This window comes from Stenotrophomonas sp. JAI102 (assembly GCF_013409105.1).
Taxonomy (GTDB): Bacteria; Pseudomonadota; Gammaproteobacteria; order Xanthomonadales; family Xanthomonadaceae; genus Stenotrophomonas; species Stenotrophomonas maltophilia_AA.
The window spans coordinates 1,255,924-1,313,594 of sequence record NZ_JACCCI010000001.1; the positions used below are offsets into that span (position 1 = coordinate 1,255,924).

47 protein-coding genes (2 of these 47 only partly in view) are annotated in these 57,671 nt (G+C 67.2%); 22 read left to right on the forward strand and 25 right to left on the reverse strand.

The window, feature by feature from the left end; genetic code table 11:
- Both rpsA and cmk read right to left on the reverse strand, forming a co-directional pair.
- A protein-coding gene (gene rpsA, locus HDC96_RS05790) for a 30S ribosomal protein S1 (RefSeq protein WP_019183099.1) crosses the window boundary here: on the reverse strand, window positions 1–1,198 show its 5' portion. It extends 488 nt beyond the left edge of the window; the window shows 1,198 of its 1,686 coding nt (coding positions 1–1,198); it begins with the start codon at window positions 1,196–1,198; its stop codon lies off the left edge, out of view.
- Between the two features lie 195 nt (window positions 1,199–1,393).
- Window positions 1,394–2,074, reverse strand: a complete 681-nt coding sequence (cmk, locus tag HDC96_RS05795; protein WP_179459135.1) for a (d)CMP kinase — start codon at window positions 2,072–2,074, stop codon at window positions 1,394–1,396.
- A 194-nt stretch (window positions 2,075–2,268) separates the two neighbouring features.
- Between cmk and ykgO the strand changes: the two genes are divergently transcribed.
- From ykgO to HDC96_RS05825, 6 genes are all read left to right on the forward strand, one after another.
- The gene (ykgO, locus tag HDC96_RS05800) at window positions 2,269–2,394 is read left to right on the forward strand and encodes a type B 50S ribosomal protein L36 (protein ID WP_057628212.1); all 126 of its coding nucleotides are present in this window, start codon (window positions 2,269–2,271) and stop codon (window positions 2,392–2,394) included.
- Window positions 2,395–2,575: 181 nt separating this feature from the next.
- Window positions 2,576–2,902, forward strand: a complete 327-nt coding sequence (locus tag HDC96_RS05805) for a hypothetical protein (protein WP_179459136.1) — start codon at window positions 2,576–2,578, stop codon at window positions 2,900–2,902.
- A 46-nt stretch (window positions 2,903–2,948) separates the two neighbouring features.
- Window positions 2,949–3,983, forward strand: a complete 1,035-nt coding sequence (locus HDC96_RS05810; protein WP_179459137.1) for an agmatine deiminase family protein — start codon at window positions 2,949–2,951, stop codon at window positions 3,981–3,983.
- A 336-nt stretch (window positions 3,984–4,319) separates the two neighbouring features.
- The gene (locus tag HDC96_RS05815) at window positions 4,320–5,207 is read left to right on the forward strand and encodes a carbon-nitrogen hydrolase (protein WP_179459138.1); all 888 of its coding nucleotides are present in this window, start codon (window positions 4,320–4,322) and stop codon (window positions 5,205–5,207) included.
- A gap of 22 nt (window positions 5,208–5,229) precedes the next feature.
- On the forward strand, window positions 5,230–5,760 hold the full coding sequence (locus HDC96_RS05820; RefSeq protein ID WP_179459139.1) for a GNAT family N-acetyltransferase: 531 nt from the start codon (window positions 5,230–5,232) through the stop codon (window positions 5,758–5,760).
- Between the two features lie 4 nt (window positions 5,761–5,764).
- Window positions 5,765–6,985: a TraB/GumN family protein gene (locus tag HDC96_RS05825; protein WP_179459140.1), complete on the forward strand. Its 1,221-nt coding sequence runs from the start codon at window positions 5,765–5,767 to the stop codon at window positions 6,983–6,985.
- 223 nt (window positions 6,986–7,208) lie between these two features.
- On the opposite strand, the gene HDC96_RS05830 is transcribed toward HDC96_RS05825, so the two are convergent.
- The 3 genes from HDC96_RS05830 to HDC96_RS05840 are packed head-to-tail and all read right to left on the reverse strand — an operon-like array spanning window position 7,209 to window position 14,955.
- The gene (locus HDC96_RS05830; protein ID WP_179459141.1) at window positions 7,209–10,307 is read right to left on the reverse strand and encodes an efflux RND transporter permease subunit; all 3,099 of its coding nucleotides are present in this window, start codon (window positions 10,305–10,307) and stop codon (window positions 7,209–7,211) included.
- Complete coding sequence (locus HDC96_RS05835; RefSeq protein ID WP_179459142.1) at window positions 10,304–13,813, reverse strand: efflux RND transporter permease subunit; 3,510 nt, start codon at window positions 13,811–13,813, stop codon at window positions 10,304–10,306. The genes HDC96_RS05830 and HDC96_RS05835 overlap by 4 nt, the downstream gene beginning before the upstream one ends.
- On the reverse strand, window positions 13,810–14,955 hold the full coding sequence (locus HDC96_RS05840; RefSeq protein WP_179459143.1) for an efflux RND transporter periplasmic adaptor subunit: 1,146 nt from the start codon (window positions 14,953–14,955) through the stop codon (window positions 13,810–13,812). Before HDC96_RS05840 ends, HDC96_RS05835 begins: the two co-directional genes overlap by 4 nt.
- 204 nt (window positions 14,956–15,159) lie before the next feature.
- Here HDC96_RS05840 and HDC96_RS05845 point away from each other — a divergent pair, with 204 nt between their 5' ends.
- A complete protein-coding gene (locus tag HDC96_RS05845) occupies window positions 15,160–15,552 on the forward strand; it encodes a c-type cytochrome (protein ID WP_179459144.1) in 393 nt (130 codons plus the stop codon).
- Between the two features lie 8 nt (window positions 15,553–15,560).
- Window positions 15,561–16,022: a cytochrome c gene (locus tag HDC96_RS05850; RefSeq protein ID WP_019183110.1), complete on the forward strand. Its 462-nt coding sequence runs from the start codon at window positions 15,561–15,563 to the stop codon at window positions 16,020–16,022.
- A 217-nt stretch (window positions 16,023–16,239) separates the two neighbouring features.
- Here HDC96_RS05850 and HDC96_RS05855 read toward each other — a convergent pair whose 3' ends face one another.
- Together HDC96_RS05855 and HDC96_RS05860 are read right to left on the reverse strand one after the other, a co-directional pair.
- Window positions 16,240–18,123 carry an ATP-binding cassette domain-containing protein gene (locus HDC96_RS05855; RefSeq protein ID WP_179459145.1) on the reverse strand — a complete coding sequence of 628 codons (1,884 nt, stop codon included), beginning with the start codon at window positions 18,121–18,123 and terminating at the stop codon, window positions 16,240–16,242.
- 35 nt (window positions 18,124–18,158) lie between these two features.
- Window positions 18,159–19,055, reverse strand: a complete 897-nt coding sequence (locus HDC96_RS05860) for a LysR family transcriptional regulator (protein WP_179459146.1) — start codon at window positions 19,053–19,055, stop codon at window positions 18,159–18,161.
- Window positions 19,056–19,159: 104 nt separating this feature from the next.
- Here HDC96_RS05860 and HDC96_RS05865 point away from each other — a divergent pair, with 104 nt between their 5' ends.
- Both HDC96_RS05865 and dbpA read left to right on the forward strand, forming a co-directional pair.
- Window positions 19,160–20,236 (forward strand): YeiH family protein, encoded by a 1,077-nt coding sequence (locus HDC96_RS05865; protein ID WP_179459147.1) that lies wholly within the window; start codon window positions 19,160–19,162, stop codon window positions 20,234–20,236.
- Between the two features lie 33 nt (window positions 20,237–20,269).
- Window positions 20,270–21,652 carry an ATP-dependent RNA helicase DbpA gene (dbpA, locus tag HDC96_RS05870; protein ID WP_176989779.1) on the forward strand — a complete coding sequence of 461 codons (1,383 nt, stop codon included), beginning with the start codon at window positions 20,270–20,272 and terminating at the stop codon, window positions 21,650–21,652.
- Between the two features lie 185 nt (window positions 21,653–21,837).
- Here the strand turns inward: dbpA and HDC96_RS05875 are convergent, their stop codons facing one another.
- The 4 genes from HDC96_RS05875 to HDC96_RS05890 form a co-directional block, all read right to left on the reverse strand.
- A complete protein-coding gene (locus HDC96_RS05875) occupies window positions 21,838–22,374 on the reverse strand; it encodes an adenine phosphoribosyltransferase (protein ID WP_179459148.1) in 537 nt (178 codons plus the stop codon).
- 111 nt (window positions 22,375–22,485) lie between these two features.
- Window positions 22,486–24,051, reverse strand: coding sequence for a YdiU family protein (locus HDC96_RS05880; protein ID WP_179459149.1), 1,566 nt, complete (start codon window positions 24,049–24,051; stop codon window positions 22,486–22,488).
- A 37-nt stretch (window positions 24,052–24,088) separates the two neighbouring features.
- Complete coding sequence (locus HDC96_RS05885) at window positions 24,089–24,781, reverse strand: glutathione S-transferase (RefSeq protein ID WP_179459150.1); 693 nt, start codon at window positions 24,779–24,781, stop codon at window positions 24,089–24,091.
- Window positions 24,782–24,942: 161 nt separating this feature from the next.
- Window positions 24,943–25,152 carry a cold-shock protein gene (locus HDC96_RS05890; protein ID WP_017356920.1) on the reverse strand — a complete coding sequence of 70 codons (210 nt, stop codon included), beginning with the start codon at window positions 25,150–25,152 and terminating at the stop codon, window positions 24,943–24,945.
- Between the two features lie 300 nt (window positions 25,153–25,452).
- Here HDC96_RS05890 and HDC96_RS05895 point away from each other — a divergent pair, with 300 nt between their 5' ends.
- The gene (locus tag HDC96_RS05895; protein WP_179459151.1) at window positions 25,453–25,920 is read left to right on the forward strand and encodes a YaiI/YqxD family protein; all 468 of its coding nucleotides are present in this window, start codon (window positions 25,453–25,455) and stop codon (window positions 25,918–25,920) included.
- 160 nt (window positions 25,921–26,080) lie between these two features.
- Here the strand turns inward: HDC96_RS05895 and HDC96_RS05900 are convergent, their stop codons facing one another.
- Window positions 26,081–26,965: a pseudouridine synthase gene (locus HDC96_RS05900; RefSeq protein WP_179459152.1), complete on the reverse strand. Its 885-nt coding sequence runs from the start codon at window positions 26,963–26,965 to the stop codon at window positions 26,081–26,083.
- A gap of 41 nt (window positions 26,966–27,006) precedes the next feature.
- Between HDC96_RS05900 and HDC96_RS05905 the strand changes: the two genes are divergently transcribed.
- The 3 genes from HDC96_RS05905 to HDC96_RS05915 all read left to right on the forward strand — a co-directional run bounded on the left by HDC96_RS05905 (window position 27,007) and on the right by HDC96_RS05915 (window position 30,901).
- Window positions 27,007–27,558: a YaeQ family protein gene (locus HDC96_RS05905; RefSeq protein WP_088433134.1), complete on the forward strand. Its 552-nt coding sequence runs from the start codon at window positions 27,007–27,009 to the stop codon at window positions 27,556–27,558.
- Window positions 27,555–28,739, forward strand: coding sequence for an NAD(P)/FAD-dependent oxidoreductase (locus tag HDC96_RS05910; protein ID WP_179459153.1), 1,185 nt, complete (start codon window positions 27,555–27,557; stop codon window positions 28,737–28,739). The genes HDC96_RS05905 and HDC96_RS05910 overlap by 4 nt, the downstream gene beginning before the upstream one ends.
- A gap of 92 nt (window positions 28,740–28,831) precedes the next feature.
- Window positions 28,832–30,901: an EAL domain-containing protein gene (locus HDC96_RS05915; protein WP_179459154.1), complete on the forward strand. Its 2,070-nt coding sequence runs from the start codon at window positions 28,832–28,834 to the stop codon at window positions 30,899–30,901.
- 193 nt (window positions 30,902–31,094) lie between these two features.
- Here HDC96_RS05915 and fabV read toward each other — a convergent pair whose 3' ends face one another.
- The 6 genes from fabV to queA form a co-directional block, all read right to left on the reverse strand.
- Window positions 31,095–32,354, reverse strand: a complete 1,260-nt coding sequence (gene fabV / locus HDC96_RS05920) for an enoyl-ACP reductase FabV (protein ID WP_179459155.1) — start codon at window positions 32,352–32,354, stop codon at window positions 31,095–31,097.
- Between the two features lie 1,277 nt (window positions 32,355–33,631).
- Window positions 33,632–34,606, reverse strand: a complete 975-nt coding sequence (gene secF / locus HDC96_RS05930; protein WP_179459156.1) for a protein translocase subunit SecF — start codon at window positions 34,604–34,606, stop codon at window positions 33,632–33,634.
- A 19-nt stretch (window positions 34,607–34,625) separates the two neighbouring features.
- Complete coding sequence (gene secD, locus HDC96_RS05935; protein WP_179459157.1) at window positions 34,626–36,479, reverse strand: protein translocase subunit SecD; 1,854 nt, start codon at window positions 36,477–36,479, stop codon at window positions 34,626–34,628.
- 58 nt (window positions 36,480–36,537) lie between these two features.
- Window positions 36,538–36,882, reverse strand: a complete 345-nt coding sequence (gene yajC, locus HDC96_RS05940; RefSeq protein ID WP_019183141.1) for a preprotein translocase subunit YajC — start codon at window positions 36,880–36,882, stop codon at window positions 36,538–36,540.
- A gap of 155 nt (window positions 36,883–37,037) precedes the next feature.
- Entirely contained in the window at window positions 37,038–38,168 is a 1,131-nt protein-coding gene (gene tgt, locus HDC96_RS05945; RefSeq protein WP_176989755.1) for a tRNA guanosine(34) transglycosylase Tgt, read from the reverse strand.
- 66 nt (window positions 38,169–38,234) lie between these two features.
- Window positions 38,235–39,302 (reverse strand): tRNA preQ1(34) S-adenosylmethionine ribosyltransferase-isomerase QueA, encoded by a 1,068-nt coding sequence (gene queA / locus HDC96_RS05950; protein ID WP_306455615.1) that lies wholly within the window; start codon window positions 39,300–39,302, stop codon window positions 38,235–38,237.
- A 211-nt stretch (window positions 39,303–39,513) separates the two neighbouring features.
- Between queA and HDC96_RS05955 the strand changes: the two genes are divergently transcribed.
- Entirely contained in the window at window positions 39,514–41,010 is a 1,497-nt protein-coding gene (locus tag HDC96_RS05955) for an aminotransferase class III-fold pyridoxal phosphate-dependent enzyme (RefSeq protein WP_179459159.1), read from the forward strand.
- A 234-nt stretch (window positions 41,011–41,244) separates the two neighbouring features.
- Complete coding sequence (locus tag HDC96_RS05960; protein ID WP_179459160.1) at window positions 41,245–41,838, forward strand: TIGR00730 family Rossman fold protein; 594 nt, start codon at window positions 41,245–41,247, stop codon at window positions 41,836–41,838.
- 21 nt (window positions 41,839–41,859) lie between these two features.
- Here the strand turns inward: HDC96_RS05960 and HDC96_RS05965 are convergent, their stop codons facing one another.
- Window positions 41,860–44,709, reverse strand: a complete 2,850-nt coding sequence (locus tag HDC96_RS05965; RefSeq protein WP_179459161.1) for an EAL domain-containing protein — start codon at window positions 44,707–44,709, stop codon at window positions 41,860–41,862.
- Window positions 44,710–44,912: 203 nt separating this feature from the next.
- On the opposite strand from HDC96_RS05965, the gene HDC96_RS05970 reads away from it, so the two are divergent.
- The 5 genes from HDC96_RS05970 (at window position 44,913) to HDC96_RS05990 (ending at window position 49,067) form a co-directional block, all read left to right on the forward strand.
- Window positions 44,913–45,467 carry an RNA polymerase sigma factor gene (locus HDC96_RS05970; RefSeq protein WP_176989905.1) on the forward strand — a complete coding sequence of 185 codons (555 nt, stop codon included), beginning with the start codon at window positions 44,913–44,915 and terminating at the stop codon, window positions 45,465–45,467.
- Complete coding sequence (locus HDC96_RS05975; RefSeq protein ID WP_179459162.1) at window positions 45,464–46,393, forward strand: hypothetical protein; 930 nt, start codon at window positions 45,464–45,466, stop codon at window positions 46,391–46,393. Before HDC96_RS05970 ends, HDC96_RS05975 begins: the two co-directional genes overlap by 4 nt.
- 44 nt (window positions 46,394–46,437) lie before the next feature.
- Complete coding sequence (locus tag HDC96_RS05980; protein ID WP_179459163.1) at window positions 46,438–47,046, forward strand: YigZ family protein; 609 nt, start codon at window positions 46,438–46,440, stop codon at window positions 47,044–47,046.
- The gene (locus HDC96_RS05985; RefSeq protein ID WP_179459164.1) at window positions 47,039–48,805 is read left to right on the forward strand and encodes an ABC transporter transmembrane domain-containing protein; all 1,767 of its coding nucleotides are present in this window, start codon (window positions 47,039–47,041) and stop codon (window positions 48,803–48,805) included. Before HDC96_RS05980 ends, HDC96_RS05985 begins: the two co-directional genes overlap by 8 nt.
- Before the next feature lie 67 nt (window positions 48,806–48,872).
- Entirely contained in the window at window positions 48,873–49,067 is a 195-nt protein-coding gene (locus HDC96_RS05990; RefSeq protein ID WP_179459165.1) for a hypothetical protein, read from the forward strand.
- 147 nt (window positions 49,068–49,214) lie between these two features.
- Here HDC96_RS05990 and HDC96_RS05995 read toward each other — a convergent pair whose 3' ends face one another.
- From HDC96_RS05995 to hrcA, 6 genes are all read right to left on the reverse strand, one after another.
- Complete coding sequence (locus HDC96_RS05995; protein WP_179459166.1) at window positions 49,215–50,327, reverse strand: prephenate dehydrogenase; 1,113 nt, start codon at window positions 50,325–50,327, stop codon at window positions 49,215–49,217.
- Window positions 50,324–51,232, reverse strand: a complete 909-nt coding sequence (gene pdxY, locus HDC96_RS06000) for a pyridoxal kinase (RefSeq protein WP_019183153.1) — start codon at window positions 51,230–51,232, stop codon at window positions 50,324–50,326. Before pdxY ends, HDC96_RS05995 begins: the two co-directional genes overlap by 4 nt.
- A 107-nt stretch (window positions 51,233–51,339) precedes the next feature.
- Entirely contained in the window at window positions 51,340–52,473 is a 1,134-nt protein-coding gene (gene dnaJ / locus HDC96_RS06005; RefSeq protein ID WP_179459167.1) for a molecular chaperone DnaJ, read from the reverse strand.
- A gap of 164 nt (window positions 52,474–52,637) precedes the next feature.
- Complete coding sequence (dnaK, locus tag HDC96_RS06010) at window positions 52,638–54,566, reverse strand: molecular chaperone DnaK (RefSeq protein WP_176989745.1); 1,929 nt, start codon at window positions 54,564–54,566, stop codon at window positions 52,638–52,640.
- 175 nt (window positions 54,567–54,741) lie between these two features.
- Complete coding sequence (gene grpE / locus HDC96_RS06015; RefSeq protein ID WP_179459168.1) at window positions 54,742–55,257, reverse strand: nucleotide exchange factor GrpE; 516 nt, start codon at window positions 55,255–55,257, stop codon at window positions 54,742–54,744.
- An 82-nt stretch (window positions 55,258–55,339) separates the two neighbouring features.
- Window positions 55,340–56,407 carry a heat-inducible transcriptional repressor HrcA gene (hrcA, locus tag HDC96_RS06020; protein WP_019183158.1) on the reverse strand — a complete coding sequence of 356 codons (1,068 nt, stop codon included), beginning with the start codon at window positions 56,405–56,407 and terminating at the stop codon, window positions 55,340–55,342.
- A gap of 125 nt (window positions 56,408–56,532) precedes the next feature.
- Between hrcA and recN the strand changes: the two genes are divergently transcribed.
- On the forward strand, window positions 56,533–57,671 hold the 5' portion of the coding sequence (recN, locus tag HDC96_RS06025; protein WP_179459169.1) for a DNA repair protein RecN. Its footprint extends 523 nt past the window's final position; 1,139 of the gene's 1,662 nt are visible here — the first part of the coding sequence; its start codon is at window positions 56,533–56,535; its stop codon lies off the right edge, out of view.

The window sequence follows — 57,671 nt, forward strand, 5'->3', positions numbered from 1 at the left end:
TCCAGCTGATGTCGGACAGGTGCACCAGGCCATCGATACCGCCGTCCAGGCCGATGAAGATGCCGAAGTCGGTGATCGACTTGATCTGGCCCGACACCTTGTCGCCCTTCTTGTGGATGGCAGCGAAGGTTTCCCACGGATTGGCGGCAACCTGCTTCATGCCCAGCGAGATGCGGCGACGCTCCTCGTCGACGTCCAGGACCATGACTTCAACTTCGTCACCGACCTGCACAACCTTGGACGGGTTGACGTTCTTGTTGGTCCAATCCATTTCGGACACGTGCACCAGGCCTTCGACGCCCGGCTCGATCTCGACGAATGCGCCGTAATCGGTGACGTTGGAGACCTTGCCGAAGACGCGGCTGTTGGCCGGGTAACGACGGGCGATGTTGTCCCACGGATCCTCGCCCAGCTGCTTCAGACCCAGCGAAACGCGGTTGCGCTCGCGGTCGAACTTCAGCACGCGGACGTCCAGCTCGTCGCCGACGTTCACGACTTCGGACGGATGGCGCACGCGCTTCCAGGCCATGTCGGTGATGTGCAGCAGGCCGTCGATACCGCCCAGGTCCACGAATGCGCCGTAATCGGTCAGGTTCTTGACGACACCCTTCAGGATCGCGCCTTCCTGCAGCTTGTCCATCAGCTGCTCGCGCTCTTCCGAATGCTCGCTCTCGACGACTGCACGACGGGACACAACGACGTTGTTACGCTTGCGGTCCAGCTTGATGAGCTTGAATTCCAGCTCCTTGCCTTCCAGGTAGGCCGGGTCGCGCACGGGGCGCACATCCACCAGCGAACCGGGCAGGAACGCGCGGACATCCTTGATGTCCACGGTGAAACCACCCTTGACCTTGCCGCTGATGCGGCCGGTGATGGTTTCGTTCTTTTCCAACGCTTCTTCCAGCTCGTCCCACACCATCGCGCGCTTGGCTTTCTCACGCGACAGAACGGTTTCACCGAAGCCGTTCTCGATGGAATCGAGGGCAACCTTGACGACGTCGCCTTCAGCGACATCGATCTCGCCAGCGTCGTTACGGAACTGTTCGATCGGCACGATGCCTTCGGACTTCAGGCCGGCGTTGATCACCACGACATCGCCGCGGACTTCAACAACGACACCGCTGACGATCGAGCCCGGCTTCAGCTTGGCCAGATTGGCCTGACTGGCTTCGAACAGCTCTGCAAATGATTCGGTCATTAGATTTACTCTGTTGGACACATGGGCATTGGCCCCCGAAGGGAACCGCTTACTGCCCGCCTGTTGGTCGACCCCGGAAACGCAGGTCGTGTGTTAAGTAGGAAAACCGCCACGCATCATTGCGGGACGGAGCTTTTGTTGCCTTGCGATTGGTGCGACACCGTCGATGCCCTGACGGCCCTCCTTTACAACGGATCAGGCACCCGAAACCGGAAGCAGATCCAATACCTTGGCAACGACGGCGTCGATGCCAATACCACTGGTGTCGATGATGACGGCATCGTCTGCCGGCTTCAGGGGCGCCACTGTGCGCTGTGCATCACGGGCGTCGCGGGCCATGATCTCGCGCAGGAGGTCGTCAAAGTTAACCGAAACACCCTTGTCTTTCAACTGCTTATGCCGCCGCTCGGCCCGCTCTTCGGCGCTGGCGGTCAAAAACACCTTGAATGGGGCGTCCGGGAAGATGACCGTGCCCATGTCCCGACCGTCCGCGACCAGGCCCGGTTCTATCCTGAATGCGCGTTGGCGCTCTTTCAGCGCCGCCCGGACTTCCGGGATGGCCGCGATCGCCGAGGCCAGGGCGCCGGTGGTCTCCAGCCGCAGCTCGTCGGTGGCATCGGTCTCGTTGACCAGCACCCGCAGCCCGCCATCGGCCGATTCCACGAACCGCACGTGCGTATCGAAGGTGCAGCGGACCAGCGCCGAGGCGTCGGAGGTATCGATATCGGCCCAGCTGGCGGCCACGCCCACCGCCCGGTACAGGGCGCCCGAATCCAGGTAATGCCAGCCCAGCCGGCGTGCGACAATGCGGCTGACAGTGCCTTTGCCGGCCCCGGAAGGACCGTCGATGGTGAGCACGGATGGAAGCTGATTCATGGGTTTCCCGATAGATGTGACCGCCCATTCTAGCCCCTGCCCGGGGTGGCCTGAGACTTTTTTGGCCCAACCACTTGAAAGGATGGGAAAAAGCCCGGTAGAATGGCGGGCTTGAACGGGCGTCACCTGCCGATTGTCATCTGCATATCGCGGCCGCGCTCCAACCGAATCCAACGTTTACGCCGAGGTATGCAATGAAAGTCCTGTCTTCCCTGAAGTCGGCCAAGACCCGTCACCGCGACTGCAAGGTCGTCCGTCGCCGCGGCAAGATCTTCGTGATCTGCAAGTCGAACCCGCGTTTCAAGGCTCGCCAGCGCTGAGCCGGCCGGCCTCACGGCCGCCACCGGTCCCTCACCGGACCGGGCGATGAACAAAAAGCCGCCTCCGGGCGGCTTTTTGCTGCCATTTTTGTTGTAATCGCCGGGTAGCTCACGACCGTGGGTCGTGAGACCTGCAGTCGTGAGACCTTCCGCATTCTTGACCACTGGGGAGTAGTTCGAGATGAAGCGTTACCTGACCACCTTGCCGTTGCTGGCCGTCCTGGCCGTTTCCAGTGCCCACGCCGACACCCTGCTGATCGACCGCAGCCGTGAGAAGCCCGCCATCGCCCTGCCGGTCCGCGGCCAGAGCATGCAGCAGGTCCAGGCCCAGTTCGGCGACCCGGGCGAACGCCTGGAACCGCGCGGCGGGCAGAAGCAGCAGTGGCCGACGATCAACCGCTGGGTCTACCCGCAGTTCACCGTCTACTTCGAAAAGCAGAAGGTGATCGACGTGGTCGCCAACCGTGCCGACGCCAACGAGATCGGGCCGAAACCGCCGGTCCGCTGACCCCCTTCCCCTAGCCCGCCCGCCGGCGGGCCTTCGCACTGAGATCATGAACGACACGCTCCGCTTTCCGGCCGAATGGGAATCCCAGTCCGCCATCCTGATCGCCTGGCCCCACGCCGACACCGACTGGGCCGACCGCCTGGGTGACGTCGAGGACACCTACATCGCCCTCGTCGCTGCCATCACCCGCTTCCAGCCGGTGGTGATCATCGTCGCCGACGACGACCTGGAGGCGTACGCCGATGCGCGCCTGCGTTCGAACCGGATCGACACGGACCGCGTGCGGTTCGTGACGGCCCAGTACGACGACACCTGGCTGCGCGATTCCGGCCCGATCACGCTCAAGCGCGCCGATGGCGGCTTCCGCCTGCTGGACTTCCGCTTCACCGGCTGGGGCGGCAAGTTCGACGCCAGCCTGGATGACCAGCTGGTCGGTGTGCTGCACGCCGCCGGGCTGTTTACCGATGCGGAGCTGCAGAGCATCCCGTTCGCGCTGGAAGGCGGCGGCATCGAGACCGATGGCGCCGGCACCCTGCTGACCACCTGGCAGTGCCTGCACGAGCGTCATCCGGATCGCAGCCGCGAATCGCTCAGCACCGACCTGGCGACCTGGCTGGCCCAGGACCGCGTGCTGTGGCTGGACCATGGCTACCTGGAGGGCGACGACACCGACGCCCACATCGATACCCTGGCCCGCTTCGCCTCGACCGACAGCATCGTCTACCAGGCCTGCGATGACGCCAGCGATTCGCACTATGCCGAACTGCAGGCCATGGGTGCCGAACTGGCTGCGCTGCGCACCCGCGACGGCCAGCCGTACCGCCTGTTCCCGCTGCCGTGGGCGCAGCCGGTGATCGACGAGGGCCGCCGCCTTGCCGCTTCGTACGCGAACTACCTGATCCTCAATGGCGCGGTGCTGATGCCGGCCTACGGCGATGCCGCCGACGAGGCCGCGCGTGCGGTGCTGGCCCAGGCCTATCCGGACCGCGAGATCGTGCCGGTGCCGTGCCGCTCGCTGATCTGGCAGAACGGCAGCCTGCACTGCATCACGATGCAGCTGCCGGCGGGGTTGCTGGCTTAAGCGCCACGACCAACGGTCGTGGGCTACCGCTGTTTGCCCGGCCACCGACGCACTGTCGAAGGGATGGCGGGTGTGGAGGTGCGGGACCGTCAGGGCGCCATGGATGGCGCCCACGAGCCCCCAGGGAAGGGTTTACGGCGCGTCCCGCACCTCCGCACCCGCCAGCCCAGCTGCCGCAGCCTGCAAGCGACACGCTTGTGCTTGTCGTGAGGTTCCTGCAGAGCCGGCCAGCGGCCGGCACTACCGAGGCGTGGGTGTTTCGCATTTAGCGGCCAGCACGCTGCGTGCACCCATCCGCGATAAACTGCGTTTTTCCCCTTGCAGGACCGTCTCCGGATGAGCTCACGCCACACCCTTTCCGTCGCCCTGATCCAGGAGCGCAACCACGGCGATGCCGAGGCCAATCTGGCCGTCATCGAAGCGCGCGTGGCTGAAGCGGCCGCACAGGGTGCCAAGCTGATCCTGCTGCAGGAGCTGCACAACGGTGCGTACTTCTGCCAGCACGAGTCGGTCGATGAATTCGACCTGGCCGAGCCCATCCCGGGCCCGAGCACCGCGCGCCTGGGCGCGCTGGCGAAGAAGCACGGCGTGGTGATCGTCGGCTCGCTGTTCGAGCGCCGCGCCGCCGGTCTGTACCACAACACCGCGGTGGTCTTCGAAAAAGACGGCACCCTGCTCGGCAAGTACCGCAAGATGCACATCCCGGATGATCCGGGCTTCTACGAAAAGTTCTACTTCACCCCCGGCGATCTGGGCTTCACCCCGATCGATACCTCGGTGGGTCGCCTTGGCGTGCTCGTGTGCTGGGACCAGTGGTACCCGGAAGCCGCCCGCCTGATGGCGCTGGCCGGCGCCGAACTGCTGCTCTACCCCACCGCGATCGGCTGGGACCCGGAGGATCAGCAGGACGAACAGGGCCGCCAGCGCGATGCGTGGGTGCTCAGCCATCGTGGCCATGCCGTGGCCAACGGCGTGCCGGTGCTGAGCTGCAACCGCGTCGGCCATGAGCCCTCGCCGCTGGGCGCCTCGGGCATCCAGTTCTGGGGCAACAGCCACGTGCTGGGCCCGCAGGGTGAGTTCATCGCCGAAGCCGGTGGCGAGCCGACCGTGCTGGTCTGCGATGTCGACCTGCAGCGCAGCGAACACGTCCGCCGGATCTGGCCGTTCCTGCGTGATCGCCGGATCGACGCGTACGGCGATCTGCTCAAGCGCTACATCGACTGACCGACCAGGACGCCCCCACACCGTGACCGTGCACCTGCGCGACGCCACCGATGCCGACATCGCGGCCATCACCGCGATCTATGCGGTGGAAGTGACCGACTTCGTCAACACCTATGAGTACGACATCCCGGAGGCGGCTGAGATGCTTCGCCGCATGCAGGACATCGTCGGCCGCGGCTTTCCGTACCTCGTGGCCGAGGTCGATGGCCAGGTGGCCGGTTATGCCTACGCCAATACCTATCGCGGCCGGATCGCCTACCAGTGGACCGTGGAGAATTCGGTCTATGTGGATGCGGCGTTCCAGGGCCGCGGGGTCGGCACCGCGCTGATGCAGGGCCTGATCGATGCCTGCGTCGCCCGCGGTTACCGGCAGATGGTGGCGGTGATCGGCGAGCCGACCAATACCGCCTCCATCAAACTGCACGAGCGTTTCGGTTTCCAGACCGTCGGCGTTTTCCGCGGCCTCGGCCGCAAGCATGGCCGCTGGCTGGACACTGTCCAGATGCAGCGCGCGCTCGGCGATGGTGCCGACAGCGCCCCTTCAAATGAATGATGCAATGACCGATACCCTGATTGACGCTGGCGACACCCTGTTCGCCGGCCAGCCCGTTCGCATTGTCGAACGCGATGGCGTGCGCTACACCCTGCTGGGCACCGCGCACGTCTCGCAGGCCAGCGTGGAAGCGGTGGAACGTGCGATCGAGAGCGGCCGCTTCGATGCGGTCGCGGTCGAGCTCGACGCGCAGCGCCTGCAGGCGCTGACCAACCCCGATGCCCTGGCCAAGCTGGATCTGGTCGAGGTGATCCGCAAGGGTCGCGTCGCCCTGTTCGCCGCCAATCTCGCCCTGGCTGCGTACCAGCGCCGCCTGGCCGAACAGCTCGAGATCGAGCCGGGTGCCGAACTCAAGCGCGCGGTGGTCATGGCCAACGAACGCAACCTGCCGGTGCACCTGATTGATCGCGAGGTCGGCCTGACCTTCAAGCGCGCCTCGCAGCGACTGGGCTTCTTCGGCAAGATCAAACTGGTCATGGGCCTGGGTGCCGGCCTGTTCGCTTCCGAGGAGGTCGGCGAAGACGAGATCGAGAAGCTCAAGCAGGGCGACATGCTCGAAGCCAGCTTCGGCGAGTTCGCCAGCGAGAGCCCTGCCCTGTATGAAACCATCATCGGCGAGCGCGACCGCTACATGGCCACCCGCCTGCGCGAAGTGCACGACCCGGCCCAGCGCGAAGTGCTGGCGGTGGTCGGTGCCGGTCATCTGGCCGGTCTGGCCAGGTACCTGGAAACCGACACTGACGCGCCGGGTCCGCTGCGCGAGTCGCTGGAAGACGTGCCGAAGAAGCGCAACATTCCGTGGATCACGCTGGCGATCCTGGCCATCGTGCTGACCGGTATCGGTGTGGGCTTCTACCGTGGTGGCCTGGGGGTCGGCAGCGAACTGCTGGCGGTCTGGGCGATGTACACCGGCGGTCTGGCCGGCCTGGGCTGCCTGTTGGCGGGCAGCCACCCGCTGAGCATCCTGACCGCGATCGTGGTCGCGCCGTTCAAGCCGTTCCGGCTGAGCATCCCGACCGGTGCGTTCTCCGCGCTGGTGGAAGCGCGCCTGCGCAAGCCGGCCTACGAAGACTTCCTGAAGCTGCGCGACGATGCGCAGAGCGTCAGGGGCTGGTACCGCAACCGGGTCACCCGCGTGGTACTGACCTTCATGCTGACCAACCTGGGCAGCATGCTGGGCCTGTGGCTGACCGGTTTCCAGGTATGGGGAAAGGTCGCGGGGTGAGCCTTCCGCCGCCGATGTATCAAAAGGCCACGCATTGCGTGGCCTTTGTTGTGCCCGAATGGGGGAAATGCGGGTAGTGCCGGCCGCTGGCCGGCTCCCGGCATGGCAGGGTATTTCGCGAGCCGGCCAGCGGCCGGCACTACCGCCTCACGTGCAGATCCACGCCATGCGTGGATGCGGTTCGCAGAAAAAGGAGGCCCGCTCAACGGGCCTCCCCTCACCCTCAAACCGATTCTGCGCCCGGCTCCACGACCGGGGTATCCACGCCACGCCCACGGGCGCGCTGGATGATCCGCGATACCGCCGTGCTCATGTCATCAAGCATGGCGTAGATGGTCGGCAGGAACAGCAGGCTGACCACGGTGGAGAACGCCAGCCCGCCGGCGATGGCGCGCGCCATCGGGTAATACGGCGGGCCGTTGCCGAGCAGCTGGGTGTCGGTCATGGAGATCGGAATCATCGCCAGGATCGCGGTGCCCATCGTCATCATGATCGGGCGCAGGCGTTCGCGTGAGCCTTCCACCAGGGCCTGGGTCCGACCCATGCCGCGGCGGCGCAGGTTGTTGATGTGCTCGATCATCACGATGCCGTTGTTCACCACCACGCCCATCAACACCAGGATGCCGATGAAGGACATGATCCCGAACGACGTGCCGGTGATCCAGAACAGCCAGAACACGCCGAAGATCGAGAACAGCACGCCGCTCATGATCGCCGCCGGGAACAGCAGGGACTCGAACACCGCGGCCATCACCACGTAGATCATCACCAGCGCGATCACCAGATTGAACATCATCTGCGCCATCGCCTCGTTGTCATCGCCGTAGTCGCCGCCATCGAAGCTGAAGGTGTAGCCGGCCGGGAAGCTCATCGGCTTGAGCATCTCTTCCATCGCCTTGCGGCCTTCCGGCACGGTGACCTTCTCGGCCAGGTTGGCCTTGATGGTCAGCGTGGTCTGCCGGTTGGTGCGGCCGATCTGCGTGGCCGAGGGCTTGATCGCCACATCGACCAGGCTCAGCAGCGGCACCGAGCGGCCGTCACCGGTACGCACGGTGTAGCTGGCCAGGTCTTCCGGGCTGCTCTGCTCGGCGCCGGCGAAGCGGACCCATACCGGCACTTCGCTGTCACCGCGGCGGAACTCGCGCAGCGGCGCACCGCGCAGGGCCAGGCCGACGAAGCTGGCGACCTGCTCGGCGTTGAAGCCGAACGCGGCGGCGCGCTCGCGATCGACGTGGATGGACAGCTCGCTGCCCTTCTCGCCGTTGTCGATGCGCACGTCGCGCAGTTCCTTGCGCTGGGCCAGCAGCGGCACGACTTCCTCACCGATCTCCTGCAGCATCTTGGTCGAGTCGCCGACCAGCTGCACCTGCACCTGGTTGTTGCCGCTGCCGCCATTGCCCTCGCCCGAGTTGCCGACCACGTAGTCGGCACGCGCGGAGCGCGGCAGGCCTTTGCGCAGTGCTTCCTGCACGGCCGCCATGTTCTTGGCATGGTCGGTGTCGAAGGTCACGATGGTGCTGCTGCCTTCCTGCTCGCTGTACCAGGAATACACCTGGGTGATGTGCAACTGCGCGCGGTTGTCATCCAGGTAACGTTCAACGCGCGCGACTTCCTCGGACATCTGGCCGAAGGTAAAGGCGCCCTTCCAGTTGTAGCCGATGAACACCTCGTGGCCACCCTCGCCCCCGAACATGTCGATCTTGGTCAGCTTCATCGGCACCAGGCTGACCAGCACCACCATCAGGATGCCGAACACGCTCCAGCCACGGTGCTCCAGCGTCCACTGCAGCAGCGTTGCGTAGCGGCGCTGCAGGCGCGCGATCACGCCCGTTTCCGAATGCACCAGCTTGGGCGTCTGCATGCGCGCGGACAGCATCGGGATCAGGCTCACCGCCACCAGCCAGGAGGCGAGCAGCGAGACAGAGATCGTGATCGCGATCTGCGACATGAAGATGCTGATGTTGTTGGTCTCGCCGAACAGGTTCGGCACGAACACGATGCAGTGGCACAGGGTGCCGGCGCTGAGCGCGATGGCCACGTTGCGGGTGCCGATGATCGAGGCCAGCCGCGGCTGGTCAGGCATGCGCTCGCGTTCCTGGTAGATGCTCTCCACCACCACCACGGCGTTGTCCACCAGCATGCCCACTGCCAGCAGCAGGCCCATCATGGTCAGGATGTTGAGGGTGACGCCAGCGAAGTACATGAAGCCCAGCGTGATCACGAAACAGATCGGAATCGCCAGGGTCACCATCAGCGTGGACGGCCAGTGGCGCAGGAAGAAGAACAGCACCGTGATCGACAACAGCAGGCCCACCGCACCGGCCTCGGCCAGCTCCAGCAGCGAGGACGTCACCATCTTGCCCTGGTTGTCGATGACCTTGATCTGCACATCGCGCATCGAGGGCTGCTTGCGGATCGCCTCGACCTCGGCCAGTGCCGCGCGCGAGACCTCGACCAGATTGGCGCTGCGTTCCTTGTAGATATCCAGGCCCACGGCCGGGTTGCCGTCCAGGCGGCGGCCGTAGTTCATCCGGGTGGGCTTGAGCCGGATCTCGGCGATGTCGCCCAGGCGCAGGCCCTTGTTGTCGATCACCAGGTCGCGCAGTTCCTGCAGATCGGTGATCTCGCCGACCGGCTGGATGCGCACGCGCTGGCCGTTGTCGTCGATCTGCCCGGCCGAGATCGAGAAGTTCAGCGTGCGCAGGCGGTCGCTGAGTTCGTTGATGCTCAGGTTGTGCGCGGTCAAGCGATCAGGGCTGATCGCGATCTCCACCTCGTTCGGCGGTGCGCCGGAGATGTTGACCCGGGCCACGCCGGGGATGCGCTCGATCCGCCGCTTGAACTCGCGGTCGAGCATGTCGTAGGCACCGGTCAGGTCGGTGGCGCTGGCCAGGCGCACCTTCAGTACCGGGTCATCGCTGCTGGACCACTTGAACACGTTGTAGCGCTGCAGGTCGTCCGGCAGGTCGCTGCGGATCGCATCGATGCGCTCACGCGCATCCGAGGCCGCGATGGCGATGTCGCGGTCCCAGTCGGTGAACTCGATGAAGATGCTGGCGCCTTCGGAGGTGGCCGAGGAGCGCATGCGCTTGATCCCGGTCATCGTCGCCAGCGCTTCCTCGGTCGGCCGGATGATGTTGCGCTCGACCTCCTCCGGGGTGGAGCCGGTATACGGCACCTGCACGAACAGGAACGGGGCGGAGATGTCCGGCAGCGCTTCCAGCGGCAGCCGGAACGAGGCGATCAGGCCCACCACCGCCAACGACACAAAACACATGATCGTGGTGATGGGCCGGCGGATGGAGAACTCGGCAATGCTCATGCCGGCTCCCGGGCTGCGTCATGGCCGCTGCCGGCCAGCGGTGTCTTGAGGTGGCGGCCGCGCTCGCGGTAGTAGGCATCGCCACGACGATCGAGCAGGTCGTACACCACCGGAATCACCACCAGGGTCAGCAGGGTGGAGACCAGCAGGCCGCCGATCACCGTGATCGCCATCGGCGCGCGCACTTCGGCGCCCTCGCCCATCGCCACCGCCAGCGGCAGGAAGCCGAACAGCGTGCACAGCGTAGTCATGATGATCGGCCGCAGGCGTGAGCGAGCCCCCTCCACCAGTGCCTCGCGCTTGGGCACACCGGCCTCGCGCAGCTGGTTGACCTTGTCGATCAGGATGATCGCGTTCTTGGTCACCAGGCCCACCAGCAGGATCAGGCCGATGAACACCACCACCGAGATCGGCTTGCCGGTCAGCATCAGCGCCAGGATCGCGCCGACCAGGGCCAGCGGAATGGTGAACAGGATGACGAACGGGTGCAGCAGCGATTCGAACTGCGAGGCCATCACCAGGTAGACCAGGAAGATCGCCAGCCCGAAGGCGAAGACCAGCGAGCGTGCCGAGTCGGCCAGTTCCTCGCCCTGCCCGCCGATGTGCATGCCGACCCCGGCCCCCAGCGGCTGCGTGGCGACCATATCCTGCACTTCGCGCACGGCGCCGCCCAGATCGATGTCGCGCAGGTTGGCCGAGACCACCGCCACCCGGGTCTGGTCAGCGCGGTGGATCTCGCTCGGGCCGTTGGTGGCGACCACTTCGGCCACCGCATCCAGCGTCACCGGCCGGGTGCTGCCCGGATTGACGATCAGGCGGCGGATGCTTTCCACGCTGGCCCGGTCACCTTCCTGGGCCCGCACCAGCACGTCGATCTTGCGGTCGCGGAAGCTGTAGCGCGTGGCCACGTCGCCGCGCACTTTCTTGACCACCACATCGGCGATCTGCCGCGTGGTCAGGCCGAGCGCACCGGCGCGCTCCTGGTCGAAGCGGATCTGGATTTCCGGGAAGCCCTCTTCCACCGTGGATTTGACGTCGGCGTAGTGCGGGTTGTTGCGCAGCATCGCCGCCAACGCCTTGCCGGCGGTTTCCAGCGTGGCCATGTCCTGGCCGCGCAGCTCCACTTCCAGCGGCGTGGAGAAGCTGAAGAGCGCCGGGCGGGCGAAGTCGACCTGCACGCCGGGGTGCTGCTGCATCGATTCGCGCAGCCGCTCGGTGATCGCCGCTTCGGTGCGCGCGTTGCCGCCCCCGGCCATCACCACGGTCAGCTTGCCGATGTTCTCGCCACTCTCGGTCGGGCTGGCATCCAGGCGGGTGCCGCTGCCACTGACGCCGTACAGCGAGGCGATGCTGTCGTCCTTGGCATGGGCCAGCTGCATCTCGCGGACCAGCGCATCGGTCTGTTTCAGCGGGGTGCCGGCCGGCAGCTTGGCGGTCATTTCGAAGCGATCCTGGGCCAGCTGCGGGATCAGATCCGCACCCAGCATCGGCACCAGCGCCATCGTGCCGACGAAGGCCAGCGCGGCCAGCCCGAGCACCTTGCCCGGGTGATGCAGCGCGCCCGGCAGCAGCTTCAGGTAACCGCGCTCGGCACCGGCGTACGGCTTCATCGCCACATCGCTGGCCTTGCGCATCACCGGCCCGACCACGGCCACCAGGCCGCGCCAGACGCGGATCACCGACCAGGCAATGCCGAAGCAGATCCAGCGCACGACCGTGCCCACGCCGCGGCGGCTGCCGGCGACCGGCTTCAGCCAGCGGCTGTCCGGCTGCCACGGCTGATGCGCGGGTTCTTCAGGGAACGACAGCGGCGGGCGCCCCTTCAGCGAGCTCAGCATCGGGATCAGGGTCATCGAGACCAGCAGCGAGATCGCGATCGCGATCGCCACGGTCAGTGCCTGATCGCGGAACAGCTGGCCGGCGATGCCGTCCACGAACACCAGCGGCAGGAACACCGCGATCGTGGTCAGGGTCGAGGCGACCACGGCCATGCTCACTTCGCGGGTGCCGACAATGGCGGCCTGCAGGATGCTCAGGCCGCGCTCGCGCGCCTTGGCGATGCTCTCCAGCACCACGATGGAGTCATCCACCACCAGGCCGGTGGCCAGCGCCAGCCCGCCCAGCGACATCACGTTCAAGCTCAGGCCCAGCTGGCCCATGAAGAAGAACGTGGTGATGATCGAGACCGGCAACGACAGGCTGATCACGAACGTGCTCCAGCCGTCACGCAGGAACAGGAAGATGATCAGGATGGCGAGGATGCCGCCGATCACCGCGTCTTTCTTGACGTCGCTGATGGCATGTTCAATGAAGCGCGACTGGTCTTCGATCGTGGTCAGCTCGGCATCGCCGGGCACCTGGCCCTTGATCTGCTCCAGGCGCGCACGCAGCGCCTCGGCGGTCGACACCGTGTTGGCGTCGCCCTCCTTGTAGATCGCCAGCTCGACCGCTTCCTTGCCGCCGAGGCGGATGATCGCTTCGCGTTCCTTGTAACCCTGGCGCACGGTGGCGATGTCCTTGAGCCGCACCGGCACGCCGTTGGCGATGTTGGTGGAACTGCTGCTGGACGCACTCTGTGCGGCAGAGGCAGCGGCCACGGCGGCATCCGAGCCGGTCGAGGCCGCGATCGCGAACATCTGCTGCATCGCTGCATCGGCGGCGTTGCCGTTGCTGCTCTGGGTGGTCACCAGCAGGTTGCGGATGTCCTCCAGATCGGCGAACTGGTTGACGGTACGCACCAGGTAACGCTGCGAGCCCTCCTCCAGGCGACCGCCGGAGATGTTGATGTTCTCTTCCTTGAGCCGCTTGATGACGTTGTCGATCGGCAGATTGAGCTGGGCCAGCTTCTGCTGGTCGATGTCGACCTGGATCTCATCCTCCAGGCCACCGCCGACCTTGACCGCGGCCACGCCGGCGACCGGCTCGAGCTTCTTCTTCAGGTCTTCATCGGCATAGCGGCGCAGCTCGGTGAGCTGGCGCACGGCTTCGGCATCGCTGGACGCGTCGGTGCGAGCCGAGATCACCAGGCGCATGATCGGCTCGGTGGACGGATTGAAGCGCAGCAGCACCGGAGACTTCGCCTCCAGCGGCAGGTTCAGCGCTTCCATCTTGTCGCGCACCTCCAGGCTGGCCTGGTCCATGTTGGTGCCCCAGGCGAACTCGAGCACCACATCGCTCTGCCCGGTACGCGAGATCGACTTGAGCTTGCGCAGGTTCTTGACCACGCCGACGGCCTCTTCGACCGGCTCGGTGATCAGCGTTTCGATTTCCGCCGGGGCCGCACCGGTGTACTCGGTGCGCACGGTCAGGGTCGGGTAGCTCAGGTCGGGCAGCAGGTTGACCTTGAGGTTGCCCAGCGCGATGAAGCCGAACAGCATCAGCGTGACGGTGAACATCGCGATGGTGACGCGGCGGCGGGTGGCGAATTCCACCAGGCCGCCGCCGTGGGCACCCGGGCGCTCGCCCTGGTGCGGATCGTTGCCGTGGTCGTTGCCGGCCGCTGTCATTGCCGGCTCTCCGCCTTGGCCGGTGCCGGTTTCGCAGCGGCGGTGGCGGCCGGCTTGGCGCCGATCACCTGCACCGCGGTGCCATCGCGCAGCGCGACCTTGCCGGCGGTGACGACCTGGTCACCCGCGGCCAGACCCTCGCGGATCTCCACCCAGGGGCCTTCGGCATACCCCAGCTTGACCGGCACCCGCGCCACCTTGCCCTCGCGGACGCGGAACACCGCCGGCTCACCGTCGTCGAGCAGCGCCAGGCGCGGCACCACCAGGGCGTCGGCACGCTGGTCATAGTCGATCCGGATGCGGCCGAACATGCCCGGCTGCAGGCCCTCGGCGTCTTCGCCGAAGCCGCTGACCACGCGGAACGTGCCGCTGCCGGCATCGACCACCGGCGAGATCCGGTCCACCGTGCCCGGGAAGGTCTTGCCCGGCAGCGCATCGGCGATCAGCGTGACCGGCTGGCCCGGGCGCAGCGTGGCCAGTTCGCGCTCGGGAACGTTGAGCGTGGCTTCCAGGCGCGCGTTGTCGACGATGCGGAAGATCGGCGTGTTGATCTGCACGAAGTTGCCGGTCTTGATCGAGCGCGAGGCGATCACGCCCGAGATAGGTGCGATCACCGTGGTGTAGGACAGCTCCAGCGTGGCCAGGCGGTACTGCGCACGGACGTTCTCCAGGTCGTACTTGATCTGGTCGACGTCGGCGGCGCTGACCATCTGTTGACCGACCAGTTTCTGGGCGCGCTGGTAGTTGTTCTCCAGCTTGCGCAGCTGCGCTTCGCTCTGGGCGACCGCCAGGCGTGCACGGTCCGGGTCCAGCCGCACCAGCGGTTGCCCGGCACGCACCTGCTGGCCTTCCTCGACCAGCACCGCCAGTGCGACGCCGGAGGTCTTGGCGACCACCTGCGACTCACCCCGCGGCTCCAGTGCGGCGGTGCCGGTGTAACTGGCGGCGACGGCGCGACGGCTGGCGGCGACGGCTTCGACCGGCACGGCGTCGGCGGCCTTCTCGGCCTTGCCGTCTTTTTCAGCGGCCTGGGCTTCAGCCGACCCGGCACCGCCGCAGCCGCTGAGCAGCAGCGTAGTGGTGATCAGCAGTGCAGCGGCACAGCGTCCGGTGCGGCCGGGCAGGAAAGATTGTCGCGACATCGTCGTGTCCCTAAGGATGCGTGGGCAGGTGTGGTAGCAAAGTAATGCACCACGTCACGACCACACCATATCCCAAAGGTCATGGTGACCTGCGGCGATGGCTTTCCGGGCCCGGTTTCAGCTAGATGAAATCGCAGGCTATACTCGGCCCAGTTCCGTACCCCACGCCGGAACGACCAGACCCGTTTATCGGAAAAGGACATCATGCGCCCGCAGCCGCTCGCCGCTTGTCTCGTTCTGGCCGTCCTCCTGCCCTTCGGGGCCGCCGCACAGGCCGCAACACCCGCTCCTGCCGTACCCGCCACACCTGCTCCGGCCGCCACCGCGCCGGCGCCTGCCGCCGTCACCGGCCGGTTCGACAATGGCCGGGTGCTGGCCTACACGTGCCAGGGGTGCCACGGCATCACCGGGTACAAGAACGCCTACCCCAGCTACAAAGTGCCCAAGATCGGCGGGCAGACCCGTGAGTACCTCAGCCAGGCGCTGACCGAGTACCGCCACGGCAAGCGCAAGCATCCGACGATGCAGGCGCAGTCGATGAGTTTCAGCGAACAGGAGATCGCCGATCTCGCTGTTTACCTGTCCACCGTCAAATAAGCGCGCTCATGTCGAAAGCCACGCCACTCCAGCGTTACGCCATCGCCCTGTCCGTTGCCCTGCTGATGACTGCGTGTTCGCAGTCACAGGTGGAGAACAGCGCAGATTCCGCCGCCGATCCGGGCCACGCCAGTGGTGAACACGGGTCCGGCTCCTCCGCCGGCCTGCCGGCCGGTCGCATCGCCGCCGGTGAGGCGCGTGCCCAGGTCAAGGGCAAAGCCACCGGGCAGAGCTGCATCGACTGCCACGGGGCGGACGGCAACAAGCCGATCGACCCGACCTACCCGAAACTGGGTGGGCAGTACGGGGATTACCTGGCGCACAGCCTGCAGGCCTACCGCGCGGGGGATCGCCAGCACGCGCTGATGACCCCGCAGGCGACCGACCTGAGCGACCAGGACATCGCCGATCTGGCCGCGTATTTCGGATCACGGCCGACCCAGCTGCGGGATCTGCACGGGTTGAAGTGACGGCGCGAGCCGTCACGTGTAGAGCCGACCGTTGGTCGGCTGCCTTCCGTCCAGCGCCATGAAGCCCTGACAGGTAGTGCCGGCCGCTGGCCGGCTCCTCGGGATTGCCTGGAGCCGGCCAGCGGCCGGCACTACCGAAATGGATTCGCGGCCGGCATTACCGGCATGGCAACGTCGGCATTACCGGTATGGCACTGCCAGCCGACCACGGTCGGTTCTACGCATCCAGTTCTTCCCAGCGCGCGTATGCGGCATCCAACTCGGCCTGCACCTTGGCCAGCTTCGCATTGTGCGCGGCCATGTCGGCAGCGCTGCGCTGATAGAACGCGGGGTCGTTCATCGCGGCGGTGAGGCCTTCCACGTCCTTCTCCAGCGTTTCGATCTTCAGCGGCAGCTGCTCCAGCTCACGCGCGTCCTTGTAGCTCAGCTTGCGCTTCGGCTCGGCCGGTGCCGCCGCGACAGCGGCCGCAGCAACGGGCTTGGCCGCCACCACCGGTGCTGACGCCGCCGCGGCGGCCACGCGTGCGGCATGGCGCTGCCAGTCGGTATAACCGCCGACGTATTCGCCGACCACGCCGTCGCCTTCCATCACCATCGTGGAGGTCACCACGTTGTCCAGGAAGTCACGGTCATGGCTGACCAGCAGCAACGTGCCGGTGTAATCGCTCAGCAGCTCTTCGAGCAGCTCGAGGGTTTCCACATCCAGATCGTTGGTCGGTTCATCCATCACCAGCAGGTTGGACGGCTGCGCGAACAGCTTGGCCAGCAGCAGGCGGTTGCGCTCACCACCGGACAAACGGGTGATCGGCGCGCGGGCGCGCTCGGGCGAGAACAGGAAGTCCTGCAGGTAGGCATGCACGTGCTTGCGCTTGCCGTTGAACTCGATGAAATCGCGGCCCTCGGCCACGTTCTCGATCGCGGTCCAGTCTTCGCGCAGCACCGCACGGTACTGATCGAAATACGCGATCTGCAGGTTGGTACCGGCACGCACCTCACCGCTCTGCGGCTGCAGGTCGCCGAGCAGCAGCTTGAGCAGCGTGGTCTTGCCGCTGCCGTTCGGCCCGATCAGGCCGATGCGGTCGCCGCGCAGAATGACGGTACTGAAATCCTTGACCATCACGCGCTCGCCGAAGGCGAACGAGATGTCCTTGACGTCGATGACCTTCTTGCCGGAGTTCTCCGCCTGCGCGGCTTCCATGCGCACGTTGCCGCCGAGTTCGCGGCGCTGCGAGCGATCGTTGCGCATCGCCTTGAGGCGGCGCACACGGCCTTCGTCGCGGGTGCGGCGGGCCTTGATGCCCTGGCGGATCCAGATTTCTTCCTGCGCCAGCAGCTTGTCGAAGCGCGCGTTTTCCTGCGCCTGCGCGTTCATGCGCTCTTCGCGGCGACGCTCGTAGTTGGCCCAGTCGCCCGGCCAGCTGGTGACCTGGCCGCGGTCGATCTCGACGATGCGGGTGGCCAGTGCACGCAGGAAGCGACGGTCATGGGTGACGAACACCACGCTGCCGTTCCAGTTCTTGAGGAACATTTCGAGCCAGTCGATGGCTTCGATGTCCAGGTGGTTGGTCGGTTCGTCGAGCAGCAGCAGATCCGGCGAGGACACCAGCGCGCGGCCAAGCAGCACGCGGCGCTTCATGCCGCCGGACAGGCGCGCGAATTCGGCCTCGCCATCCAGGTCGAGCTTGGTCAGGGTCTCGCTGACGCGCTGGTCCAGGCCCCAGCCGTTGGCGGCGTCGATCTTGGCCTGCACGGCCGACAGCGCATCGCCGTCGAAATCGTCGGCCATGCTCAGGTGATGGAACTCGGCCAGCCACTGGCCCAGTTCGCCCAGGCCGTCGGCGACCACGTCGAAGACGCTGCCGGCGGCACCGTGCGGCACCTCCTGTTCCAGGCGGGTGATGCGCACCCCCTGCTGCACGCGGACTTCGCCATCATCGGGCTTGTGATCGCCGGACAGCAGTTTGAGCAGGGTCGATTTGCCGGCGCCATTGCGCCCGATCAGGGCGATACGCTCGCCCGGCTCGATCGACAGTTCGGCTTTTTCCAGCAACAGGGGGCCGCCGACGCTGAAGTCGACGTTTTGCAGAGTAATCAGAGGCATCCGACCATTGTACGGTCTGGCGGCAACCGCGTCGCTTACTCCCGACCGAACGCGTCCGCAGGCAGCCCCAGCAGCGCCCGCAGCGGCGGGGGCACCCGCTTGCCCGGATGCCGCACCACCCAGAGCTGGCGAGACATCGGCGGCACCTGCGTGTCGACAACCGTCAGGCTGCCCAGCGCGATCAGATCGGCCACGGCATGTCGCGACAGGCAGGCCAGCCCGAGGCCAGCCGCGGCGGCCTGCTTGATCGCCTCCGTGCTGCCCAGCTGCATCGAACGGGCGAAATGGTGCAGGTGCGGCAACAGCACCTGTTCGACCGCCTCGCGGGTGCCCGAGCCCGGCTCACGCAGCAACCAGCGCGCCCGCGCCAGCGCAGCGAGGTCCATGCGATCGGGCACCGATGCCGCAGCGGCCACGATGACCAGGTCGTCGCGCTGCCACGGCAGCACCTGCAGGCCACTCTCGTGGCAGGGGCCTTCGATCAGGCCCAGATCCACCTCCAGCCGCTGTACCGCGGTGACCACGTCGGCGCTGTTGCCGATCCGCAGGTCGACCTGCGCCTGAGGGGTGTGCCTCATCAGTGCCGCGACGCGGGCCGGCAGCAGGTAATTGCCGATCGTGGTGCTGGCCCCGAGCCGCAGCAGCAGGGGCAGCGGGCCGGCGTTGGCCTGCCCCACTCCCGCCACCCGCTCCAGATCGGTGGCAGCCACCAACAGCGCACGGGCCGGATCGAGCAGGGCCCGCCCCTGTGCATTCAACACCAGCCGGCGGCCGATCCGGTCGAACAAGGGGCTGGCCAGCTGGTGCTCGAGTTCATTGAGCGCGGCGCTGGTGGCCGACTGCGACAACGCCAGCTGCGCCCCGGCGGCGGCCGTGGTGCCGGCGTCGGCGATGGAGACGAACACCTGCCATTGGCGGAGGGTGAGATGCATTCGAGCCATTAACGCACCAAACGGGTTGAAATGACATGAGTAATGCGTTTTACAGGTCGTTTGGCGGCGCGCAGGCTGGGCCTGTGATCTGACCGGAGACCTCTGTGAATACCGCTGCCGCCGCCCCGCCCTCACCCTCCATCGCCCAGCGCTGGCGCGGCCGTCTGCCCGGGCTGCTGCTGACTGCGGCCGTCGCTGCCGCCGCCATGGGCCTGGCGACGTTGCCGTGGCTGCAGGCGCACGGGATCAGTGCCCTGACCCTGGCCATCGTGCTCGGCATCGCCGTGGGCAACACTCTCTACCCCCGCCTGGCCACCCAGGCCGGCGCCGGGGTCGGATTCGCCAAGCACTGGCTGCTGCGCGCGGGCATCGTGCTGTACGGGTTGCGCCTGACCTTCCAGGACATCGGCCAGGTCGGCGCCAGCGGCGTGCTGATCGATGCGCTGGTACTGACCAGCACCTTCGCGCTGGCCTGGTGGGCCGGCACGCGGTGGTTCGGCATCGACAAGGAGAGCGCCCTGCTGATCGGCGCCGGCAGCGCGATCTGCGGTGCGGCGGCGGTGATGGCGGCCGAGCCGGTGGTGCGCGGGCGCACCGAGCAGGTGACCGTGGCCGTCTCGACGGTGGTGGTGTTCGGCACGCTGGCGATGTTCCTGTATCCGGCGCTTTACCAGCTCAACCTGACGCACGGCTGGATTCCGATGGGCGCGCAGACCTACGGCGTATTCACCGGCTCGACCGTGCATGAGGTCGCCCAGGTGGTCGCTGCCGGGCGCGCGGTGAGTGCGCCGGCGGCCGACACTGCCGTGATCGCCAAGATGGTGCGGGTGATGATGCTGGCGCCGTTCCTGATCGGGCTGTCGATGCTGCTGGCACGGGGCCGCGCGGGAGCCGCTGACGGCCAGCGCGCGAAGATCGTGGTGCCCTGGTTCGCGTTCGGCTTCGTGGCCGTAGCCGGGCTCAATTCGCTGCAGCTGCTGCCGGCGGCCGTCGTCGCCGCCGCGGTCGATCTGGACACCGTGCTGCTGGCGATGGCGATGGCCGCGCTCGGCCTGACCACGCACGCCTCGGCCCTGCGCAGGGCCGGGATGAAGCCGCTGCTGCTCGCGCTGCTGCTGTTCGGCTGGCTGCTGGCGGGCGGGCTGGGGATCAATCTCGGCGTGCACGCGCTGCTGGGCTGAGGCACGCCGGGCGGACTTCTGCGACACTACCGCATGTCTGAATTCTCCTCCCTGCCGCTGAAACCAGCGCTGCTGCCCGGCATCGATGCCATGGGCTATACCTCGCTCACCCCCGTGCAGGCCCAGAGCCTGCCGGCCATCCTCGAGCGCCGCGATGTCATCGCACAGGCCCCGACCGGCAGTGGCAAGACCGCGGCCTTCGGCCTGGGCCTGCTGCAGGCGCTGGATCCGTCCGTGACCCGCGCGCAGGCGCTGGTGCTGTGCCCGACCCGCGAGCTCGCCGACCAGGTCGGCAAGCAGATCCGCAAGCTGGCCACCGGCATCCCGAACCTGAAACTGCTGGTGCTGACCGGCGGCATGCCGCTGGGCCCGCAGCTGGCCTCGCTGGAAGCGCACGATCCGCAGGTGGTCGTCGGCACCCCCGGGCGCATCCAGGAACTGGGCCGCAAGCGCGTCCTGCACCTGGGCGGCGTGACCACCCTGGTGCTGGATGAAGCCGACCGCATGCTCGACATGGGCTTCGAGGAGCCGATCCGCGAGATCGCCGGCCGCACCAGCAAGGACCGCCAGACGCTGCTGTTCTCGGCGACCTTCCCGGATGAGATCCGCGAGATCGCCCGGGTGCTGCTGCGTGACCCGGTGGAAGTCACCGTGGAAGGCGCCGACCATGCGCCGGCGATCCGCCATCTGTTCTGCGAGACCGAGCTGGCGCTGAAGCAGAAGGCGTTGGCCGGCCTGCTGCTCAAGTACACGCCGGAATCGGCCGTGGTGTTCTGCAACACCCGCCGCGACGTGGACGATGTGGCCATTTCGCTGCAGCAGTTCGGATTCTCCGCGCTGCCGCTGCACGGCGAAATGGAACAGCGAGACCGCGACGAAGTGCTGGTGCGTTTCGCCAACCGCAGCTGCAACGTGCTGGTCGCCAGCGACGTCGCCGCCCGCGGGCTGGATGTGCAGGACTTGGCCGCGGTGATCAATTACGAGTTGCCGACCGACATCGAGACCTATGAGCATCGCGTTGGCCGTACCGGCCGCGCCGGTGCCACGGGCCTGGCGATCAGCCTGGTGACGCATCGCGAGCGCAGCCGTGCCGATGCGCTGGAAGCCGCCCAGGGCAAGCCGCTGGACTGGCAGAAGACGCCGCTGGCCACCGCCCGCCCGCCGGTGCTGCCGCAGGCGGCGATGACCACGCTGCGCATCGACGGCGGCAAGACCGACAAGCTGCGCCCCGGCGACATCCTCGGCGCGCTGACCGGCGACGCCGGGCTGGCGGCCAAGTACATCGGCAAGATCGATATCTACGCCACGCGCTCGTACGTGGCCATTGCACGCGAGCAGGCCGGCCGGGCGATCGCCCAGCTGGAGGCCGGCAAGATCAAGGGCCGCCGGTTCCGCGTGCGGAAGATGGATGTCTGAGCGGTAGAGCCGACCGCTGGTCGGCTGACTGCTTCACGCATTCTGTAGAGCCGACCGCTGGTCGGCTGCGCCTTCGTCGGGGCGTTTGAGGTGCCGGCCAGCGGCCGGCACTACGAGATGATGCATGGGCTGCCGGCCAGCGGCCGGCACTACCGGACGCGGCCGGGTCGCCGCGGATTCCGCGGTCAATAGACCAGGTTGGCCAGCAGCGGGACGTCACTCGTCCAGCGTTCGCGGCCGCCGAGGCCGGCCAGTTCCACCAGCACGGCCGCACCGACCACCTCGACCTGCAGCTGGCGGGCCAGCGACAACGCCGCCAGCAGGGTGCCGCCGGTGGCCAGCACGTCATCGATCACCAGCACGCGCGCGCCGGCCGGCAAGGCATCGGCGTGCACTTCGATGCGGTCTGTGCGGTATTCCAGGGTGTAGTCCTGGCGCAGCACCTTGCCCGGCAGCTTGCCCGGCTTGCGTACCGGCACGAAGCCCACGCCCAGCACCCGCGCCATCGCCGCGCCGAGGATGAAGCCGCGCGATTCGATCCCCATTACCGCCTGCAGGTTGGCATCGCGCCAGGGCGCGACCATCGCATCGATGGCCGCCGCGAAATCCGGACCATCGGCGAGCAGCGGCATGATGTCCTTGAACAGGATGCCCGGCTTGGGGAAATCGGCGATGTCGCGCAGGCGGCCGGCCCAGGCGGGCGTGGCGGAAGACTCGGTCATGGGTCTGGAAACGAACAGGGTGGCATAGGGTAACCGAGCCTCCTGCCGCAGCGCCTCACACGACCGGGCATGCGGCAGAACGGTTCATTCCGCCCTGTCCGCTGCGTCAGATCAGGAACTGCAGGACAGCATCGAGCAGCCGGCCTTCTGACGCGCCCACTCCGGCCGCTTGCCTGCGAAGTGCTCGCGCCCGGGCTGCACGTCATAGGGGTGGCGCAGCACCTCCAGCAACGTATGCACGCCACTGAGGTCACCCTGCTCCGCCCGTTCGATCGCCTCCTGGGCCAGCCAGTTGCGCAGCACGTAGACCGGATTGGCACGACCCATTTGCTGCTGCCGCGCCTGCACACTCAGGCCATCGGCACGCAGGCGCGCCGCATATTGTTGCAGCCACGCCTGCAATGACGGCAGCACCGCTTCGCGGCGTGCCGGGCTGTAGAAGGCCTCCTCCAGCACCGCCACGGAAGGCGACGCGGGATCGAGCGCCATCAGGCCGCGGAAAGCGAGGGTCATGTCCATCTCGCCCTCGTGGAGGATTTCCAGCCAGGCCGCCATCAACGCCACATCGGCATCGCGGCAGCGGTCCAGGCCCAGCTTGGCGGCGATATCGGCGCGCTCGCAGTCGGCATGCACCTGCTGGAAGCGCGCCAGCCCGTCGTGCAGCGGCGTGACATCCTCGAACAGCGGCGCCAGTGCCTGTGCCAGCCGGGTGAGATTCCAGTACGCCACCTGCGGCTGCGTGCCGAAACGATAGCGTCGCCCCTGCGCGTCGGTGGTGTTGGGCGTCCACTCGGGATCGTAATCCTCGACCCAGCCGTACGGGCCGTAATCGATGGTGAGCCCGAGAATGGACAGGTTGTCGGTGTTCATCACCCCGTGCACGAAGCCGACCCGCATCCAGTGCGCGACCAGCACCGCGGTGCGTTCGCAGATCTCGCCGAACCAGCGCGCATGGCGCGCGTCGCCCAGCTCGGCGAGCGCAGGAAAATCCCGCGCGATGCAGACATCGGCGAGTTGCCGCAGCAGCCCCGTGTCGCCGCGCGAGGCCGGCAGCTCGAAGGTGCCGAAGCGGATGAAGGACGGCGCGACGCGGCAGACGATCGCGCCGGGTTCGGCCTCGGGGTGGCCGTCATAGAACATATCGCGCACGACGGCATCGCCGGTGCCGACCAGGCTCAACGCGCGCGTGGTCGGCACGCCGAGATGATGCATCGCTTCGCTGCAGAGGAACTCTCGGATCGACGAACGCAGCACTGCACGTCCGTCGGCACCGCGCGAATACGGGGTGCGCCCGGCGCCCTTCAACTGCAGTTCCCAGTGCGCACCGTCCGGCGTGAGCAGCTCGCCCAGCGAGATCGCACGGCCATCGCCGAGCTGCCCCGCCCAATGCCCGAACTGATGGCCGCCATAGTTGGCCGCCCACGGCGCCATGCCGGCATACAACGCATTGCCACCGAACACCCGCGCGAAATCGGCGCTCTCGATCAGGTCCTCGCCCATGCCGAGCAGTGCGGCCACCTCCGGCGAGTACGCCAGCAGCCGGGGTGCCGCGACCGGGGTCGGCATGACCGACGACCACGCGGCCTCGCGCACCTCACGCACGCGCGGGCCGGTTTCCGGGTCGCCGGGCAGGTCACGGATGAAGCGATTGTCGAAATGCAGGGGCTGGGTGCTCATCGCTATGAAGTGGGGGCAGCCAGGCTGCCCCGCAAGCTCAGCGCGAACCGCCGCCAAGGTTCAACGGACCGCCGCGCTCCACCGCACGCTGGTACGCCGGACGCTGCTCGATACGCGCGAGGTACGCCTGCAGCCGTGGGTAGGCGGCCATGTCGCCACCGCGCGCGGCGGCGGCCTGGATCGGAAAACTCATCTGGATATCGGCGGCAGTGAAGCGCTCACCGGCGAACCACGGCGACTGGCCAAGCTCGCGCTCCATCCAGTCCATGTGCAGCTTCACCTGCGGACCCACGAAGCCCTTCATCACCTTGTCGGCGATCGAGCGCGCGATCGGCTTGGCGAAGAACGGCATCGGTGCCTTGCGCAGTCGCGCGAACACCAGCGTCATCACCAGCGGTGGCATCGCCGAGCCCTCGGCGTAGTGCATCCAGTAGCGGTAGCGCACGCGCTCGGCCGCCTGTGCCGGCATCGGCTCGGGTGAAAGCTGGCGGCCGCTGTCGTAGCGATCGGCCAGGTATTCCAGGATCGCACCGGATTCGGCGAGGACCAGCGCGTCGTCCTGCAGTACCGGGGACTTGCCCAGCGGGTGCACATCGCGCAACGCCTGCGGCGCCAGCCAGGTCTTGGGGTCGCGCTGATAGTTGACGACCTGGTACGGCAGGCCCAGCTCTTCGAGCATCCACAGCACGCGCAGCGAGCGCGAGTGGTCCAGATGGTGCACCTTGATCATCGACGGTTCCGCAGGGTCAAAGCGGCATCGTAACCGGGCGGCCGGGAGGATGACGTCGTCAACACGGTCTGCGTCGACCATGGCCGGATGCCGCCCAATAAAAAACGCCGGAAGCTTTCGCTTCCGGCGTTTTAGGCGACCTTACGGTGGCGGGGGGTCGATTAGACCGCCTGCACCTGGTCAGCCTGCATACCCTTCTGGCCCTGGACGGCGACGAACGTCACCTTCTGGCCTTCCTGCAGCGACTTGAAGCCGGTGCCCTGGATCGCGCGGAAATGCACGAAGAGGTCCGGGCCGCTTTCCGGGGTGATGAAGCCGAAGCCCTTGGCGTCGTTGAACCACTTCACGGTGCCCTGCTGACGATCAGACATGTACTAACTCCTGAAACAATAGTTGAAATAATCGCGGCCGCCGCGTATCGGAGCCGAGACTGAGTTGCAGGCGTTGGTAAAGCGGATCGATGAGCAGATCGTGAGATCAACTGCACCAGGCCACGATTCACGGTGACCCTAGCAAACACAGTGTGGATGACGATACTCGTGTTTTACCGAAAAAGCGATAGCTGGTTTATTCAGCCATCCCCCCTTCTCGCCTGACAGGACAAGGGGTCGGCCGATCTTACACGAAATCCCACCCCCTATTCAGATTTTTCCTACCTTAAGATCAGCCAAATGACCGATGCCCCTGCCCCTAAAGTTCACATCTGGGTGGACGCCGACGCCTGTCCGGCGGTGATCAAGGAGATTCTGTTCCGCGCGGCCGAACGCGCCGGGATCGAGATGACCCTGATCGCGAACCACTGGCTGCGGACCCCGCCGTCCCGTTTCATCCGCTCGATCCAGGTACCGCCGGGCCTGGACGTGGCCGACAGCGTGATCGTGGAACGGGTCCAGCCCGGCGATCTGGTCGTCACGCAGGACATCCCGCTGGCGGCGCTGGTGCTGGACAAGCACGCGGTCGCGCTGAACCCGCGCGGCGAGCTGTACACCGCCGACAACATGGCCGAGCGGCTGTCGATGCGCAATTTCATGGAGGAACTGCGCGGCTCGGGCATCCAGACCGGCGGGCCCGCGCCCCTGCACGCGCGCGACAAGCAGGCTTTCGCGGCGCAGCTGGACCGCTGGCTGGCCAAGCGTTAAGGATGATGAACCGTCAGCAGGCGAAGGGTCCGGCGTGGACCGGGTCCGGCATGGCTGAGCGCCCGCTGTGGGTAGTGCCGGCCGCTGGCCGGCTCCTCCGCAGCCCCTGCTGACCACAGCATCGATCCAGAGATCCCCGGCAGCCGGCCAGCGGCCGGCCCTACAGGTGAAGCGACAGCCCGCTGCAGAACGCGCGCCGCTCCCCGGTGACCGGGTCATCAAACGCCAGTTCCTTGGCCAGCAGCTGCAGCGGCACCCCCGCCGACGCATCCGCGAGCAGCTCCGGGTACAGATCGTCGCCCAGGATCGGCGCGCCCAGTCCTGCCATGTGCACGCGCAGCTGGTGCTTGCGGCCGGTCACCGGGTGCAGCCGGTAGCGCCAGACCGGTCCAGCGCCGTCGATCACCTCGATGCGGGTCCGGGCATTGGGCTCACCGGGCACCTCGGCCATGCGGAAGAACGGCTCGCCGGGGACCAACCGGGTATGGCGCTCCAGCGGGAACGGCAGTTCGGGCAGTCCCGGCGCCTGCGCTTCGTACACCTTGTCGATGCGGCGCTCGCGGAACAGCCGCTGATACGCATCACGACTGTCCGGCCGGGTCGAGAACAGCACCAGCCCGGCGGTCAGCCGGTCCAGGCGGTGCAGCGGCACCAGATCCCGGTTGCCCGTGCGCGCCACCAGCCGGGCCAGCAGCGTCTCGCGCACGTATCCTCCGGCCGGGGTGACCGGCAGGAAGTGCGGCTTGTCGGCGACCAGCAGGTGCGCGTCCTGGTGGACGATGGCCTCTACGAATGGAATCACAGGCTCATCGGCCACTTCACGGAAATACACGATCTCCCGCCCGACCTGCCAGGCAGCATCCGGCCGCAGCGCCCTGCCCTGCACATCCTGCACCCGCCCGCGGGCGAACCGGTCCACCCACTGCGCGCGGTCGATGCGAGGGAAGCGCGCGCACAGCCCGTCCAGCAGGCTGGGCCAGTCGCCCGGCGGCAACTGCAGGCGGCTGGGAGCGGGGGCAGCGAGGATCGGATCGGACGGGCTCATGGCGAACCATTATCATGGCGCTCTTTGTTTCAGGTATCCCCATGGCCCTCACCGCCACCATCCGCAAGGCCGAACTGCAGATCAGCGACATGGACCGCGGCTATTACGCCAGCCACACGCTGACGCTGGCCCAGCACCCGTCCGAGACCGATGACCGCCTGATGGTGCGCCTGCTCACCTTCGCGCTGAACGCCGATGACCGGCTGGAATTCGGCCGCGGCCTGAGCGTGGACGACGAGCCGGACCTGTGGCGCCGCGATTACACCGGTGACATCGAGCTGTGGATCGAACTGGGCCAGCCCGACGAGTCGCGCCTGCGCAAGGCCGCCGGCCGCGCGCGTGCGGTGCAGCTGGTCACCTATGGTGGCCGCGCCGCCGACATCTGGTGGGACCGCAACGCCTCCGCGCTGAAGAAGCTGTCCACGCTGGAGGTCATGGACCTGCCGGGCGAGTTCGTCACCGAATGGGGCGCGCAGATCGAACGCACGATGCAGTGGGACGTGCAGATCCAGGACGGCGAAGTGCAGTTGACGTCCGACAAGGCGCAGCTCAGCGTCATCCCGACCTGGCGCAAGCAGAAGCCGCAGGCGTGAGTGTGATCCGCTGCGACGTGCTGGTCATCGGGGCCGGTGCAGCCGGGCTGATGTGCGCGCTCACGGCGGGCCGGCGCGGACGCATCGTGCAGGTGATCGACCACGCCAACAAGGTCGGCAAGAAGATCCTGATGTCCGGCGGCGGGCGCTGCAACTTCACCAATACCGGCACCACGGCGGCCAACTTCCTGTCGGCCAACCCGCACTTCTGCAAATCCGCGCTGGCCCGCTATACGCCCTGGCATTTCATCGAGATGGTGGAGCGGCACGGCATCGCGTATCACGAAAAAGAGCTGGGCCAGCTGTTCTGCGACATCTCCTCCAAGCAGATCGTGAAGATGCTGGTGGACGAATGCCAGGCCGCCGGCGTCCAGATCCGCACCGACTGCGGCGTGCAGAAGGTGGAGCGTGGCGCGGACGGCTTCCACGTGCACACCGCGCAGGGGCATTTCCATGCCGCCTCGCTGGTGGTGGCCACGGGCGGCCTGTCGATCCCGAGCATGGGCGCGACCGGCTTCGGCTATGAGCTGGCCCGCCAGTTCGGCCATGAGGTCTTGCCGACCCGCGCCGGGTTGGTGCCGCTGACCCTGAGCGGCAAGCACCAGGAGCGCTTCCATGACCTCAGCGGGGTGGCGCTGCCGATCACGGCGCGCTGCAACGACGTCGAGTTCCGCAATTCCATGCTGATCACCCACCGCGGCATCAGCGGCCCGGCGATCCTGCAGATCTCCTCGTACTGGCAGCCCGGCGACGAGCTGCGGCTGGACCTGCTGCCCGGCCAGGACGCGCTGGACTGGCTGCGCCGGATGAAGACCGAGCGCGGTGCCGCCGAGCTGCGCACGGTGCTGTCCGAGGTGCTGCCGCGCCGGCTGGCGCTGCGCCTGTGCGAGTACTGGCTGCCGGACCGGCTGGTGCGCCAGATCGACGAACCGCAGCTGCGCGCGGCCGCCAATCTGCTGCAGGATTTCCCGCTGGTGGCCAGCGGCACCGAGGGATACCGTACCGCCGAGGTGACCCTGGGCGGGGTCGACACCCGCAAGGTGTCCTCCAGTACATTTGAATCACAATTGGTTCCCGGCCTGCACTTTATTGGGGAAGTGCTGGACGTGACCGGCTGGCTGGGCGGCTACAACTTCCAGTGGGCCTGGGCCTGTGGCCATGCCGCGGGCAGCGTGGCCTGAGCCGGAACGAACGTTCCGTGATCGGCTACCGTTTGCCGCATGGACGTAGTCACACGCATCGTGTATCAAGTTTGCAGTCCGGGGAGTAGTGAATGCAGAACGCGAATGACATGACGGTCCGCCTGCTGATCGTGGACGACAGCGGCGAGAACGCCGAGACCATCGTCAGCACGCTGCGCAACAGCGGCATCGCGGTGCGCCCGACGCGCCCGCAGCACAGCGAGGAACTGGCCCAGGTGCTGGGCACCCAGCCGATCGACCTGGTGCTGGTCGCCGCCGCGCAGAGCATCCCGCTGCTGCAGGTGACCCAGCAGATCGCCGCCAGTGGCAAGGACATCCCGATGATCCTGCTGGCCGAATCGATCAACGAAAACGAGTGGGTCGAGGCCGGCGCCAACGGCATCCGCGCCATTGCCCTGCGCCACCGCCCGGAGCACCTGCTGGCCGTGGTCCGCAACGAATGGACCGATCTGCATGCGCGCCGCGGGCTGCGCCGGATCGAGGCGCAGATGCGCGAGACCGAGCGCCGCTGCGATGCGCTGATCTCCTCCTCGCGCGACCCCATCGCCTACGTCCATGAAGGCATGCACATCCGGGCCAACGAGGCCTACCTGGAGATGTTCGGCTACGAGACCTTCGACGATGTGGAAGGCATCTCGCTGCTGGACATGGTCGCCCCGCAGCACGTGGACGGCTTCAAGCAGCTGCTCAAGTCGATGAGCAAAGGCGATGCCCCGCCCCCGCAGTACCAGGTGGATGCGCGCAACCAGGACGGCGCGGTGTTCCCGGCGACGATGGAGTTCACCCAGGCCAGCTACGAGGGCGAGTCCTGCCTGCAGGTGGTGTTCCGTCGGCGCATGGAATTCGACCCGGAGCTGGCGCGCGAGGTCGAGGACCTGCGCCAGCGCGACCAGGTCACCGGCCTGCTCAACCGGCCGACCTTCATGCTGCACGTCGAGAACGCGGTCGCCCAGGCCGGCCGCAGCGAAGGCCGTTTCGGCCTGCTGCTGATCGAGCCGGATCACTACGCGCGCCTGCTGCCGGAGATCGGCCTGGACTCGGCCGATGCGCTGATCGGCGCCCTCGCCCGCGTGCTGGCCCAATCGGTTGGCGACAGCGCCCAGGTGGCCCGCTTCGGCGAACACAGCTTCGCGGTGCTGACGGAGGGCGCGTATGCGCAGACCGTCGCCCTGGCCGACCAGATCCGTGACGCTTTCGCCGCGCAGGTGTTCAGCATCGGCGAGCGCTCGGCCACGGTCACGGTCAGCGTGGGCGGCGTGCAGGTCGGCGAGAAGATCGCGAGCATCGGCCAGGTGCTGGCCCGCGCGACGGAGTGCACGCAGGCCGCACTGGAACTGGGCAACACCACGCGGGTATTCGACCCGGCCGCGGTGGACCGCGTGGAGGAAGAGCGCATCCAGCACTGGGTGGCACGCATCCGCCAGGCGCTGGAAGGCGATGGCTTCCAGCTGCATTACCAGCCGGTGCTCAACCTGCAGGGCGAGGCGCTGGAGCTGTACGAGGCGTACCTGCGCCTGGAGCACAACGGCGAGCTGCTCAGCCCGACCGCGTTCCTGGGCATCGCCGAGGATCACGGCCTGCTGGCCGACATCAACCGCTGGGTGGTCACGCACGCGATCGGCATGCTCGCCGCGCGCAGGCGCGAGGGCCATGTCACCCACATGATGGTCAAGATCACCCCGGAATCGTTCAACGATCCGCAGATGATCGCCACCCTGCGCCGCGAACTGCAGGCCCAGGGCGTGCCGGGCGAACAGCTGTGGCTGCACGCGCCTGAGGCCAAGGTGTTCACCCATCTGCGCAACGCACAACAGTTCCTGGCGGCGGTCGCGCCACTGGGCTGCCGGATCGGCCTGGAGCAGTTCGGTTCGGGGCTGGATTCGTTCCAGCTGCTGGCGCATTTCCAGCCGCAGTTCCTCAAGCTGGACCGCGATTTCACCTGCGATTTCGCCAGCACCCGCGAACACAGCGAGAAGATCAGCGAGATCACCGCGCGTGCGCAGGCGGCCAACATCCAGACCATCGCCGAGTTCGTCGCCGATGCCAACTCGATGAGCCTGCTGTTCAGTGCCGGCGTGGATTACGTGCAGGGCGAGTTCGTCGGCCCCGCCGGTCCGGCGATGAATTTCGATTTCAGCTGATTGGAAGCGTCACGACCAACGGTCGTGACCTACCTTCTGCCGCAGATCGAAGGGCGCACCGCGCGGGTTCGCTGAGGCACCGCGCGCGCATCGATGGGCGCACCGCACGGGCTGCGCTGGGCGCCACGCGCACGCATCCGCCTGTGCACCGCGCGGGTAGATGCCGACCGTTGGTCGGCATCCATCCTTCCGATCAGGCCATCTCGACCAGGTTCGGAATCTTCACATCGGTCGCGACGTCGGCGTCGTAATCCACGCCTTCCACGCCGAACCCGAACAGGCGCAGGAAGTCGGCCTTGTAGCCGGCCAGATCGCTGATCTCGTACAGGTTCTCGTTGGTGACCTGGGGCCACAGCGCGACCACCTCGCCCTGCACCTCCGGCGCCATTTCCTTGTAGTCCGCGCGCAGGCGGCCGGCATCATCGATCAGCGCGACCTGGCGGCCGCCGTCGGTGACCAGGTCATGGCGCAGGCGCTCGGTGGCGGTGCCCGCGTCCTTGCCGCCGTAGAGGATGTCGTACAGCGTATCGAGCTGCTCGATGCAGCCTTCGTGCGTGCCCTTGGCCTTCATCACCTTGAACAGCAGCGACAGGTACAGCGGCATCGTCGGGATCGCCGAGCTGGCCTGGGTGACCACCGCCTTGAGCACGGACACGCGCGCATCGCCCCCGATCGGGGCCAGCTTCTGGCGCAGGCCGACGACCTTCTCGTCCAGGTCCTTCTTGGCCGCGCCGATGGAGCCGTTCCAGTAGATCGCCTGGGTGATCTCCTCACCGACGTAGGTGAACGCCGTGGTGGTCGCGCCTTCGGCCAGCACACCGGCCTCCAGCAGCGCATCGATCCACATCTGCCAGTCTTCGCCGCCCATGACGGCGACGGTGCCGGCGATCTCTTCCGGCGTCGCCGGCTCGATCGTGGTCTCGGTGATCACTTCCTTGTCGGTGTCCAGGCCACGCAGCGTGATCGGCGCACCGATCGGCTTGAGCGTGGAGCTGATCACTTCACCGGTCCTGGGATGCTTGCGGCGCGGCGCGGCCAGGCTGTACACCACCTGGTCGACCTGGCCGAGATCCTGCTTGATCAGCTCGATGACCTTGGCCTTGACCTCGTCGGAGAAGGCATCGCCATTGACGCTCTTGGCGTACAGGCCGGCCTGCTCGGCGTACTTGTGGAACGCGGCGGTGTTGTACCAGCCAGCCGTGCCCGGCTTGGTCTCGGTGCCCGGGCGCTCGAAGAACACCCCCAGCGTGGCGGCATCGCTGCCGAAGGCGGCGGTGATGCGCGCGGCGAGGCCGTAGCCGGTGGAGGCGCCAAGCACCAGCACCTTCTTCGGGCCGTTGGCGATCTTCGGCTTGGACTGGATGTAATCGATCTGCTGCTTGACGGCCGCATCGCAGCCGACGGGATGGGTGGTGACGCAGATGAAGCCGCGCACACGCGGTTTGATGACCATGTAAACCTCGAGGGGGACTGGCGCAGGGCGGACCGGCGCGATGAAAAGGGAGGTCGCGCGCCACCGGAGCGGCTGCGCGGAACGCAAGGGATCGTAGTGCGCAGCGCCGCGGAGTACAACCGACGGGGGTGTATGGGACTGTGTTGTTCCCTGTGGGCCTGGGACCGGTGCGGATGGGAGAGCAGCCACGCATGGCGTGGCTCTACCCTTGATACCCCGCGTGATATGGCCTCTGACCGGGCCGCCGTCGGCTCGTTATCACCCGCCTGGCAGCGCCGACAATCTAACTGGACCTATGAGCAAATTCACTGATTACCCCATCAAAAGGTACGGGAGCCCGGAGCTCACCCTTGCGTTGAGACCCGACGAGCTGGATCGAGCAGAACACGTGCTGCCCCAGCAGTTGATTGAGCTCTATAGGCGCTTTGGCCGATGCGTCATGCGTTGAGGGCGCATCCAACTCTGCCTCCCTGATGATCTTGCCCCCGTTCTTGACCAGACGTTCGACGGAGATGAAACGTTCTCAAGCTCAAACACACACGCATTCGCTTATACCGCCTTCGGATGTATCTACTTCTTTCACGAATCGCTAGGTCTGGGGTCGGTCGATCTACTAACCGGTCATGTCGTGGTGGACGATCTGACATCCCCACCTCCACCAGGCACGTCGATTGACATGGCTTCTTCACAGCACTGGGCCTCTATGGCCTTGCACATATCGATTACGTTCGCAGCACACCCGCTCGGGCGCATATGTCGTTGATCTGCCAAATGACGGAGTTTGCGATCTTCGGCACGACAGAGACGTACAGCCTGTTTCTGCACCGAAAAGTAGGGCCTCAATGAGACCCTGCTTCGCATAGCGGCAGTGCGCGCTCCGGTCCGCTGCGAAGCAGCCACGCATGGCCTCGAAGGATCCCGCCCGATTGTTTCCTCGTACACATCAGTTGGTAGCAGCAATGGTTGTCTGCGCCAACTGGCCCTGACGCGGGCATCATGCCGAGGACCGCGCACGCTCTGCCCGACCCTGCCCTGGCTTCGCTTCACCTACCGCCATCCAGCCCCGTCTCTGGAGGGTGACGGGTGGCGATGTGCAGGACCGTTGGAGCGGCATGGATGCCGCTCACGAGCCCCCAGGGATGGGTTCACGGCGGGTCCAGCACAGCGCTACCCGTCGCCCTCCAACCGTGAGAACCCGAGGCGCCGCTTTAGGCTCTGAACAAAAAGAAAGGCCGCGCAATGCGCGGCCTTTCAGCTGTTTCATACCACCAAAACCCTTACGGACGACGCTCCAGCGCTTCCACGTCCTTGGCCTTCGGCAGCAGATCCTGCTTGCTCACCGCCAGCGCGCCCATCGTCAGCAGCGGGCAGGCGAGGAAGATGGACGACAACGTAGCGACCACCGCACCGATCATCTGGCTCAGCGCCAGCCCTTCCAGCGAACCACCGCCGTACAGGTACAGCGCCAGCACCGACAGGAAGAACACCAGCGAAGTGATGATCGTGCGCGACAGCGTCTGGTTGATCGAGCGGTTCATCACTTCCAGCGGCTCGACACGCAGGCTGCGGAAATTCTCACGCACACGGTCGAACACCACGATGGTGTCGTTGATCGAGAAGCCCATCACCGCCAGCAGACCCGCCAGCACGGTCAGATCGAACTCGCGACCACTCAGCGAGAAGTAACCGGCCACCACCAGCACGTCGAACAAGGTGGTGATGATCGCCACCGTCGCAAACTTCCACTCGAAGCGGAAACCGATGTAGATCAGGAAGCCGATCAGCACGAACAGGGCCGCGTACAGACCGTTCAGGGCCAGCTCCTTGCCGACCTGCGGGCCCACGAACTCGGCGCCCACGATGGCGGCCTGGTTGCCCTCCACCGAGATCGCCTTCTGCACGGCCTGGGCGGTACGGCTGTTGGCTTCACCGGCATTCTCGCCAGCGGCCATCTCCTGCGGCTGCAGACGGATCAGCAGGTTGCTGCCGCTGCCGAAGCTCTGCACCTGGGCACCGGCATAGCCGGCACCTTCCAGATGCTCGCGGACGGCATCGACGTCAGCAGGTTTGTCGAAGCGCACTTCGACCACGGTGCCGCCGGTGAAGTCCAGCGCGTAGTTGAAGCCCTTGAAGGCAATGCAGCCGATGGCGGCAATGAAGACCAGCGCCGCCAGCGACACGGCTACCCAGCGGGTGCGCATGAAGTCGAACTTGGTGTCGTTCGGGATCAGATGCAACGGGAAAAGTTTCATGGTTTCTATTCGCTTCCCGTCAGATGGCCAGGGTCTTGAGCTTCTTGCGGCGGCTGTAAAGCAGCACGGCAAGGGCACGCGAGACGGTGATTGCAGTGAACATGGAGGCCAGGATGCCGACGATCATGGTCACGGCGAAGCCCTTCAGCGGGCCGGTACCGAACGCATACAACGCCACACCTGCCAGGATGCCGGTGAGGTTGGCGTCCAGGATGGTTCCCGAAGCCTTCTCGTAACCGGCGACGATGGCCGACTTGGGCGGCATTCCGGCCCGCAGCTCTTCACGGATACGCTCGTTGATCAGCACGTTGGCGTCGACCGACAGGCCGATCGACAGCGCCAGACCGGCGAAGCCCGGCAGCGTCATCGTCGCGCCGAACAGCGACATCACCGCCACCACGATCAGCAGGTTGAACAGCATGGCCACCGAGGTGATCACGCCGAACATGCGGTAGTACACGGTGAAGAAGATCAGGGTGAACAGGAACGCGAAGCCGACCGCGGTCACGCCGCGCTCGACGTTCTCCGCACCCAGGCTCGGGCCGACGATGCGCTCTTCGACGAAGTCCATCGGCGCGGCCAGCGAACCGGATTTCAGCAGCTTGGCCAGGTTGTCCGCTTCGAGCTTGTCCAGGCCGGTGGTCTGGAAGTTCTTGCCGAACACGCCGTTGATGTTGGCGACCGAGATCACCTCTTCCTTGACGCGGAAGCTGCGCACTTCCTTGCCGTCGACCACGTTCACGGTCGGGATGCGCTCGGTGTAGACCACCGCCATCGGCTTGTTCACGTTGGCGCTGGTGAAGTCGAACATGCGCTGGCCGCCGACGTTGTTCAGCGTCACGCTGACCGCCGCCGAACCGTTCTGGTCGGTGGTGGCCTGCGCGGCGACCATCTGGTCACCGGTCACGATCACGCGCTTGTTGAGCAGGATCGGGCCGCGGTTGTCGCGCTGCTGGTAGACCTTGGCCTCCGGCGGGATGCGGCCGCTGGTGATCGCATCCTGGGCATTGCCCTCGACCACGGCGCGGTATTCCAGCGTCGCGGTGGCACCGATCATGCGCTTGGCTTCGGCGGTGTCCTGCACGCCCGGGAGCTGCACGACCACGCGGTCGGCACCCTGGCGCTGGATGATCGGCTCGGCCACGCCGAGCTGGTTGACGCGGTTGCGCAGGGTATTGACGTTCTGCTCGATGGCGCCATTGGCGATCGCGGTCAGTTCGGCCTCGGGCATGCTCACCGTGATGCGGTTGCCCGCCACCTCGTAACCCAGCGTCGGCTGTGCCTTGACCATGACGTCGCGGGCACGCGCGGCCGCATCGGCACCGGCGGACGGGCTGATGCTGGCCACGATGGTGTTGTCGCCACGACGCTCGACCGACTGGTAGGCGATGCGGGCATCACGCAGGCTGGTCCGCACGTCTTCGGCGTAGGCATCCAGACGCTTGTCCAGGGCCGCCTTCTGGTCGACCTGCAGCACGAAGTGCACGCCGCCCTGCAGATCCAGGCCCAGCACCATCGGCTTGGCGCCGAGGTCGCTCAGCCAGTCCGGCACGGTGGACGCCAGGTTCAGGGCGACCACGTAGTCCTCGCCCATCTCGTCGCGCAGGGCGTCGTTGGCGGCGGTCTGCGCCTGCAGCGTCGGCAGGCGCACGATCAGGCTGTCGCCTTCCTTGGCCACCGACAGCGGCTCCACGCCGGCCTGCTTGAGGTCACCCAGCACGCGGTCGCGCAGGGCGTCGTCGATCTGCCCGCCACGGTTGGCGGTGATCTGCACGGCAGGGTCCTTCTGGTAGATGTTGGGCAGTGCGTACAACGCACTGACCGCCAGCACGATCAGGATGAGGAAATACTTCCAGCGTGGAAATTCGAGCATTGCTTGGGTCCCGCGCGGTGCCCGTCCCGGCACCGCGGTTGAACGGAAAGGGAGTGGATCAGTTGGCCGACTTCAGCGTGCCGGTCGGCAGCACATTGCCCACGGCGCCCTTCTGCACGCGGATGCGCACGTTCTCGGCCACTTCGATGGTGATGAAGTTGTCGCCGATGTCGGTGACCACGCCGGCGATGCCGCCGTTGGTCAGCACTTCGTCACCGCGCTTGACCTTCTCCAGCATGGCCTTGTGTTCCTTCTGGCGCTTCATCTGCGGGCGGATCATCAGGAAGTACATGATCGCGATCAGGATGATCGGGAACAGCAGGGTGGTCAGACCCATGCCCTGCGGCTGGCCACCGGCGGCCTGGGCGTTGGCGGTGGGAATCAGGAAGGCGAGCAGGTTCATAGTGTGTCCTTGGGTTGGGAGGCGCCCTGCCCCCTTTGAGGGTCAGGGAGTCGCCGCGAAACGGGGGTCAGCCTCGAAGTATGCCATGGCCCCGGGAGTTCGTCCTTGGGCCGTTTGGCAGGGTCGGCGCGCCGGAGCGGCCGGCCGGGGTCACTTTACAGCGCGGGCGTGACCGCACCACGGGCCGCGTAGAAAGACTCGCGGAAGGCGGTAAAGGTTCCCGCCGCGATCGCCTCGCGCATGTCGGCCATCAACTTCTCGTAGTAATAGAGGTTGTGGATGGTGCCCAGCATGGGTGCCAGCATCTCGTTGCAGCGGTCCAGGTGGCGCAGGTACGAGCGCGTGTAACCGCTGGTGCAGGCATGGCAGCCGCAGCCCGGCTCGATGGTGTCCATGTCGCGCTCGTAGCGGGCGTTGCGGATGCGCACCGTGCCGAACGAGGTGAAATAGTGGCCGTTGCGGGCGTTGCGGGTCGGCATCACGCAGTCGAACATGTCCACCCCGCGGGCGACGCCTTCGACCAGATCTTCCGGGCGGCCCACCCCCATCAGATACCGCGGGCGGTCGGCCGGCAGGATCGGATGCATGTGGTCGAGCATGGCGTTGCGCTCGTGCTCGGGCTCGCCCACGGCCAGGCCGCCGATGGCATAGCCGTCGAAGCCGATCTGCTGCAGGCCCTCGGCCGAGCGGCTGCGCAGATCGTGATGGACACCGCCCTGCACGATGCCGAACAGCGCCGCGTCGTTGCCCAGCTCATCGTGCGCGTTGCGGCTGCGCTGGGCCCAGCGCAGGCTCAGCTCCATCGAGGTGCGCGCGACCGGCTCGGTGGCCGGGTACGGGGTGCACTCGTCGAAGATCATCACCACGTCCGAGTCGAGCACCTTCTGGATGCGCATGCTCTCTTCCGGGCCCAGGAACACGCGGGCGCCGTCGGTCGGCGAGGAGAAGGTCACGCCCTGCTCGGTGATCTTGCGGCGGTGGGCCAGCGAGAACACCTGGAAGCCACCGGAGTCGGTCAGGATCGGGCCGTTCCAGCGCGCGAAGCCGTGCAGGCCGCCGTGGTCGGCGATCACGTCCAGGCCCGGGCGCAGGTACAGATGGAAGGTATTGCCGAGGATGATCTCCGCACCCAGCGCGCGGATCTGCTCCGGCAGGATGCCCTTCACCGAGCCATAGGTGCCCACCGGCATGAAGGCCGGGGTTTCCACGGTCCCGCGCGGGAAGGTCAGGCGGCCGCGCCGGGCGCGACCGTCGGTGGTCTGGAGCTGGAACTGGAGTCGGGACATGGAGCGGTCATTCGGACAGATAGTCTGCCATTGTCGCCGAAAACGGCCGCGCCTGCCCCGCCAGCCTCATTCCCCCTGCGGGAACAGCAGCATCGCATCGCCATAGCTGAAGAACCGGTACTTCTCCGCGATCGCGGCCTGGTAGGCCTCGAATACCCGGGCCTGGCCGGCGAAGGCCGAGATCATCATCAGCAGGGTGCTTTCCGGCAGATGGAAGTTGGTCACCATCGCGTCCACGCTGCGGATCCGGTAGCCGGGGGTGATGAAGATCTGGGTGTCCCCGGCGTACGGCAGCAGCTCGCCCTCGCGCATGGCGCTTTCCAGCGCCCGCACCACGGTGGTGCCGACCCCGATCACCCGGCCACCGGCAGCGCGCGTGCGGCGCACCTGCTGGACCAGTTCGGCGCCGACGTTCAGCCACTCGCGGTGCATCACGTGTTCCTTCAGGTCGTCCACGCGGACCGGCTGGAACGTGCCCGCGCCCACGTGCAGGGTCACATGGCCGAAGTCGACGCCGGTGTCCTTCAAGGTGGCCAGCAGGGCCTCATCGAAGTGCAGGCCCGCGGTCGGGGCGGCCACCGCGCCGATCTCGCGGGCGAACACCGTCTGGTAGCGCTCGCGGTCGTCCACCCCCGGCTCGCGCTGGATGTAGGGCGGCAACGGCAGCCGGCCGGCGTGCAGCAGCCACTGTTCCAGCGCCTCGGGCACGTGGAACTGCAACACATAGAACTCGCCATCGCGGCCCAGCACCTCGGCTTCGCCACCCGCATCCAGGGCGATGCGGCTGCCCGGCTTGGGCGACTTGCTGGCGCCGACCTGGGCGCGCGCCTGCTGCCCGCCGAGCAGGCGCTCGATCAGGATCTCGACGCGGCCGCCGCTCGCCTTCTGGCCAAACAGGCGGGCCGGGATCACCCGGGTATCGTTGAACACCAGCAGGTCGCCCGCACGCAGCAGCTGCGGCAGGTCGCGCACCTGGCGGTGCTCGAAGGGGGCCGGCGCCGGCGGCACCACCATCAGGCGGCTGGCCGAGCGCTCGGCGAGCGGAGCCTGGGCGATCAGTTCGGGCGGCAGGTCGTAGTTGAAATCGGACTTCTTCAAGGGAGCGCACGGCAACGTGTAGGCAATGTCGGCCATTGTACGACTGGCCCTCGGTGGCAATGCAGCTTTGGGCGAACGTCGCGCAAAATGCTGCTCTGCAACAGTTTTTGACGGGGTTATCGCGCGAAAAACCGCGTGCTAGCATCGAGCCGGAAGTCTGATGCACGAGCAGGAATGCCCGAAGCGCGCGCGAATAGACGCGCGTTTTGCTTTTCCGCCGTGCCGCCATCGTTTCAGGAGATCTGCAATGAGCTTCATCGAACGTCTCGCCCCGCTTCGCGCCCAGCCCGGCACCCGCCTCACCACCGGCCTGGATGACGCCACCCTCGAACGCCTGGCCGCCGGCCACCCCGCCCTGGTCGCCGCCATCGATGCCGCCGCCGCTGAATTCGAGCGCGTGCGCGCCGATCTTGACGGCCTGCTGGCCCTGGACGAGCGCGCCCAGATCGATGCGATGCAGGAGGGGTTCGTCAATTTCTATGCCGATGATGCGGTCACCCCGTATGTCGCCCTCGCCGCCCGTGGCGCGTGGGTGGTCACCCTGAAGGGTGCGGTGCTGTACGACGCCGGCGGCTACGGCATGCTCGGCTTCGGCCACACCCCCGAGGCGGTGATGGAGGCGATGGCCGCCCCGCAGGTGATGGCCAATGTGATGACCCCCAGCCTGTCCCAGCAGCGCTTCATCCAGGCGCTGCGCAAGGAGATCGGCCACCGTCGGGGCGGTTGCCCGTACAGCCACTTCATGTGCCTGAATTCCGGCTCCGAAGCGGTCGGCCTCGCCGCCCGCATCGCCGACGTCAACGCCAAGCTGCAGACCGATCCGGGCGCCCGCCACGCCGGTGCGAAGATCAAGCGCGTGGTGGTCAAGGGCAGCTTCCACGGCCGCACCGACCGTCCGGGCCTGTATTCCGACTCCAGCCGCAAGACCTACATGCAGCACCTGGCCAGCTACCGGGGCGAGGACACGGTCATCGCGATCGCGCCGTATGACGAAGAGGCGCTCAAGCGCGTGTTCGCCGAGGCCGAGCAGAACCGCTGGTTCATCGAGGCCGTGTTCCTCGAGCCGGTGATGGGCGAAGGCGATCCAGGCCGTTCGGTGCCGCCGTCGTTCTATGCGCTGGCCCGCGAGCTGACCCGCCAGCACGGCAGCCTGCTGCTGCTGGACTCGATCCAGGCCGGCCTGCGCGCGCACGGCGTGCTCTCGATCGTGGATTACCCGGGCTTCGAAGGCCTGGACGTGCCGGACATGGAGACCTACTCCAAGGCGCTCAACGCCGCCCAGTTCCCGCTCTCGGTGCTGGCCGTGACCGAGCATGCCGCGCAGCTGTACCGCAAGGGCATCTACGGCAACACGATGACCTCCAACCCGCGGGCGCTGGACGTGGCCTGCGCGACGCTGTCGCTGCTGACGCCGCAGGTGCGCGAGAACATCCGCGTGCGCGGTGCCGAAGCGGTGCGCAAGCTGGAACAGCTGAAGACCGAGCTGGGCGGATTGATCACCAAGGTGCAGGGCACCGGCCTGCTGTTCTCCTGCGAGCTGGCCCCGCAGTTCAAGTGCTACGGCACCGGGTCCACCGAGGAATGGCTGCGCAACCACGGCATCAATGTGATCCATGGGGGCGAGAACTCGCTGCGCTTCACCCCGCACTTCGGGATGGATGGCGAAGAGCTGGACCTGCTGGTCGGCCTGGTCGGCCGCGCCCTGAAGGAAGGCCCGCGCAGGGAGCAGTCGCAGGCCGCCTGAGTTCGGCGGCCGTGCGGGTGTGAGCCCGCACGGCGGGTAGCCGACCGACGGGAGGAGAAAAGGCAGCCGACCAACGGTCGGCTCTATCCTGGGCCGATTGGCCCCCGCGCCCGAAACACGCGATAATCCGGCACCGCACCTGCGGAACGAACCCCGTCACGAGACCAGCACACCGGTCATCGGCGGGGCTTTTTCGTTTCCGGTCGCTACAGATACGAACAACAGGAAGATCCAATGAAGTCGATTTGCGTTTACTGTGGTTCCAACCCCGGCAGCAAGCCGGTCTACACCGAGCGCGCCATCGCGCTGGGTGACCGCATCGCCCGCGACGGCCTGCGCCTGGTCTACGGCGGCGGCAACGTCGGCCTGATGGGCACCGTGGCCAATGCCGTGCTGGAAGGCGGTGGTGAAGTCACCGGCGTGATCCCGCAGCAGCTGGCGGACTGGGAAGTGGCCCACCGCGGCCTGACCGAGCTGGAAATCGTCGGTTCGATGCACGAGCGCAAGTCGCGCATGTTCGACCTCTCCGATGCGTTCGTGGCCCTGCCCGGCGGCTTCGGCACCATGGAAGAAATCTTCGAGATGCTGACCTGGCGCCAGCTGGGCATCGGCAACAAGCCGTGCGCGTTCCTGGATGTGGACGGCTTCTACGCCCCGCTGATCGGCATGATCGACCGCATGGTCGAAGAGCGCTTCCTGCACCCGGCCCAGCGCGCAGACCTGTGGTACGGCTCGGACATCGATGACATGCTCGCCTGGATGCGCGCCTACGAGCCGGCGCAGGCGTCCAAGTGGATCGATGAGAAGCGGGCCAACGCGCTGCGTTGATCCGGGCATGGCCGCGACGGTTCAGGCCGTCGCGGTGGCTGCCATCGGGGCCGGCCGGCCGAGCAGATAGCCCTGGCCGTAATCGCAGCCCAGCTGCAGCAGCGTGTCGTGCTGGGCCTGGGTCTCGATGCCCTCGCCCACGGTTTCGATGCCCAGTGTGCGCGCCAGCGACAGCACGCCCTGCACCAGCGCGCGCGTGCTCTGCATGTCCTCCCCATGCAGGCCGGCGATGAACGATTGATCGATCTTCAGCGTCGAGATCGGGAACCGGTGCAGGTAGGACAGTGCCGAGAACCCGGTGCCGAAATCATCCAGCTGCACCAGCACGCCGCGGTCGCGCAGGGTCTGCAGGATGCGCAGCGTCCGCGGGCCATCATCGAGCAGCGCCACTTCGGTGATTTCCAGGCGCAACCGATGCGGATCGGCGCCGGCCGCTTCGATCAGTCCGAACAGGCGAGCGCTGAAGTCGGCCGAGCGGAAGTGCCGCGGCGACACATTCACCGACAGATAACCGCGGCCGCCGCGCGCGAGCTGGGTGATCACCTGCTCGTACAGCAGCCAGTCCACCTGCTCGATCAGGCCGCTCTCCTCGCCCAGGTCCAGGAACGCACTGGGCAGCAGCAGCCCGCGACGCTCGTGCTGCCAGCGCAGCAGTGCCTCGTGGCCGACCAGCTCGCCGTCGCTGAGCCGCATGATCGGCTGGTAGAACGGCACGAAATCGCGATTGATGATGGCCCGGCGCAGGTCCGCTTCCAGATCCAGGCTGCGCAGCGCCTGCTCGCGCATCGCCTCATCGAACACGGCGCAGCGGTCATTGCCCTGCGCCTTGGCCCGGTACATCGCCGCATCCGCATCGCGCACCAGCTCTTCGCCGTTGCGGTAGCGCGGGTTCCACATGGCGATGCCCAGGCTGCCGGACGGGAACAGCTCGCGCCCCTTCACCCACATCGATTCCTCCAGCGCCACCAGCATGCGCTGCGAGAACTCCAGCGCCGAGGCCAGGCCATCGCCACACTGGAGCAGGATCGCGAACTCGTCGCCCCCGAGCCGGGCGACCACGTCCTGTGCGGAGAGCATCGAGACGATGCGTTTGGCCACCTCCACCAGCATCTGATCGCCGGCGGCATGGCCGATACTGTCGTTGACCAGCTTGAACCGGTCCAGGTCCAGGAACAGCACCGCAAAGCCCTGCCCTTCACTGCCGCGCGCACGCTCGATCGCATCTTCCAGCCGATCCAGCAGGTGCAGGCGGTTGGGTAGGCCGGTCAGCGCGTCGTGCATGGCCTGGTGGGTCAGGCGCTGCTCGGCGCGCAGGCGTTCGCCGATCTGGCCGAGCAGTTTGTCGTTGACGTCGGCCAGCTCGCGGGTGCGCTCATCCACGCGCTTTTCCAGGTCGGCATGCGCATTGCGCAGCCGCTCCTGGTCGCGCTGACGGGACAGGCCGTTGCCGATGTTCTGCGCGACGAAGGTGAGCAGGCGCTGGTCGTGGACGGTGAACACCACCTCCGGCGAATAGCTCTGCACCACGATCACGCCGACCACATCGTCATCGCTCAGCAGCGGCACCCCGAGCCAGCAGTTCGACCGGGCGCCGAACTCACGGACCACGCCGCTGTCGCGCAGCGCATCGATGCGCTCGCGGGTCGCCAGCAGCGGTTGCCGGTTGCGCACGATGAACTCGGTCAACCCTTCGCTGAAAGGACGCGGCGCGCGCGAAGGGTTGTACTCGTCCACCGAGTACACGAACTCCAGCCCGTCGCCCTTTTCGTTGACCAGCGCGATGTAGAAATTGCGTGCGTCCAGCAGCGTGCCGACGACGCCATGCACCTGGCCGTAGTACTGCGAGAGCGACTCGGCGCTCATCGCCAGCTCGGCGATGTTGAACAGGGCCAGCTGCAGTTTCTCGGCGCGGCGGCGCTCGACCACTTCCTCCTGCAGGTTGCGGTTGGCGCGCTGCAGCTCCACCGTGCGGCGCTCGACCTGGCGCTCCAGCTGCACCTGCGCCTGGCGCCGGTCCATCGCGGTGAGAATATGCTGGGCGACATAGCCCAGCAGGGTGCGGTCGGCCTCGTCATAGCGCGCGCGGTGTTCGTAGCTCTGCACCACGATCGCGCCGCACACGCGCCCATCGCGCAGCATCGGGACGCCGAGCCAGTCCAGGCTTTCCGGCCCGCGCTGCGGATCGTGCTCGTCATCGAGGATCGCCAGCAGCTCGCGCGAGGGGCCGCTCAGCGGCTGGCCGTGCCGCAGCAGCGCGAAGGTCAGGCTGCGCGGCATTTCGTGTTCTTCGTAGCTGCGGTCCGGGTCGGCGACGAAGTCGTCTTTCTGGTCGGCGAAGTACAGGAAGCGCACCCGGTGCCGGATGTCGTCGTATTCGACGATGAAACAGTTCTGCGCGTACATCAGCGAATTGAGTACGCGGTGGAAGTGGCGCAGCATCTCGGCCATTTCCAGATCCGCGCCGGCCAGATCGGCGATCTCGTACAACGCCTGCTGCAGGCGTTTGGACTCCTCCAGCGAGGCGATCTCGCGACGCTGCCGGGCCAGCGACAAGGTGCTCTGGAACAACAGGCGCGCGGCCGTCCACCAGCTGTCCGGCGGCGGGCCGGCAGCCAGCGTCACGCTCACGCTCAACCCGGCACCGTCGTGGGTCCAGCGCTGCTGCCATGGCGGCCCGCCCTGGATCGCCGCGCCGCCGCCCTCCGGATGGCCCTGGCTGCCCTCGCCCAGCAGCGGATCCGACCAGGCCAGCGCGACCGCTGCCCCGGCCGGCAACAGGGCGCACAACGCCGTGGCGACCGCGGCAGGGATCACCGCATCACCGTCCCGTTGCACTGAAGAGGTCACCATCTGGCTGGACACGTCGCTCATCTCTCTGGTGCCGGCTGCCCGGCACCTCCCCCGTCCTGCGAGCATAACGCGCGAACCGGGGGGCAGTGGAAGAGCCGTAACCCCTTCCGGCACCGCGGGACGTTGTTACTGCCATGCCCCAGGTCCTCGCCATGCCCGTCCGTTCCGCCACCCGGCACGCCATCGACTATGCGAACACCCCCGCAGCGCTTACTCTGTGCGGCGTGGATGCCCTCGCCCTGCCGACCGACGAAGCACTGATGCTGGCCTGGGCCGGCGGCGACCTGCGTGCGTTCGAGGCGCTGTATGGCCGCCATCGCAGCCGCCTGTACAGTTTTCTGCTGCGCCAGCTGCGCGACGGCGCGCTGGCCGATGAGATGTTCCAGGATGTCTGGCAGCGGGTGATCGCGGCCCGTGCCGGCTGGCAGCCCGAGGCCGCCTTCACCACCTGGCTGTTCCGGATCGCCCACAACCGCCTCAACGATCATTGGCGTGCCGCCAGGCATCGACCCTCGGCACCGATCGACGCCGACGAGCGCGTGGCGGCGATCACCGATGCACGGACCCCGGAAACCCAGCTGTCCGACTTCGAACAGCGCCGCCAGCTGCAGTTGGCGATGGAGCAGCTGCCGCCGGAACAGCGCGAAGTCCTGCAGCTGCGCCTGGAACAGGAACTGAGTCTGGAAGAGATAGCCGAGATCACCGGTGTCGGCCGTGAGACGGTGAAGTCACGGCTGCGCTATGCCATGGACAAACTGCGTGCGGGGTTGAGCGGATGAATCGCCCGGATCCGCTGACGCCCGAAGAACGCGAGCTGGCCCGGCTGCTGGGTCGGCCAAGCGCGACCGGCCCGGCGCCGTCGATCGACGAGGCCGTGGTGGCCGCCGCGCGTACCGCGGTGGAAGCATCGGCTGCGGACGCGGCCACCTGGAAGCTGCCACCGGATGCCCCGGCACGTTTGCGGCGCCCACGCTCGCGCTTGCCGGCGGTGTTCGGGCTGGCCGCCTCGGTGGTCTTCGCCGTCGGCATCGCCTGGCAGCTCAAGCCCGAAGACCCGCCCGCGCCTCCGCTGGCCGAACCGGTCGCCGCACCCGCGTCGAGCGCCGCCATGACGGAGGCCGCGCCGGCGATGGACGCCGCGCCCTCCCCGGCACCGGCCGCTGCACCACCGCCCGTCCCGCAGCAGCGCGCGGCGAAGGCGGCAGTAGAGACGCCGGCCCCGGCCAGCACGACCGCTGCGCCGACGCGTGCGCGCGCCATGTCTGCGCCGCGCCCCGAACCCATTGCCGCACCTGCACCGCCCGCACCGGCACCGGCACCGGCACCGATGATGTCCGCCCCCGCACCCGAGGCGGCGGCGTCCCATGCCATGGATGCGGGCGAACCGGCGCTGGACGCCGTCGCGGTGACCGGCTCGACGATCGAGCGCTCGGCGCCGGCCAAACCCGCCCCCGGTGCCCCCGGCGTGATGCGTCGCGCCGCCGCGCCGATGGCGGTACCTGCCCCGGCAGACGATGCCGTGCGTGCGCTGCACCAGGCCGTTGCCGCCGATGCTGCCTTGCCCCGCAAGCAGTGGCTCAAGCGCATCCGCGAACGCCGCGACGCCGGTGATGTGGACACCGCGCGCGCCAGCCTGGAGCGCTATCTGCAGCACTACCCGGAAGTGCGGATCCCGCGCGACCTGCGCCGGCTGCTCGAGAACTGATGCTGCGCGTACGGTGACCGGGCATCCCCACTAGAATGAGGGGAATGCCCGATACGCTCGCCACCCCTGTCAGCCACAGCCTGGAGATCAAGCACAGCCGCTTCATCGCCCATGCTGCGCCGATCCCGCATGCGGCCGCCGCGCTGGAGTTCCTGCAGCAGGTTGCCGTCGGGGATGCCACCCACAACTGCTGGGCCTATCGCTGCGGCAACGACTACCGCTCCAGCGATGACGGCGAGCCCTCCGGCACCGCCGGCCGTCCGATCCTGGCCGCGATCGATGGCCAGGGCTTCGATCGGGTGATGGTGGTGGTGACCCGCTGGTATGGCGGCATCAAGCTGGGGGCGGGCGGTCTGGTGCGCGCTTATGGCGGCACCGCCGCCGAATGCCTGCGAGTCGCGCCGCGGCTGCCGCTGATCGCCATGGCCGAGCTGGACGTGCACGCGGGCTTCGAGGATCTGGGCCCGCTGCACGCCGCGCTGGGCATGCATCTGGCCGAGAAAGTGGACGAAGCGTTCACCGCCGACGGCGTGAACCTGCACCTGCGCTTGCCGGCCGATCAGGTCGAGCCGTTGAAAAACCGCCTCCGCGACGCCACTCGTGATCGTGTCCGCATTGAACCCCGCACCGAACCAGGCCCACCGAATGACTGACGCACCCGCTCCGCACGACACGCCGATGCGCCGCCTGGGCAGCTTGAACACCCTGTGGCCGTTCGTACGCCGGCATGTCGGGCTGTTCAGTGCCTGGCTGGTGGCCCTGGCGATCTCCTCGGTCGCCACCCTGAGCCTGCCGGTCGCGGTCCGCCAGATGATCGACCACGGCTTCACCAGTGGTGGCCAGATCAACAAGGCCTTCGCGCTGCTGTTCCTGGTCGCGGTGGTGCTGGCCCTGGCCACCGCCGCGCGCTTCTTCTTCGTCTCCCTGCTGGGGGAAAAGGTGGTCGCCGATCTGCGCAGCCGCCTGTACGCGCACCTGATCACGCTGGGCGCCGGCTTCCATGACCGCAGCCGCAGCGGCGAGCTGGTCTCGCGCCTGACCGCCGACAGCGAACTGCTGCGCAGCGTGATCGGCTCGACCATGTCGGTGGCGCTGCGCAGCACCGTCACCGTGATCGGCAGCCTGGTGATGCTGTTCGTCACCAGCCCGCATCTGGCGGCGTGGTCGCTGGTCGGCATTCCGCTGGCGGTGCTGCCGATCATCATCGGCGCCCGTCGCCTGCGCAACATCGCACGCGCCAGCCAGGACCGCATCGCCGACGCCAACAGCCTGGCCTCGGAAACCCTGGGCGCAGTGCGTACCGTGCAGGCCCACGCGCGTGAGCCGTATGAGCGCGGCCGCTTCAACGCCGCCCTAGGCGATGCGATCGGTGCCGCGCGTCGCCGCATCCGCGCGCAGTCGATCGTCACCGCCAGCGCCATCGTGCTGGTATTCGGCGCCATCGTCGGCGTGCTGTGGCTGGGCGCGCACGAGGTGATCGACGGCAACATGAGCGCCGGCACGCTGGGCCAGTTCGTGCTGTATGCGCTGATCGGCGGCGGTTCGGTCGGTGCCTTGGCCGAAGTCTGGAATGAACTGCAGCGCGCCTCGGGCGGCATGGGCCGGATCGCCGAGCTGCTGCAGGAGGACGTGGAAATCACCGCGCCGGAACATCCGACCCCGTTGCCGCAGCCGCTGCGTGGCGAGATCCGCTTCGAGGATGTGGTGTTCCATTACCCGCAGCGCCCGGACACCGCCGCGCTGGACCATGTGGACCTGCACGTGCGCCCGGGCGAGACCGTCGCACTGGTCGGGCCGTCCGGCGCCGGCAAGAGCACCATCCTGTCGATGCTGCTGCGTTTCCACGATCCCGCGGCCGGCCGCATCCTGGTCGACGGCGTGGACCTGCGCGAGGTCGATCCGGCGCAGCTGCGCGAACAGCTCGCACTGGTGCCGCAGCAGCCCACCCTGTTCGCCAGCAGCGCGTTCGAGAACATCCGCTACGGTCGCCTGGAAGCGACCGATGAAGAGGTGCGGCGCGCGGCCGAAGCCGCCGAGGCCGATGAGTTCCTGCAGGCCCTGCCCGAAGGCTATGCCAGCGAGCTGGGCGAGCGCGGCGCGCGCCTCTCCGGTGGCCAGCAGCAGCGCATCGCGATCGCCCGCGCCCTGCTCAAGGACGCACCGATCCTGCTGCTCGACGAAGCCACCAGTGCCCTGGATGCGCAGAGCGAGCGCGCCGTACAGCAGGCACTGGAGCGTTTGATGGCCGGCCGCACCACGCTGGTGATCGCGCACCGCCTGGCCACCGTGCTCAAGGCCGATCGCATCGTGGTCATGGATCACGGTCGCATCGTCGCCCAGGGCACGCATGCCGAGCTGCTGGCCGAGGGTGGTCTCTACGCCGAACTGGCGCGCCTGCAATTCATCGATTGATGACGGGCCGGTAACACCGGCCATCGCATCCTGCAGCCCTCACTGGATGTGCTGCAGGAGGTGTTTCATGTCGTTCCGACAGTTCCCCGCCACCGACGCCAACGGCGACGATTACGTCATCATCGAGTTCAAGGATGAGCAGGCCGATGCTGCTGCAGGCACCGGCCAGAGTGCGCGCTACGAACTGGCCGATGGCCGCCGTCTGATCCGCGACGGCCGCGCGTTCCGCACGGCCGGCGGCGAGCTCACCCTCGTCACCTGAGGCGTTGAAAAAAAGTTACGCGGATGTTGGTCAATTTTTGACCAAGCATCTTGACAGCCTTTTCCCGCAAGGCGCGTACGCACTTATCCACATGTTTGTGCGCAGATCATCCACACCCCCTGTGGATGAATGCTGCAGCGCACCGTGTCAGCGGACCAGCACGCGGCCGATGCCCGAGGCATCGATCTCGATGGCCGCCGCCTGCAACGCGAGCGCATCGCTGCCTGCCACGAATCCGACCCGGAAGTGAACCTCACCGGCAGGCGTGCGCGAGGAATGGATCGAGGCCAGGCTGACCCGGTGCCGCTCGAACACATGCAACAGCTCGCGCAGCGAACCGGGTCGGTCTTCGGGCAGGTGCACACTGATCGCGTTGCGCTCGGTGAGGTCGGCCAGCAGATAGCCGACCCGCTCGAAGGTGTAGTTGCCGTCGGCCAGCACCTCCGTGCCCATGCTGTCGCGGTTGTCCAGCAGCAGTTGTTGGCGGAAGGCGGTGCGCGCCGCGTCATCGCCCTGCTCCAGCTGTGCCCGCAGCTGCTGCAGCTGGGCGAGCAGGCGATCCAGCATCGGTGCCACATGCGGATTGCCGAACTGGATGTCTTCGTAGATCGCCGGATTGAGCGAGAGGATGCGCGCGATGATCGCGGTATCCAGCTCGAACGAGGCCGATCGGTACGGCATCAGCGCCGGCAACGCGCCCAGGATCGGCGCGTACTCGCGCAGCACGCCGGCCTGCGCCAGATGCGTGGCATGCACCATCGCCTGGACCAGCGCCATGACCTGGTCGTGATGCTCGGGCGTGGCGCGCACGCACTCCGCTTCCAGTGCGCCGCACAGCTGCTGCACGAACGGCTGCCACTGCGACAGGCGCGCCTCGCAGACCACCATCACCCTGCCCTTCAGCGTGGGTGCCTTGGGCGGGGCCGTCATCGGATGCAGGCCGACGACCTCGGCCTGCGAGGCGAGCATCGCCTCCACCGGTGCGGATTTGACCGAGGTGACATCCAGCCACAGGCGACCGGCTTCGCGACCGGCCGAGCGGGCCACGTAATCCGCGATCAGCGCGGGCGTGTGCCGGATCGGTGCCGAGAAGATCAGCACCTGCGCGCGCTCGAGCAGGGTCTCCGGGCTGTCCGACTGCGGATCGGCTGGATCGTGGCCGATCACCTCCAGACCCAGGCGCTGCGCCAGGAACCGGCGGAGCCAGCGCCCGTAGGCACCGTCGCTGCCGACGATGCCGACCACCGGCGTCATGCTCACGCCAGGCGCTCGGGGACGAAGCGATCCGGCAGGGCCAGCGCTGCCGGCGCCGCCGCCAGCACATCGAACTCTTCATGGCCGTTGGCCAGGGTGGTCTCCAGCGCGACGTGCACGCCGGCGATGGCGCGCGAGATCGCCTGTTCGAAGGTTTCCCCACGCAGCAGGAAGGCGACCAGCAACGACATCAGCACGTCACCCGTGCCCGCCACGTCCACCGGCAGGTGCGGCGAGGACCAGCGCCAGATCGCGTCGCGGCTGACCGCCAGCGTGACCAGCTGGCCCGGATCGCCACCGACGCTGTGCGCCAGCACCCATTCCGGGCCACGCGCCAGCAGCGCCTGCGACGCGGCGATCGCATCGTCCTGGGCCAGGCTGGGCATCCCGGTCAGGCGGCCGAGCTCAAAGGCATTCGGCGTGACCAGCCAGGCATGCGGCAGCAGCCGTTCGGCGAAGACCTTTTCCAGGCCCGGCTCGACGTAGGGACCGGTGTGGGTGTCGCCGATCACCGGGTCCAGGCAGTAACGCAGCTGCGGCGAAGACGGCAGCACCGCATCGAGCCAGTCGGCAAAAGCCGCACCGTTGCCAACGCTGCCGAAGTAGCCGGATACCAGCATCCGCGCGCGCTGCGGCAGGCCGCGCTCACCGGCGCCGAGCAGCAGATCGGCGAACCAGTCCGAGGGCAGCACGCGACCGCGCGTCGTTTCGTAGAACGGCGCGTTGCTGAGCAGCGTGGTGGGGATTTCGGCCACGCGCACGCCCAGCGCGCGCAGCGGCGGCACGGCCGCGCTGTTGCCGGCATAGCCGTACACCAGCTGGGACTGCACCGAGATGACGTCGACCGGCGACGGACCGTCCGGGCGCTGGCGGCGGCCGTGGACCAGGTGGCTTTCGAGGGATTCGTTCATGCCGACATTTTACGCCCGGTGCCGCCCGGTAGAGGTAGAGCCGTCCGCGCACAAAAAAGCCCCCTGTCGCCAGGGGGCCTTCGGTAGTACACAGGAGCCCGTGACGCTTACGACGTCATCCGGTCCCAGAAGCCCTTCACGCCATCGATGAAGGTCGCCGACTTCGGCGAGTGCTTGCGCGCTTCATCACCGGTGAAGGTGGTCTCGAACTGTTCCAGCAGCTTGCGCTGCTCCGGGGTAAGGTTGACCGGGGTCTCCACCACCACGCGGCAGTACAGGTCGCCTTCGCTGCGGCTGCGCACCGAGCGCACGCCCTTGCCGCGCATGCGGAACAGCTTGCCGGTCTGGGTCTCGGCCGGAATGCGGATTTCCGCATAGCCACCGAGGGTCGCCACGCGCACGGTATCGCCCAGCGCGGCCTGCGAGATGCGGATCGGCACTTCGCAGTGCAGGTCGTCGCCATCGCGCTGGAAGATCGCGTGCTCGCGCACCCGCACTTCCACATACAGATCGCCTGCCGGGGTGCCGGCCGGACCGGCCTCGCCTTCACCGGACAGACGGATGCGGTCGCCGGTGTCGACGCCCGCAGGCACCTTCACCGACAACACCTTGTCTTCCTCGACACGGCCATTGCCGTGACAGGTCTTGCAGGGGTTCTGGATGATCTGGCCACGGCCGTTGCAGTGGTGGCAGGCCTGCTGCATCGCGAAGATGCCGCGCTGGATGCGCACCTGGCCCTGGCCACGGCAGACCGAGCAGGTCTCGACCTTGCCATCTTCCGAACCGCTGGCGTTGCAGTCATCGCACTCGACCAGACTCGGAATCTCGATGCGGCGTTCCACGCCCATCACCGCTTCTTCCAGGTCCAGCTCCATCACGTAACCGATGTCGGCACCGCGACGGGCCTGGCGCGGACCACCACCGCCGGCGCCACCGCCGAAGATGTTGCCGAAGATGTCCCCGAAGATATCGCCCATGTCCGGGCCGCCCGGACCGCCGCCGCCGCCCATGCCGTGCTCGAACGCAGCGTGGCCATGGGCGTCGTACATGCGGCGCTTGTTGCTGTCGGACAGGGTTTCGTAGGCTTCCTTGCATTCCTTGAAGGATGCCTCGGCCTCGCTGTCACCCGGATTGCGGTCCGGATGGTACTTCATCGCGCAACGGCGATAGGCCTTCTTCAGTTCTTCGTCGCTGGCGGTGCGGGACACGCTCAGCACTTCGTAGTAATCGCGCTTGCTCATAGCTTGAATCGGGTTCCGGAAGTCGGGATTCGTCAAAGCGGAAGAGCGGCACCAGGTCCGCTCTTTCGCCGGGCGCCCCGACAGGCCGGGATACGGCTGTCAGGACCAGAAGGGGGAGACGACAACGGGACGTTGCCTGCGCAACGTCCCGTGTCATGGCCGGATCAGGACTTCTTGTCGTCCTTGACTTCGGTGAACTCGGCGTCGACCACATCGTCGTGCGCGCCGTTGTTGCCACCGGCATCCGGACCCGGCGCGGCGCCACCCTGCTCGGCCGCCGCAGAGGCTGCGAACAGGGCCTGGCCGGCTTCTTCCAGCACCTTCGACTTGGCTTCGATCTGGGCCTTGTCGTCGCTCTTCATCGCGGTTTCCAGATCGGCCAGGGCCGACTCCACCTTGCCGATCACGTCGCCACCGACCTTGCTGCCGTGCTCGGTGATCGCGGTACGGGTACCGTGGATCAGCGCGTCAGCCTGGTTGCGGGCCTGGACCAGCTCATGGAACTTCTTGTCTTCTTCGCGGTTGGCTTCCGCGTCGGCGACCATGCGCGCGATCTCGTCCTCGGACAGACCCGAACCGGCCTTGATCTCGACCTTCTGTTCCTTGTTGGTCTTCTTGTCCTTGGCCGACACGTGCAGGATGCCGTTGGCGTCGATGTCGAAGGACACTTCCACCTGCGGCAGGCCGCGCGGCGACGGCTCGATGCCGGAGAGGTCGAACTTGGCCAGCGACTTGTTGAAGCGGGCCTGCTCGCGCTCACCCTGCAGCACGTGCACGGTCACGGCCGACTGGTTGTCCTCGGCGGTGGAGAACACCTGCGAGGCCTTGGTCGGGATGGTGGTGTTCTTCTCGATGATCTTGGTGAACACGCCACCCAGGGTCTCGATGCCCAGCGACAGCGGGGTCACGTCCAGCAGCAGCACGTCCTTGACGTCGCCGCCCAGCACGCCGCCCTGGATCGCGGCACCCAGTGCCACGGCTTCGTCCGGGTTGACGTCCTTGCGCGGTTCCTTGCCGAAGAACTCGGTCACGGCCTGCTGCACCTTCGGCATGCGGGTCTGGCCACCGACCAGGATCACTTCACCGATGTCGCTCGAACGCAGGCCGGCATCGTTCAGCGCGATGCGGCACGGCTCGATCGACTTCTTGATCAGGTCTTCCACCAGCGCTTCCAGCTTGGCGCGGGTCAGCTTGATGTTCAGGTGCTTCGGGCCCGACGCGTCAGCGGTGACGTACGGCAGGTTCACTTCGGTCTGCTGGCTGGTGGACAGCTCGATCTTGGCGCGCTCGGCGGCGTCCTTCAGGCGCTGCAGGGCGAGCGGATCCTTGCGCAGGTCGATGCCCTGGTCCTTGTTGAACTCGTCGACGAGGTACTCGATGACGCGGTTGTCGAAGTCTTCGCCGCCCAGGAAGGTGTCGCCGTTGGTGGCCAGCACTTCGAACTGCTTCTCGCCGTCGACGTTGGCGATCTCGATGATCGACACGTCGAAGGTGCCGCCGCCCAGATCGTACACAACGATCTTGCGGTCACGGCCGTCGCCCTTGTCCAGGCCATAGGCCAGGGCAGCCGCGGTCGGCTCGTTGATGATGCGCTTGACTTCCAGGCCGGCGATGCGGCCGGCGTCCTTGGTGGCCTGGCGCTGGCTGTCGTTGAAGTAGGCCGGCACGGTGATCACGGCCTCGGTGACGGTCTCACCCAGGAACGCTTCGGCGGTCTTCTTCATCTTCTCCAGCACGCGGGCGGAGATTTCCTGCGGGGCCATCTTCTTGCCGTCGCTGGTCTGCACCCAGGCGTCGCCATTGTCATGGGCCAGGATGCCGTAGGGCACGTGCGCGATGTCCTTCTGGACTTCAGCGTCGGTGAACTTGCGGCCGATCAGGCGCTTGACGGCGTAGAAGGTGTTCTTGGGGTTGGTCACGGCCTGGCGCTTGGCCGAGGCGCCGACCAGGACTTCGCCGTCCTTGGTGTAGGCGACGATGGAGGGCGTGGTGCGATCGCCTTCCGCATTTTCGATGACGCGGGCCTTGCCGCCGTCCATGATCGCCACACACGAGTTGGTGGTGCCGAGGTCGATACCAATGATCTTGCCCATGAGGGAGACTCCTGAAAGTTCTGGGTACATCCGGCAGCTGCCGGGTTATGAATGGGATGTGTGGGACGCTGCGGACACTTTCAAGCCGTCCATCAAACACAGTGTTCGATGGCGACCCAACGCGTTCAGCGTCCGGTCGAGCCGCCGGGCCAGGCCCGGCGGACCGGGATGCGGGTCAGTCGCGGGCCACCACGACCAGCGCCGGACGCAGCAGGCGGTCGTTGAGCAGGTAGCCCTTCTGGAACACCTGGACCACGCTGCCGGGCGCCGCGCCGGGCGCGTCGGCCTGGCTGATCGCCTGGTGGTGGTCCGGGTTGAAGGTCTGGCCGGTCGGGTCGAGCAGGGTCAGGCCATTGTCGGCGGCGACCTTGAGCAGCTGCTTGTAGGTCAGTTCGAGACCTTCGCGCAGCGGGCTCGGTTCGCTGCCGGCGGCATTCAGGCCGGCATCGAGGCTGTCGAACACCGGCAGCAGCTCGCCGAGCAGTTTTTCATTGGCGAAGCGGCGCGCCTGTTCCACGTCACGGGCAACGCGCTTGCGCTGGTTGTCCAGGTCGGCGCGTTCGCGCAGCGACTCCGAGCGCAGCAGGGCCAGCTCGTTGTGCAGGCTGTCCAGCTGCTGCTGCAGGGACGGCTCAGCGGCCGGCTCGCCGGCGGGATTCTGGGATGCGATATCTGACTGATCTTGGTTCATTTCCGGATCCTTGGCGGTGACTCTCCGCCTCCACCCACCCCTATGTGGGCGCGGCTACGGGATTCAAGAGTCCAGGGCCGCTTTATGCGCGATCGCGGGACAATCCGCCGCCGCCGGGCGAGCCCAGCGCGGCCCCCAGCACCTGGGCGGTGGCTTCCACCAGCGGGATCATGCGGTCGTAGGCCATCCGCTTCGGGCCGATCACCCCCAGCACGCCCAGCACCTGGCCATCGGCGGAGTACGGGGCGGTGACCAGCGAGACGCTCTCCAGCGGCATCACCCCGGTCTCCTCGCCGATGAAGATGCGCACGCCCGGGGCCTGGATGGTGCGCTCGAGCAGCTGTAGGATCTCGCGCTTGCTGGCGAACACGTCGAACAGCTCGCGCAGTCGCTCCAGGTCGGAGAGGTCCTGCACGCCCATCAGGCGGGTCTGCCCGGCCAGCACCATGTCATCGGCCGGCGGCACCATCGCCTGCTCGGCCAGCTCGATGCTGTGCGCCAGCAGCTGCTCCATCTCCGACTGCGCATCGCGCAGCTCCAGCAGCAGCCGGGCCCGGATCTCGGCCAGCGGGCGCCCGGCGCAGTTCGCATTGAGATAGTTGGCAACCTGCTCCAGCTCGCCCGGGTCGAAGCTGCGGCGCGGCTCGATCACCCGGTTCTGCACTTCGTTGTCGGCGAACACCAGGATCGCCAGCACCCGGCGCGCGTCCAGCGCCACGAAATCGATGTGCCGGAACGCGAACTGCTCCCGGCGCGGGGCACTGACCACCCCGACGAAGTGACTCATCGCCGACAGCAGCTCCGAGGCACTGCCGAGCAGGGCCTGGGTGCCGGTGCCGGTGGCCAGTTCGGTACGCAGGCGGCTGAGCTCGCCCTCGCCCGGCGGCTGCATCTTGACCAGGCTGTCCACGAACACCCGGTAGCCGTGCGCGGTCGGCACCCGGCCGGCGGAGGTATGTGGCGAGCTGAGCAGGCCCAGGTCTTCCAGGTCGCCCAGGATGTTGCGGATCGTGGCCGGGCTGACGTCCAGGCCGGCATGCCGGGCAAGCGTCTGCGAGCCGACCGGCTCGCCATCCTGGATGTGGCGGGCGATCAGCGTCCGCAGCAGATGGCGGGCGCGTGGCGCGAGATGTGACGCGGAAGGATGCATGGAATCAGCCTGTGAGACGCCCACTTAGATAATGGCTGCACGGGGCGTTGGCAAGTCATTGGAGACGCCCCCGGCCCATGCTAGCGTGCGCGGCTTGGAGACACCCCTCGTGTACAACGTAGACCATGCTTAGACATCTATCGATCAAGGATTTCGCGGTCGTCCGCGCCACCGAGCTGGAATTCGGCGCCGGCATGACCGTGGTCTCGGGTGAAACCGGCGCGGGCAAGTCGCTGATGGTGGACGCGCTGGGCTTTTTGTCCGGGCTGCGCGCCGACAGCGGCGTGGTCCGCCACGGTGCTGCGCGCGCCGAGCTCTCGGCCGAATTCGCGCCGCTGGCCGACGCCCCGGCACGCCAGTGGCTGCGCGACAACGAGCTCGACGACGAAGAACAGTGCCAACTGCGACGCGTGATCCGCGCCGACGGTGGCTCGCGCGCCTTCATCAATGGCCGCCCGGTGACGCTCTCCCAGCTGACCGAGCTGGCCGGCATGCTGGTGGAGATCCACGGCCAGCACGAACAGCAGGCCCTGCTCTCGCGCCCCTCGCAGCTCTCGCTGCTGGACGCCTTCGCCCGCAACGACGCCGAGCGCGCCCAGGTCCGCCAGACCGCGGCACGCTGGCAGGCGCTGGTCGATGAAGCCGAGGCCTTGTCGCGCCAGGGCGATGTCAGCGACCGGATCGGCTACCTCGAGCACCAGCTCGGCGAGCTCAAGCGCGAAGACCTCGATCCCGCCTCGATCGCCACCCTGGGCAGCAGCCACCGCCGCCAGGCCCATGCCAGCGCGCTGATCAGCGCCTGCGACGTGGCCGTCAGCCGCCTCAACGGCGACGACGAGGTCTCGGTGCTGCAGCTGCTGCAGCAGACCCGCAACGATCTGACCCGCGTGGCCGAGCACGACAGCCGTCTCGGCGAGGTCGACGCCCTGCTCGACAGCGCCGCCATCCAGCTGGACGAAGCGCTGTCCCTGCTCGATCGGGTCCACGACGACCTGGATGCCGACCCGGAGCAGTTCGAGGATATCGAACGCCGGCTGGGCCGCCTGCACGACCTCGCCCGCAAGCACCGCGTGCCGATGGAAGCGCTGGGCGAGCACCGCGACGCGATGGAAGCCGAAGTCGAGCAGCTGCGCGGCGCCGATGAGCGCCTGCAGGCCTTGGCCGGTGAGATCGACCGCGCCGCCGGGCAGTGGAAGACCGTGGCCGAGGTGCTCAGCGCCAGCCGCCGGAAGGCCGCCAAAGCCCTGTCGGACACCACCACCAC

Bases quoted from the DNA above. Each gene is read 5' to 3' on its own strand.
- cmk (WP_179459135.1), bottom strand. From the start codon at position 2,074: ATGAATCAGCTTCCATCCGTGCTCACCATCGACGGTCCTTCCGGGGCC.
- ykgO (WP_057628212.1), top strand. From the start codon at position 2,269: ATGAAAGTCCTGTCTTCCCTGAAGTCGGCCAAGACCCGTCACCGCGAC.
- HDC96_RS05805 (WP_179459136.1), top strand. From the start codon at position 2,576: ATGAAGCGTTACCTGACCACCTTGCCGTTGCTGGCCGTCCTGGCCGTT.
- HDC96_RS05810 (WP_179459137.1), top strand. From the start codon at position 2,949: ATGAACGACACGCTCCGCTTTCCGGCCGAATGGGAATCCCAGTCCGCC.
- HDC96_RS05815 (WP_179459138.1), top strand. From the start codon at position 4,320: ATGAGCTCACGCCACACCCTTTCCGTCGCCCTGATCCAGGAGCGCAAC.
- HDC96_RS05825 (WP_179459140.1), top strand. From the start codon at position 5,765: ATGACCGATACCCTGATTGACGCTGGCGACACCCTGTTCGCCGGCCAG.
- HDC96_RS05830 (WP_179459141.1), bottom strand. From the start codon at position 10,307: ATGAGCATTGCCGAGTTCTCCATCCGCCGGCCCATCACCACGATCATG.
- HDC96_RS05835 (WP_179459142.1), bottom strand. From the start codon at position 13,813: ATGACAGCGGCCGGCAACGACCACGGCAACGATCCGCACCAGGGCGAG.
- HDC96_RS05840 (WP_179459143.1), bottom strand. From the start codon at position 14,955: ATGTCGCGACAATCTTTCCTGCCCGGCCGCACCGGACGCTGTGCCGCT.
- HDC96_RS05845 (WP_179459144.1), top strand. From the start codon at position 15,160: ATGCGCCCGCAGCCGCTCGCCGCTTGTCTCGTTCTGGCCGTCCTCCTG.
- HDC96_RS05850 (WP_019183110.1), top strand. From the start codon at position 15,561: ATGTCGAAAGCCACGCCACTCCAGCGTTACGCCATCGCCCTGTCCGTT.
- HDC96_RS05855 (WP_179459145.1), bottom strand. From the start codon at position 18,123: ATGCCTCTGATTACTCTGCAAAACGTCGACTTCAGCGTCGGCGGCCCC.
- HDC96_RS05860 (WP_179459146.1), bottom strand. From the start codon at position 19,055: ATGCATCTCACCCTCCGCCAATGGCAGGTGTTCGTCTCCATCGCCGAC.
- dbpA (WP_176989779.1), top strand. From the start codon at position 20,270: ATGTCTGAATTCTCCTCCCTGCCGCTGAAACCAGCGCTGCTGCCCGGC.
- HDC96_RS05875 (WP_179459148.1), bottom strand. From the start codon at position 22,374: ATGACCGAGTCTTCCGCCACGCCCGCCTGGGCCGGCCGCCTGCGCGAC.
- HDC96_RS05880 (WP_179459149.1), bottom strand. From the start codon at position 24,051: ATGAGCACCCAGCCCCTGCATTTCGACAATCGCTTCATCCGTGACCTG.
- HDC96_RS05885 (WP_179459150.1), bottom strand. From the start codon at position 24,781: ATGATCAAGGTGCACCATCTGGACCACTCGCGCTCGCTGCGCGTGCTG.
- HDC96_RS05890 (WP_017356920.1), bottom strand. From the start codon at position 25,152: ATGTCTGATCGTCAGCAGGGCACCGTGAAGTGGTTCAACGACGCCAAG.
- HDC96_RS05895 (WP_179459151.1), top strand. From the start codon at position 25,453: ATGACCGATGCCCCTGCCCCTAAAGTTCACATCTGGGTGGACGCCGAC.
- HDC96_RS05900 (WP_179459152.1), bottom strand. From the start codon at position 26,965: ATGAGCCCGTCCGATCCGATCCTCGCTGCCCCCGCTCCCAGCCGCCTG.
- HDC96_RS05905 (WP_088433134.1), top strand. From the start codon at position 27,007: ATGGCCCTCACCGCCACCATCCGCAAGGCCGAACTGCAGATCAGCGAC.
- HDC96_RS05915 (WP_179459154.1), top strand. From the start codon at position 28,832: ATGCAGAACGCGAATGACATGACGGTCCGCCTGCTGATCGTGGACGAC.
- fabV (WP_179459155.1), bottom strand. From the start codon at position 32,354: ATGGTCATCAAACCGCGTGTGCGCGGCTTCATCTGCGTCACCACCCAT.
- secF (WP_179459156.1), bottom strand. From the start codon at position 34,606: ATGAAACTTTTCCCGTTGCATCTGATCCCGAACGACACCAAGTTCGAC.
- secD (WP_179459157.1), bottom strand. From the start codon at position 36,479: ATGCTCGAATTTCCACGCTGGAAGTATTTCCTCATCCTGATCGTGCTG.
- yajC (WP_019183141.1), bottom strand. From the start codon at position 36,882: ATGAACCTGCTCGCCTTCCTGATTCCCACCGCCAACGCCCAGGCCGCC.
- tgt (WP_176989755.1), bottom strand. From the start codon at position 38,168: ATGTCCCGACTCCAGTTCCAGCTCCAGACCACCGACGGTCGCGCCCGG.
- queA (WP_306455615.1), bottom strand. From the start codon at position 39,302: ATGGCCGACATTGCCTACACGTTGCCGTGCGCTCCCTTGAAGAAGTCC.
- HDC96_RS05955 (WP_179459159.1), top strand. From the start codon at position 39,514: ATGAGCTTCATCGAACGTCTCGCCCCGCTTCGCGCCCAGCCCGGCACC.
- HDC96_RS05960 (WP_179459160.1), top strand. From the start codon at position 41,245: ATGAAGTCGATTTGCGTTTACTGTGGTTCCAACCCCGGCAGCAAGCCG.
- HDC96_RS05965 (WP_179459161.1), bottom strand. From the start codon at position 44,709: ATGAGCGACGTGTCCAGCCAGATGGTGACCTCTTCAGTGCAACGGGAC.
- HDC96_RS05975 (WP_179459162.1), top strand. From the start codon at position 45,464: ATGAATCGCCCGGATCCGCTGACGCCCGAAGAACGCGAGCTGGCCCGG.
- HDC96_RS05980 (WP_179459163.1), top strand. From the start codon at position 46,438: ATGCCCGATACGCTCGCCACCCCTGTCAGCCACAGCCTGGAGATCAAG.
- HDC96_RS05985 (WP_179459164.1), top strand. From the start codon at position 47,039: ATGACTGACGCACCCGCTCCGCACGACACGCCGATGCGCCGCCTGGGC.
- HDC96_RS05990 (WP_179459165.1), top strand. From the start codon at position 48,873: ATGTCGTTCCGACAGTTCCCCGCCACCGACGCCAACGGCGACGATTAC.
- pdxY (WP_019183153.1), bottom strand. From the start codon at position 51,232: ATGAACGAATCCCTCGAAAGCCACCTGGTCCACGGCCGCCGCCAGCGC.
- dnaJ (WP_179459167.1), bottom strand. From the start codon at position 52,473: ATGAGCAAGCGCGATTACTACGAAGTGCTGAGCGTGTCCCGCACCGCC.
- dnaK (WP_176989745.1), bottom strand. From the start codon at position 54,566: ATGGGCAAGATCATTGGTATCGACCTCGGCACCACCAACTCGTGTGTG.
- grpE (WP_179459168.1), bottom strand. From the start codon at position 55,257: ATGAACCAAGATCAGTCAGATATCGCATCCCAGAATCCCGCCGGCGAG.
- hrcA (WP_019183158.1), bottom strand. From the start codon at position 56,407: ATGCATCCTTCCGCGTCACATCTCGCGCCACGCGCCCGCCATCTGCTG.